The sequence below is a fragment of the Criibacterium bergeronii genome, assembly GCF_001693775.2.
Classification (GTDB): Bacteria; Bacillota; Clostridia; order Peptostreptococcales; family Filifactoraceae; genus Peptoanaerobacter; species Peptoanaerobacter bergeronii.
This window is the reverse complement of record NZ_MBEW02000012.1, coordinates 1-50,801: the sequence shown is the minus strand read 5'-3', so window position 1 is coordinate 50,801 and position 50,801 is coordinate 1. Positions and strand designations below refer to the sequence as shown.

At 33.2% G+C, this 50,801-nt stretch carries 38 protein-coding genes and 1 tRNA gene; 13 read left to right on the top strand and 26 right to left on the bottom strand.

The features are described from left to right. Positions 1–303 precede the first annotated feature (303 nt). Both BBG48_RS06735 and BBG48_RS06730 read left to right on the top strand, forming a co-directional pair. Complete coding sequence (locus BBG48_RS06735) at positions 304–2,037, top strand: sensor domain-containing diguanylate cyclase (protein WP_068913057.1); 1,734 nt, start codon at positions 304–306, stop codon at positions 2,035–2,037. Positions 2,038–2,077: 40 nt separating this feature from the next. Next, entirely contained in the window at positions 2,078–3,772 is a 1,695-nt protein-coding gene (locus tag BBG48_RS06730; protein WP_068913055.1) for a GGDEF domain-containing protein, read from the top strand. Between the two features lie 112 nt (positions 3,773–3,884). On the opposite strand, the gene recA is transcribed toward BBG48_RS06730, so the two are convergent. The 6 genes from recA to BBG48_RS06700 form a co-directional block, all read right to left on the bottom strand. Next, entirely contained in the window at positions 3,885–5,003 is a 1,119-nt protein-coding gene (recA, locus tag BBG48_RS06725) for a recombinase RecA (protein ID WP_068913053.1), read from the bottom strand. A gap of 51 nt (positions 5,004–5,054) precedes the next feature. Further along, positions 5,055–5,579 (bottom strand): CDP-diacylglycerol--glycerol-3-phosphate 3-phosphatidyltransferase, encoded by a 525-nt coding sequence (gene pgsA, locus BBG48_RS06720; RefSeq protein WP_068913052.1) that lies wholly within the window; start codon positions 5,577–5,579, stop codon positions 5,055–5,057. A 1-nt stretch (position 5,580) separates the two neighbouring features. Continuing rightward, the gene (gene rimO / locus BBG48_RS06715; RefSeq protein WP_068913050.1) at positions 5,581–6,897 is read right to left on the bottom strand and encodes a 30S ribosomal protein S12 methylthiotransferase RimO; all 1,317 of its coding nucleotides are present in this window, start codon (positions 6,895–6,897) and stop codon (positions 5,581–5,583) included. A 169-nt stretch (positions 6,898–7,066) separates the two neighbouring features. Then, positions 7,067–7,537: a tRNA (cytidine(34)-2'-O)-methyltransferase gene (locus tag BBG48_RS06710; protein WP_068913048.1), complete on the bottom strand. Its 471-nt coding sequence runs from the start codon at positions 7,535–7,537 to the stop codon at positions 7,067–7,069. A 1-nt stretch (position 7,538) separates the two neighbouring features. Continuing rightward, positions 7,539–8,354 (bottom strand): Cof-type HAD-IIB family hydrolase, encoded by an 816-nt coding sequence (locus BBG48_RS06705; protein ID WP_094754419.1) that lies wholly within the window; start codon positions 8,352–8,354, stop codon positions 7,539–7,541. Next, positions 8,351–8,947: a histidine phosphatase family protein gene (locus BBG48_RS06700; RefSeq protein ID WP_094754418.1), complete on the bottom strand. Its 597-nt coding sequence runs from the start codon at positions 8,945–8,947 to the stop codon at positions 8,351–8,353. The genes BBG48_RS06705 and BBG48_RS06700 overlap by 4 nt, the downstream gene beginning before the upstream one ends. Positions 8,948–9,427: 480 nt before the next feature. Here BBG48_RS06700 and rny point away from each other — a divergent pair, with 480 nt between their 5' ends. Beyond that, positions 9,428–10,963, top strand: a complete 1,536-nt coding sequence (gene rny / locus BBG48_RS06695) for a ribonuclease Y (protein WP_068913047.1) — start codon at positions 9,428–9,430, stop codon at positions 10,961–10,963. Positions 10,964–11,494: 531 nt separating this feature from the next. Here the strand turns inward: rny and BBG48_RS06685 are convergent. The 3 genes from BBG48_RS06685 to BBG48_RS06675 form a co-directional block, all read right to left on the bottom strand. Then, positions 11,495–12,358, bottom strand: coding sequence for a DegV family protein (locus BBG48_RS06685; RefSeq protein WP_068913043.1), 864 nt, complete (start codon positions 12,356–12,358; stop codon positions 11,495–11,497). A 179-nt stretch (positions 12,359–12,537) separates the two neighbouring features. Continuing rightward, entirely contained in the window at positions 12,538–13,533 is a 996-nt protein-coding gene (locus BBG48_RS06680) for an ATP-binding protein (protein ID WP_068913041.1), read from the bottom strand. A gap of 38 nt (positions 13,534–13,571) precedes the next feature. Then, positions 13,572–14,063, bottom strand: a complete 492-nt coding sequence (locus BBG48_RS06675; protein WP_068913039.1) for a hypothetical protein — start codon at positions 14,061–14,063, stop codon at positions 13,572–13,574. A 714-nt stretch (positions 14,064–14,777) separates the two neighbouring features. Here BBG48_RS06675 and BBG48_RS06665 point away from each other — a divergent pair. Beyond that, positions 14,778–14,852: transfer RNA gene (locus tag BBG48_RS06665), tRNA-Glu, on the top strand. 113 nt (positions 14,853–14,965) lie between these two features. Here BBG48_RS06665 and gltS read toward each other — a convergent pair. The 6 genes from gltS to BBG48_RS06635 form a co-directional block, all read right to left on the bottom strand. Continuing rightward, the gene (gene gltS, locus BBG48_RS06660; protein ID WP_068913036.1) at positions 14,966–16,204 is read right to left on the bottom strand and encodes a sodium/glutamate symporter; all 1,239 of its coding nucleotides are present in this window, start codon (positions 16,202–16,204) and stop codon (positions 14,966–14,968) included. A 65-nt stretch (positions 16,205–16,269) separates the two neighbouring features. Further along, positions 16,270–19,320: an AAA family ATPase gene (locus BBG48_RS06655; RefSeq protein WP_068913034.1), complete on the bottom strand. Its 3,051-nt coding sequence runs from the start codon at positions 19,318–19,320 to the stop codon at positions 16,270–16,272. A 702-nt stretch (positions 19,321–20,022) separates the two neighbouring features. Beyond that, positions 20,023–20,838 (bottom strand): formate/nitrite transporter family protein, encoded by an 816-nt coding sequence (locus tag BBG48_RS06650; RefSeq protein ID WP_068913032.1) that lies wholly within the window; start codon positions 20,836–20,838, stop codon positions 20,023–20,025. Positions 20,839–20,843: 5 nt separating this feature from the next. Beyond that, the gene (gene hutI / locus BBG48_RS06645) at positions 20,844–22,088 is read right to left on the bottom strand and encodes an imidazolonepropionase (protein ID WP_068913030.1); all 1,245 of its coding nucleotides are present in this window, start codon (positions 22,086–22,088) and stop codon (positions 20,844–20,846) included. Positions 22,089–22,207: 119 nt separating this feature from the next. Further along, complete coding sequence (locus BBG48_RS06640; RefSeq protein ID WP_068913028.1) at positions 22,208–23,536, bottom strand: YjiH family protein; 1,329 nt, start codon at positions 23,534–23,536, stop codon at positions 22,208–22,210. A gap of 240 nt (positions 23,537–23,776) precedes the next feature. After that, positions 23,777–25,762, bottom strand: coding sequence for a urocanate hydratase (locus BBG48_RS06635; protein ID WP_068913061.1), 1,986 nt, complete (start codon positions 25,760–25,762; stop codon positions 23,777–23,779). A 307-nt stretch (positions 25,763–26,069) separates the two neighbouring features. Between BBG48_RS06635 and BBG48_RS06630 the strand changes: the two genes are divergently transcribed. Both BBG48_RS06630 and BBG48_RS06625 read left to right on the top strand, forming a co-directional pair. Beyond that, positions 26,070–26,528, top strand: coding sequence for a MarR family winged helix-turn-helix transcriptional regulator (locus BBG48_RS06630; protein ID WP_068913027.1), 459 nt, complete (start codon positions 26,070–26,072; stop codon positions 26,526–26,528). Between the two features lie 8 nt (positions 26,529–26,536). Next, a complete protein-coding gene (locus BBG48_RS06625) occupies positions 26,537–27,382 on the top strand; it encodes a DegV family protein (protein WP_068913025.1) in 846 nt (281 codons plus the stop codon). A gap of 335 nt (positions 27,383–27,717) precedes the next feature. Here BBG48_RS06625 and BBG48_RS06620 read toward each other — a convergent pair whose 3' ends face one another. From BBG48_RS06620 to smc, 6 genes are all read right to left on the bottom strand, one after another. Beyond that, positions 27,718–28,326, bottom strand: coding sequence for an NUDIX hydrolase (locus tag BBG48_RS06620; protein WP_068913023.1), 609 nt, complete (start codon positions 28,324–28,326; stop codon positions 27,718–27,720). Further along, on the bottom strand, positions 28,326–29,528 hold the full coding sequence (locus tag BBG48_RS06615) for a D-alanine--D-alanine ligase family protein (RefSeq protein WP_068913021.1): 1,203 nt from the start codon (positions 29,526–29,528) through the stop codon (positions 28,326–28,328). Before BBG48_RS06615 ends, BBG48_RS06620 begins: the two co-directional genes overlap by 1 nt. 218 nt (positions 29,529–29,746) lie before the next feature. Then, the gene (locus BBG48_RS06610) at positions 29,747–31,519 is read right to left on the bottom strand and encodes an aminopeptidase P family protein (RefSeq protein ID WP_068913019.1); all 1,773 of its coding nucleotides are present in this window, start codon (positions 31,517–31,519) and stop codon (positions 29,747–29,749) included. 47 nt (positions 31,520–31,566) lie between these two features. Further along, positions 31,567–32,838 carry a DnaD domain protein gene (locus BBG48_RS06605; RefSeq protein ID WP_068913017.1) on the bottom strand — a complete coding sequence of 424 codons (1,272 nt, stop codon included), beginning with the start codon at positions 32,836–32,838 and terminating at the stop codon, positions 31,567–31,569. Positions 32,839–32,869: 31 nt separating this feature from the next. Further along, complete coding sequence (locus BBG48_RS06600) at positions 32,870–34,195, bottom strand: ribonuclease E/G (protein WP_068913016.1); 1,326 nt, start codon at positions 34,193–34,195, stop codon at positions 32,870–32,872. A 2-nt stretch (positions 34,196–34,197) separates the two neighbouring features. Continuing rightward, positions 34,198–37,731 carry a chromosome segregation protein SMC gene (gene smc, locus BBG48_RS06595; RefSeq protein ID WP_068913014.1) on the bottom strand — a complete coding sequence of 1,178 codons (3,534 nt, stop codon included), beginning with the start codon at positions 37,729–37,731 and terminating at the stop codon, positions 34,198–34,200. A 180-nt stretch (positions 37,732–37,911) separates the two neighbouring features. On the opposite strand from smc, the gene BBG48_RS06590 reads away from it, so the two are divergent. From BBG48_RS06590 to BBG48_RS06570, 5 genes are all read left to right on the top strand, one after another. Then, a complete protein-coding gene (locus BBG48_RS06590) occupies positions 37,912–39,027 on the top strand; it encodes a pyridoxal-phosphate-dependent aminotransferase family protein (protein WP_068913012.1) in 1,116 nt (371 codons plus the stop codon). A 566-nt stretch (positions 39,028–39,593) separates the two neighbouring features. Further along, entirely contained in the window at positions 39,594–39,893 is a 300-nt protein-coding gene (locus tag BBG48_RS06585) for a thiamine-binding protein (protein WP_068913011.1), read from the top strand. Further along, entirely contained in the window at positions 39,862–40,617 is a 756-nt protein-coding gene (locus tag BBG48_RS06580; RefSeq protein ID WP_068913009.1) for an ABC transporter permease, read from the top strand. The genes BBG48_RS06585 and BBG48_RS06580 overlap by 32 nt, the downstream gene beginning before the upstream one ends. 35 nt (positions 40,618–40,652) lie before the next feature. Next, a complete protein-coding gene (locus BBG48_RS06575; protein WP_068913007.1) occupies positions 40,653–41,672 on the top strand; it encodes an ABC transporter substrate-binding protein in 1,020 nt (339 codons plus the stop codon). Next, positions 41,656–42,435 carry an ABC transporter ATP-binding protein gene (locus tag BBG48_RS06570; RefSeq protein ID WP_068913005.1) on the top strand — a complete coding sequence of 260 codons (780 nt, stop codon included), beginning with the start codon at positions 41,656–41,658 and terminating at the stop codon, positions 42,433–42,435. Before BBG48_RS06575 ends, BBG48_RS06570 begins: the two co-directional genes overlap by 17 nt. Positions 42,436–42,702: 267 nt before the next feature. Here the strand turns inward: BBG48_RS06570 and plsX are convergent, their stop codons facing one another. Both plsX and BBG48_RS06560 read right to left on the bottom strand, forming a co-directional pair. Then, positions 42,703–43,719, bottom strand: a complete 1,017-nt coding sequence (plsX, locus tag BBG48_RS06565; RefSeq protein ID WP_068913003.1) for a phosphate acyltransferase PlsX — start codon at positions 43,717–43,719, stop codon at positions 42,703–42,705. A 115-nt stretch (positions 43,720–43,834) separates the two neighbouring features. Beyond that, positions 43,835–44,191, bottom strand: coding sequence for an arsenate reductase family protein (locus BBG48_RS06560; protein WP_068913001.1), 357 nt, complete (start codon positions 44,189–44,191; stop codon positions 43,835–43,837). 304 nt (positions 44,192–44,495) lie between these two features. Between BBG48_RS06560 and BBG48_RS06555 the strand changes: the two genes are divergently transcribed. Continuing rightward, positions 44,496–45,176 (top strand): phosphoribosylaminoimidazolesuccinocarboxamide synthase, encoded by a 681-nt coding sequence (locus tag BBG48_RS06555; protein WP_068912999.1) that lies wholly within the window; start codon positions 44,496–44,498, stop codon positions 45,174–45,176. Positions 45,177–45,334: 158 nt separating this feature from the next. Here BBG48_RS06555 and BBG48_RS06550 read toward each other — a convergent pair whose 3' ends face one another. From BBG48_RS06550 to BBG48_RS06540, 3 genes are all read right to left on the bottom strand, one after another. Further along, a complete protein-coding gene (locus tag BBG48_RS06550; protein ID WP_068912997.1) occupies positions 45,335–47,344 on the bottom strand; it encodes a putative bifunctional diguanylate cyclase/phosphodiesterase in 2,010 nt (669 codons plus the stop codon). A gap of 302 nt (positions 47,345–47,646) precedes the next feature. Beyond that, entirely contained in the window at positions 47,647–48,669 is a 1,023-nt protein-coding gene (locus BBG48_RS06545) for a sugar kinase (RefSeq protein ID WP_068912995.1), read from the bottom strand. Next, a complete protein-coding gene (locus tag BBG48_RS06540) occupies positions 48,669–49,295 on the bottom strand; it encodes a bifunctional 2-keto-4-hydroxyglutarate aldolase/2-keto-3-deoxy-6-phosphogluconate aldolase (RefSeq protein ID WP_068912993.1) in 627 nt (208 codons plus the stop codon). Before BBG48_RS06540 ends, BBG48_RS06545 begins: the two co-directional genes overlap by 1 nt. 456 nt (positions 49,296–49,751) lie before the next feature. On the opposite strand from BBG48_RS06540, the gene BBG48_RS06535 reads away from it, so the two are divergent. After that, positions 49,752–50,504: an IclR family transcriptional regulator gene (locus BBG48_RS06535; protein WP_068912991.1), complete on the top strand. Its 753-nt coding sequence runs from the start codon at positions 49,752–49,754 to the stop codon at positions 50,502–50,504. Positions 50,505–50,801 lie beyond the last annotated feature (297 nt).

The window sequence follows — 50,801 nt, the reverse complement described above, 5'->3', positions numbered from 1 at the left end:
AAAAAAAAAAAAAAAAAAAAAAAAAAAAAAACGTGGATTTGCAACAAAAAAGAAGTTTTGAAAAAATTAAAAAATCAAGACGAATATACCAAAAAACTCTTTACATTTTTCATATTAATGCTATAATTTATCTAAGAAAAAATAGTTTTAGTTTTTGTATAAAAATACATATCATTAAAAACCTTTAATATTTATTGGAAAACGATTGGTCATATTCATAGAGCTTTTATTATCGTATTAAAGAAATTATGTAATAAATTAGTTGGTAATAGTTATTTTTATTGTGGCATATGGGAAACAAATATGGAAAAACTACAATCTTTTAAGGCTTATACTCAAAAATATAAAAAAACTATCACTGCTATTTTTTATGTTTGTTTTACATTTTTGTTAATAATTACTCTAAAATCAGGGGCGATAGAAGTACCGTTTTATTCACAAGAGGATAATGATTACTCTATTAAGACCGGCTGGATTTTTACTGATATAGATGGAGAAAAGTCCATTGTGAATTTGCCGTTTAAGTATAAATCGGATAGACAAGGCGCTGTCAATATAGAGAGGGTTTTAAGGACGTCAAAGAATACAACTGTAGACTATAATACTGTTTTGGTTAAGACAGCTTGCGATGATTTCGTAGCCAGTGAAATGGGTAGTAACATATGCTACAGGTACAGAAATAATAAGACGGTGAATTACACTAAGGATATTCAATATAGATGGCATATAATAGTTTTGCATGATGTGGATAATGCCGGTACTATTTCGTTTAAAATTCCTTTAGGAGGGAAAAATTCTAGAGATTTTTTGATTTCTGATGTGATTTATGGGAAAAAAGACGATGTGTTTTTTAGTTTATTGCAGAAATCGTTCCCTTTAATAGTAATTTCTGCAGTAATAATATTAAACTTATCCGTACAAATGGTTTTACGAAATATAGTTTTATCCTATGGAGCGAAAGTAGACAATCTTAAATACTTATTTTTTTTATTAATCACTATATTGGCGATCATAGTATCAAGAATTCCTCTGCTGTCATTTATTCCGATAGTGTATGATTTTTTTAATTATTTATTTTTCATTTGTATGGTTACATCCCCGATATTTGCTTTTTTATATATAAAAAATACGGACGGGTATTTATATAAAAAACAGACCTCTTATTTAGTAGTGCTTTCGTATATTTTTGCGATGGGTATGATTTTTAGCTCTGTCGTAGACATAAATATCTTAGGCGAAAAAATTCAGGGCATTACATATACATCGATATTAATTGCTTTTTCGTGTGGATATATTATGATAACATCACTGATGATGTATCGAAAAAATCCTGAAGAATATAGTGATTATTTTAACAGATTTTTAGGCTTTTTGGCACTTTTTCTAGGCATAGTATATGATTTAAAATTATATTTATTAGCTCCAAGCAAATTTTCATTTACAGGAATTGGTTTTGGTTCTATACTGCTGGCATTTATCATGCTGTTCAGCTTGATTAGTATTTCTATAAAATTTTTAAAAAAGAAAGACCAAAAGCTTTTTTACGAGCTTTTGGCATCTCAAGATACCCTTACAGGACTTAAAAACAGCAATACCTTTAGGGCTAGAATGGATAATCTCAACGCAATCATAGAGCAAACGCAAAAGGATATTGAGCTGGGTGTCATGGTTATTGATATAAACAACCTAAAATATATCAACGATAATTTTGGGCATGGTGCAGGAGACAAAGCTATCAAGTATGTGGCTGACTCAATAAACTTCGCTTTAAAAGAAAACTGGGAAGGCTATAGAATAGGCGGAGATGAGTTTTTGGTGCTATATCCAAAAAGTGACGCAGGCTCAATAGAAGATACTAAAGGTTATATAAGGCAAAGTATTACAGGTATGTCAGGAGGCTTTTTCGTGCCGGTGACAGTCGCAATCGGTTCTGATTTATTCGACATAGAGACGGATAAAAATCTAACTGATACACAAATTAGAGTAGATAAACAAATGTATAAAGATAAATTTAGGGTTAAAAGTTTAAATCGGTGATTGTTTACTTACTAATTGTAACTTGGGTGGTGATTGAAAAGTGGACGACAAATTAAAAAACACTAGATATATTTTTAATACAGTTATGCTGCTTTTAATACTGGTAGGTCTCACTATTACATTAACATCCACTAGAAAATCAAATCTTGCAGCTAACCTGAGAATGAATAGCTTTGAAATAAACAATTTTGATGCGGTTTGGGTAGTGAAAAAAAGTGGCACGCTAAAATTGGCAAAGACGTCTCTACCTTTATGTTTTGCGTCAAAAAAACAATCGCATCCAATTTTGCTCAGTAAAAAATTACCTATATTAAACTCAGACACTTATTTGGCGATTAAGCTCAAGGGCGGGGATATTAGTGCTGCTGTAGATGGTAAGCTGATTTATGATTTTGAGCAGACTGATGACTCTCTTTTCGATGGAGTATCGATTAATTCGTGGCATCTAATACCGATTGATATGAGAGCATCTCAAAAAACAGTATTTATAACTATACAAAATCCTATTGTGAGTATAAACAGAGCTATCTTAGGAGACAAAAATGATGTATACCTTAGGATTTTGAAAGAAAATCTGTATAATATAGCTGCCTGCATAATCACCTTCATTGCCGGGCTTATACTGATGTTTTTGTATAAGACTTATCCTAGACCTGATGATACAAGGAGGAGTGCGTTTAATCTTGGAGCACTTGCGGTAGTGGCGTCTATATGGCAGCTGTTTGTAGTTGGACTATTTCAGTTTTTTATAGGAAATAGGGTAGCCTTTAGTGCATTAGAAAATGTTATGATGTTTGTAACAACGGTCTTAGGCATAAAGTTTATAGTATCGTTTGTTAACAAGAATGCTAAATGTGAGGATACATTTTTATCAGTATTTTATATATTATTTGCCCCACAAATGATATTGTTAATAATCGGGGTAATGTCAATAAGCTCCTTACAATTTTATTATGCTGTGATGGTTGTATTGGCATTAGTGTTTAGCAGTATTCATCATGTAAGACTTAGTAAAGCTGATAATATAAAACCAAGTAGCATCCACATAATTATTATATTTTGCTTTACAGCTATGATATTTTTAGAAATATATAATTACCTTGTAAACGCTGAATTGGATTATATTTTAATCAATATTTGTCTTTGTGCGATGTGTTTTTTTATGGGCAAGTCATATATCATACACATATATAGTGAAATGAGTGAGGCGGCTATATCTGAGTCTTACAGGAAATTATCTATAACTGACAGCATGACAGGACTTTTAAATAAAAATGACTTTTTAATTTATACGGACAACTTTTCAAATATAGGTCTATCACCTAGGAGCTTTTGCATTGTAATAGATATGAACGATTTGAAGTATATAAATGACACCTATGGTCACACTGAGGGGGATAGAGCTATAAAGATACTGGCTGACGCTATAAAGAATGCTTATGACGGAAGTAATTTTAGGAAGTTTAGGGTAGGCGGAGATGAGTTCATGATTATAGCCCGCTCTAATAGTAATGAAATAGAAAATGCTACAATAAAACTCAGAGATACATTGAGAGAAAAGTCGAAAGGCTTGGCTTATGATGTAAGTGCGTCAGTTGGTTATGAAAATTTTGATAGAATGAAGGATTTGGATATAAAGGATACTATAAAACGTGCAGACCAAAAAATGTATGCTGAGAAGAGGTCTGTGAAAAAAGGAATAAATAGAAAATTGCTGGAATATAGTGCAAACTAATCTTTTAATAGACGATGGTATTAGTATACATTTAAATATAGCAAGAATATTTTACAATAAAAAAACTACTTTAGCATTTTTGTATGCCAAGTAGTTTTTATTTTTATACTTATTAATCTTCTGAGTCATCGCTTATATCGTCAAAGCTTTCATCATCGCCAACTGAAGTGTCATCATCGTCATCATCATCGTGTTCAAGAGGTATATCTCCCAAATTGTTTACTAATTCAAGTAATTCATTATATTCTGTTTCGTTGGTATCTAATAACTCTCTTACATTTTCTCTTCCTTGTACTCTCTTTCCGTTAGGAAGTGTAAACCATCCTCCGGCTTTTTTGATTATAGCTGCATCTATGGCTACATCAAGCAGCTCACCTGACCTTGATATTCCTTTTCCATACATGATATCAAATTTTGCGGTTTTAAATGGCGGTGCAACTTTATTTTTAACAACCTTTATTTTTACAGTGTGACCTATTGGCTGGTCGCTTTGTTTTATTGTTTCTACTCTTCTAACATCAAGTCTTACACTGGCATAGAATTTTAGGGCGCGTCCTCCTGTTGTAGTTTCTGTAGGGCCGTATCCCATAGCACCGATGTTTGCTCTTAACTGGTTGATAAATATTACTATACATTTACTCCAGTTAATATGTCCGGCAAGCTTTCTAAGGGCTTGTGACATTAGTCTAGCTTGAAGTCCGATAAATGTGTCTCCCATATCTCCTTCAATCTCTGATTTTGGAGTAAGAGCGGCAACGGAGTCGACTACAATTATATCTATTGCTCCTGAGCGTACCAATTCATCAGTTATCTCCAATGCCTGTTCACCGTTATCAGGCTGAGAAACAAGCAGGTTATCAATATCAACACCTATTTTTTTTGCATAGGACGGGTCAAGGGCGTGCTCTGCATCGATAAAGGCTGCAGCACCGCCTAGCTTTTGAGCTTGGGCAACACACTGCAAGGCTACTGTAGTCTTACCTGAGGACTCAGGTCCATATATTTCTATTATTCTGCCTCTTGGCAAGCCGCCAACTCCTAGTGCTCTGTCTAGGCTCACTGAACCGGTGGATATGGTTTCTACAGTCATGTCTGCACTTTGACCTAAGGTCATGATTGCACCTTTACCGAAGTCTTTTTCTATTTTTTTAAGTGCGGTTTCTATCGCTTTAGATTTGTCTATGCTTTTATCAAGTGGTTCTCTTTTTAGGTTTTTCTTTTTTTCTGCCATTTCTCCTCCAAAAGGTTATATATTAATTTATATCAATATATTTATCCAAACTTACATATTGCTTAAAAGGTGTCTGTTAAGATAAATATATTCAAATCCTGAATAAAATGTGAGTATTGTTGCGATAAACATCACTACTATCCCGTATGGAATATTTAATAGTAGCATGATTATGCCTAGCATTTGTGTCACTGTCTTGAGCTTACCGTTTTTAGATGCGGCAAGAACTTTGCCTGACGATGCGGCAATTGCTCTTAGTATTGTTATTGCGTATTCCCTTGATATTATAAGTATTGCCATCCAACCGGGCATATAGCCTATTTCTACCAGCATAATCATGGCGGCTGCAACTAGCACTTTGTCAGCAAGCGGGTCCATAAATTTACCAAAATCTGTCACAAGGTTATCTCTTCTAGCTAGATATCCGTCTAAAAAGTCTGTGAAGGACGCAACACAAAAAATTATTGTAGAAATAAGAAAGGTAGTTTTTCCTGCTGCCATTTCTAAATAAAATACTATGGTAAATACTACAGTAAGTATAAGTCTAAGCACTGTCAGTTTATTTGGAGTATTCATATTAGATTACCTCTTTTCCCTCTAGGTCGTAGTCCAGTATATCGGTTATTTCTACCTTAATGAAATCGCCTACTGAATGCTTGTCCGAAAAATCTTTAACAATTATAACTGTGTCAACTTCTATGACGTCACGATAAGACCTTGCTACTAAATAATCTGCATTTATTTCGTCTATTATCACTTCAAAGGTTTTTCCAAGTAGAGCTTTATTTTTTTCTTGCACAATCTCGTATTGAACATCCATAATCTCTTTTTGTCTAGCAAGCTTGACATCTTCTTTTATTTGCTCATTCATATTTCCGGCAACAGTGCCTTCCTCTCTTGAATAAGTAAATGCACCTAGCTTGTCAAATTTTACTTCTTTAATAAATTTGACCAATTGCTTATGCTCAGTCTCTGTTTCGGTAGGAAAGCCTGTGATAAGTGTGGTTCTGATTACTGCGTCAGGGATTGTACTTCTTATTAAATTTATTTTGGACAAAATGTCTTTTTTTGATGTGGAGCGGTTCATTAGCTTTAATATTCTGTCATTTGAGTGTTGAACAGGTATATCAAAATACGAACAGATTTTTTCATTTTTTGCAACCACATCTACTAATTCGTCTGTGATGTCCTCAGGATAAGTATACAAAAATCTTATCCATTTAAGTCCGGCAATTTCGCTTAATTCCTGCAAAAGCTCAGGTAGGATTTTTTTATCATACAAATCTAAGCCATATTTTGATGTGTCTTGAGCTATTAATATCAGCTCCTTGACACCATTTGAGGCAAGCTTTTTTGCCTCATTGATGATTTGCTCCTTTTTCTTGCTCTTATATCTTCCTCTAAGTGCCGGTATTATGCAGTAGGTACAGCTATTGTCACAACCCTCAGCTATTTTCAAATATGAATAATATTTCGCTGTAAGATTTGTTTTATTTTCGTGGGACAGCTGTTTATTTGGATTTAAGATAAGTGACTTGTTTTCGCCTATCATAAGTCCTTTTATTACGCTGTCTATCATATCGTAAGAGGTTGTGCCAAGCAGGGCATCAATCTCAGGGATTTCTTCTTTTAAATTTTTGTAATATCTTTGCACCATACAGCCTGTGACTATCAAGTATTTTAGGTTTTGCTTTTTATACTCTGCCACATCAAATATTGTCTGTATGGACTCTTTTTTGGCATCTTCGATAAATCCGCAGGTGTTTACTATCGCAAAGTCTGCTTTACTGATGTCGTCAGTCATTTCGTAGCCTTTTTGACTGAGGATATATACCATTTCTTCTGAGTCAACAAGGTTTTTTGAGCAACCTAGGCTCTCTATTTTGTATTTCATGGTTTCCTTAATTTAAAAAATATTTATATTTATAAATTAAAATTTGTTTATTGCGGGCGAACATAGTTCGCCCCTACGGGTATGTGTTTTTTTAAAATTTTATTGTGGATTAATTTGCTCTGTAGGGGAGAACTTCGTTCACCCGTGATTATAATCGCACATAATATAATTAGATAAAATATGACAGGTTTTGCTGTCTTATTACTTCATAAATGCCTACACATACGGAGTTTGCAAGGTTTAGTGACCTCACATAGTCTTGATTTTTCATAGGAATTCTGACATTGTGGTCGGGATTTAATGAACGGACCTTTTCTGGCAAGCCTCTTGACTCCGGTCCAAATATTATGTGAGAGTCCTCAGGATATTTTACTTCAGTGTGGAATTTGGTTGATTTTGTGGTGAAAAAGAACATTTTTTCCAAGTCATATTTTTCAAAATATTCTTCAAAGGAGTCATAATATCTGATGTCTGCGTGCTGGATGTAGTCCATGCCTGAGCGTTTGATAGTCCTTTCGCTCATGATAAAGCCAAAGGGTCTTATCATATGCAGTGTTGCTCCTGTACATACGCAGGTTCTTACGATATTTCCAGTGTTTAGTGCTATTTCGGGTTCGTATAAAACTATATTTAAAGACATTTTACTTTTCCATAAATTTATATATGGCTTTTGCAAAGCCATCGTTATTGTTATCATCAGTTATAAAATGTGCAACTTTTTTTAGCTCTTCATTGGCATTGCCCATTGCTACGGCAAAGCCGGCAACTTTAAGCATAGACAAGTCATTTAGCTCGTCTCCTATGCACATAACATTTTGCATATCTACTCCTAAATATTTTGCAAGCTCTATAACTCCGCTGCCCTTTGACAGCTTTGCGGCAGTTATTTCTATATTCCATGGAGCAGATGATGAAATCTCTAGCTTTTGCTCTATCGGCTCAAATATTTTTCTTAAATAGGCTATTGTACTTAAATCGTCTTCGTGGATTACAAATTTTATTGCGTCATGTTTTTGTGACGCAGCCTCTAAATCCTCTACTAGATGTATTGGTAGGTTGGTTTTACCAAGCTTATTCATTTTGTCATAATATGCTATTGCATATCTAATTTCTGTGGCATAGACAGAGCCTTCATCATAAAAATAAAAAAAAGCATTCTCAGACTTTATTATATTTGCAAGCTGTTTTGCTGTCTTTTTATCTATTAGTTTTTTAAATATTGTTTTTTGATTTTTTATATCGTAAACAATAGCTCCATTTGCCAAGATAAGCGGACAAGTGATTTTAAAGGTGTCAACCAGTGGCATTACACCGTTTAAGGTTCTGCCTGATGCCAAGGTGAAGTATGCACCATTTTCTTTTGCATAAGCTAGAGCCTTTATAGCTGACTGAGGAATATTTGATGTAGAGTCCAAAAGCGTCCCATCAATATCAGTTACAATTAGTTTTTTTATCATTGGGCACTCCTATTTAAATAGCTAAGTACAGCTTTATCATCAAACAATTTCACTTTTGTCACGCTACAATTGGCAAATTCCAGTCTCCACAAAAGAGAGGCACTGTTTGTCAAAATATCGGATATACATGACATTATGACAATAGTGTGGCAAACTATTGCGATTTTTTGACAGTCATTTCTGTTTAAAATATCCTTGATAACGGCTCTAGTGCGGTTTAATATGTCGGACTTACTTTCGCCGTTTGGAAACCTAAAATCAAGCTCAGGGTTATCCAACTTTTCAAATATATCAGGGTAGAGCTCTTTGACTTTTAGTATCTGCTCACCGTCTATATCGCCAAAGTTCATTTCATGCAGGTCATTTACTATTATAGGATTATCAGATACAGCAAGAGCTGTCTGATAGGCTCTTTTAAGCGGAGATGTATAAGTTACATCTATATTTTCGGGTTTTATATAATTTTTTAGTGCGTTTATTTGCTCCTTGCCCTTTTCAGTGATGTCACAATCCAAAAGACCTGAAAATTTGCCTTGAGTATTTAGCTCACTTTCAGCGTGTCGTATAAAATAAAGCTCTCTCAGTCTAATCACTCCTTTTTCCTATTAAAAAAATTATCAATTATATTCGTGTATATGCGTGATAAAATGAAAGGTTTCTTCAAATATATACTTTATTATTATAACACATTTAGCAATTTGAGTATACAAATAATAATTTAAAGTGGTAATTGTAGAGATATTTAAAATATTTTAAAAGTTTTTTACATTAGCTTTGCAGTTATGTATTTTTTATAAGCACAAAGCTGTAAATTTGATTAACATTTGAAAACAATATCATATTTAGAAAATTAAGGAAAATGATTAATTAACAGGTTGACATAATATTTCAAACCATTTAAAATATAAGGGTAGTTTATAAAATTCAAATACGATAAATTTAAATCAAGAAAGGAAGTAATCCAAGAATACAAAAGTTTAATGTTAATTGGTAGAAAAATATTACCATTAAATTATACATTTTAATATCTCAAGATTGCTTCCGAAAATCTAAAAAAATAGGAGGTGGTCAAAATGGGTTTAAATATATTAGTGCCGGTAGTAGTCGGAATTATATGCTTAGCAATTGGATATTTGCTTAGAAAAAATATGAGTGAAAAAGCTATCGGCTCCGCTGAAGAATACGCAAAAAATCTTAAATCTTCGGCTCAAAAAGATGCTGAGACTCAGAAAAAAGAGATAATCTTAGGGGCTAAAGAAGAAGTCCAAAGGATGCGAAGCGACTATGATGCTGAATATAAAGATAGAAGAAGCGAACTACAAAAGTTTGAAAAAAGATTAGTACAAAAAGAAGAATCCCTTGATAAAAAATTCGCACAAACAGAAGAAAAAGAAAAGAAATTATTACAAGAAAAAGAAAATTTAGAAGTAAAAGAATCTCAAATCGAAGCTGTAAAATCAGAGCAGCTCAAAAAACTTGAAGAAATATCAGGATTTTCGGTTGAACAGGCTAAAAACTATATCATAGAAAGAAGTGAACAGGAAGTAAAAAATGAGCTTTCTATGAAGATAAAAGAGCAAGTTCAAATCGCAAAAGAAGACGCAGAAAATCAGGCAAGATGGATTATAGCCTACGCAATCCAAAGAATAGCGGCTGACGAAGTAGCAGAAACTACAGTGTCAGTAGTATCCTTGCCAAATGACGAAATGAAGGGCAGAATAATAGGTAGAGAGGGTAGAAATATTAGAGCCTTAGAAACACTTACAGGAGTTGACCTAATAGTAGACGATACACCTGAGGCAGTAGTGTTATCATCATTTGACCCAATAAGAAGAGAAGTGGCAAGAATAGCACTTGATAAACTTGTCATCGATGGCAGAATACACCCTGCTAGAATCGAAGAAATGGTAGACAAGGCTAAAAAAGAAGTAGAGAAAAACATCAAAGAAGAGGGCGAAAAAGCTCTAATGAAAGTTGGCATCTACGGAGTACACCCTGAGCTTGTAAAACTACTTGGTAGACTTCACTATCGTACAAGCTACGGACAAAATGTTTTATCACATTCAATAGAAATAGCCGAAATTTGCGGTATAATAGCAGCAGAGCTGGGAGTAAATGTAAAACTGGCAAAAAGAGCCGGCATTTTCCATGACATCGGCAAAGCTATCGACCATGAAGTAGAAGGCACACATGTAGAAATAGGTATGGATATACTAAAAAGATACAAGGAATCATCGGAAGTCATCCATGCCATGTCTACCCACCACGGCGACTATGAACCACAATCTGTAGAGGCGGTCATAGTTACAGCAGCAGATGCTTTATCAGCCGCTAGACCTGGTGCAAGAAGAGAAACCCTAGAGTCATATGTAAAGAGGCTTGAAAAATTAGAAACAATAGCTAATTCATTCCAAGAAGTAGAAAAATCCTTTGCTATACAAGCCGGTAGAGAAGTACGCATAATGGTTAAGCCGGATAAGATTTCTGACAAACTGTTGCCAAAACTGGCTTATGACGTAGCAAGAACTATAGAAAAGGAAATGGAATATCCGGGACAGATTAAAGTAAACATAATAAGAGAAACACATACAACAGAATTTGCAAGATAAAAAATGATGGGAAGGTTCAATTTAAAATTGAGCCTTCTTTTTTTGATAAAAGTTTTAATCGTATTTGTTGCTTTTTTCGTATATAATTAATAAATAAAATATTAGACAAGCTATGACACATCTAGCGGATTTTGTCTCAAAATTATGGCAAATTCACTTATTCGGGGAAGGGAATACTAGGACAACAGCGGTATTTTTTATAAAATGTTTGAGGACATTAGGGTTTGAAGTTACAAATGATATATTTTCCAATAATGCTTGGTATTTTAGAAATTCTCTAGTTAGAGCAAATTATAACGACATTAAAAATGGTATTTTTGAGACAACTGAATACTTGGAATTATTTTTGAAGAATTTATTATTAAATGAAAATAATGAGCTAAGCAATCGTACACTGCATATAAGTAATATTTTAAAATAAATACTAAATTTAGATTTAATAAAAAAGTGTATTTACGCAATATTTTTAAATCAAATATTCTATACCAACAAAAAACACCAGCATAAGCTGGTGTTGAGTATTATTAGATTTTAAAAGCAAAATGCACCAAGCCCTATTAGTCCCGGACCTGTATGGACTCCCAATGCGGGGCTTACGGTTTTATATTGTATAAGCTTTGTGGCATTTGCAAACTCATCTGCAAGTGATGTTGTAAATCTTTGGAGCACATTTTCGTCATTTCTATATACAAGGGTAAAATAATATCTATTTTTGTATGCCCCATGCTCAGCTAAAAATGCTTTTACCTGTGTAATCATGTCTTCGATAGCTTTTTCAGAGCTTCTTTTTTTAGATACGGTGTAGTATACTCCGTCTTTATCACATGACATGACGGGTGTTATTTTAAGCATTGAGCCTATGCCGCCTAAGACTTTTCCTATTCTTCCGCCTTCGATTAAGAACTTTAGTGTGTCTATGTTGAAAAATAATTTTGAATTGTAAAGCTTACTTTGTAGCTCATCGTATAAATCGTCTACTGAGTCAAATTTATCAAGCAGAGTTTGAGCGTATATTACAAAAAATCCTGCACCTATAGATATATTTTTGGTGTCAAAGGATTTGTACTTAATTCCCTCAGCTTGTCCTAGTGCTAAATTCATTGCATTATAAATACCGCTCAAGCCTGATGAAATAGAGATGGATATGATTTGGTCGTAGCCATCTTCTTTAATTTTTTTAATCATGCTTTCTATGTCTCCCATAGGAGCTATACTGGTTTTTGGGATGTCACCTTTTAGCATTCTATCGTACACTTCAGCTGCGGTAATATCTATATTATCTCTATAGGATTTTTCTTTGAAGTTGATATGTAGTGGTACAACATAAGTGGAATTTGTAATCTCAGTAGGCTCTAATCCACAACCTGAGTCAGTGAGTATAGCTATTTTGCCCATTTATTCTCCTTGTATAAATAATATAAAAGCTTGATACAATCTTTTATATTTTACGCATAATTTAATATTAACTCAAAATTTTAAAAGTATTATTTATAGATTATAGTTAAAGAAAGATAATGTCAAGCAAATTTTGAAAATGAGAAAAATAATATTAAATTATTTTATTAGCAGAACTATTATTTTCTCCATCTTAGGTCTGTGCCTATGAATTTATAATGAACGAAATCATTTCTGTCGAAGAGCCTTGAGGTTATTCTTCTTTCATATCTGTCATTTATTTCTACTGCTGTAAGGTTTGTAGAAATGATGATTTTTTTATTTGCTAATATCCTTGTATTTACTATATTGAAAAGTTGGCTGTTGACGTAGTCGTTGACTATTTCTGTGCCTAAATCATCGATAATCAGCAGGTCTGCTTCGTATACTAAATCATAAAAACCTCTGTCAGTTATCTCCTCTGTTTTGTTAAATACTGTACGGGCAAGTTTTTCAAATAGCTGGAGGCTGGTTTCGTAGACTACTGATTTATTTTTTGCAATTAGTCTTTGAGCTATGCTAAGTGCAAGATAGGTTTTTCCAAGTCCTGTTTTTCCAATAAATAGCATGGATTTATGCTGCTCATCATCAAAATTATCTGCAAAGTCCTCACCGATTTCTTTTAGTTTTTGCATACTTTTTCTAGGGGTTGTGTCATTTATTGGTTCATCAGAAAATATTTTCAAATCAAAGTTGTCAAAGTTTTGAGTATCTGTAAGGTTTTTAAGACCGGAGTTTTCATATACCAAAGCGTTATATCTTTTTGTATAACAGCTACAGGGTCTAGATACTGCATCTTGGGTTATAATTCCTGTATCATGGCAGATATTGCACTCGTATTTTGGATAAAGTAGGGCGGTATCAACGTGGTTTAGCTTAATATATTTATCTTTTTCCTGTTTAATAGTTTCTATTTCAAGTTCTAGCTTAGCCTTTGTTTCGTTGATATTTTCGTCATTTATGGTGATTTTCATAATTTTTAGGTATAGATTATTTATGCTGTCATCCAAATGCTTTATGTAGGGATATTTATCATAAAAAAGCTTTTTGTTGTGCTCGGCTATATATTTTATTTTTCTTTGCTTTTGCTCGTATTCAAGCCTTAATTGACTTGTTAGCTCGGAATGTTTTTTCATGATACCCCCTTTGCAAAATATATTAAGTCATATTGTATTTATACATTTAATATGATGTAAGTGTTATAGCTTTGTCTATTTGTCCAAGCGTTAGCCCTTTTATCGGGTTTTTCAGAGGAAAGACTAAGTAGGTCATTGTCTATTATACCGCTTATAGTAGCCGGTGGTATAGATATATTTAAGACGCCGACACATTGGATTTTATTATCGTTTATAGCTGTATCTGTATCGCTTAAATAATAGTAGGAGCTTGGATTTAAAGTCTGAGTAACATCCTGTACATTTAAAAAGTGATTGATTGTGCCGGTTGACAATTTTTCCCTGTATACTGAGCAAACAGCGTTGCAGTAGACTGTCTGACTGCCTACGTCAAATTGGTCTGTAACGGTTATAAAATCTTTGTAGCTATAATAAGCTGCATTTGATTGAGGTGTAGCATTTAGTGCTTGTTCAGCAAAAGAAAAATTGCAAAATACGGACAAAACCATCAAAGCTATCGTAAATAGGATAAATTTTTTATATTTTTTCATTTTAAACTCTCCTATTAAACTTAATACTAAACTAAATGACCAATATTTATAATTTTATTATATCAAAATTTTATGAACTACGCCATAGTAACCACAAATCAATTTTGCTTAGGAGATAAATTTGCATAAATATGTAAAAAATGTCATATTTTACAGAGTAGCTTTTAATCTAATTGAAAAAAGAAGAGTTTAACCAAGGAGTAATACTGCCCTTGGTTGAACTCTTCCTTGCAATCAAAATTTGCTATGCTTATTTAGTTTATAGTAAATAATACAAATAACAAAAAAGTATATTGCAGTAATTATCCAAAGAATATTATCTTTTACAAACATAGCCTGAGCGATTAAATAGGCATCTAATACCAATACTTCAAAAAAATGTGCCTTGTGCATTTTTAATATTAAAAATGTTGGTAGAAGATTTAATGTTGATATAGCTAAAATGTAAGAAAGACTTGTTAAATTAGCATCACCAAATACTATAGAGTCAATGCTCAATAATGATATTTTGCTTAAAACTATAAGAATTGTATATAATAATACTATTTTAGCTGTTGAAATAAAACCAAAATTAGTAAAGTTATGAAGTGGCTGTAATATTTTAATTAAACCTTAACAAAGCTATATCAATCTTTTCACCGGAAATTATTATTCGTAAAATTTGTGGTTGACAATTGCAGGTTTTATATGTATAATAGCTAAGTAACAAATTAAGGCCCCTTGGTCAAGCGGTTAAGACACTTCCCTTTCACGGAAGTAACATGGGTTCGAGTCCCGTAGGGGTCACCAATTAATATGTAAAATAAAAGACCTAAGGATTTTTTCCTTAGGTTTTTTATTTTACAATAATAAACTTAGTTATATTTTAGTTATATTTTAAAAATTAATTAAAACTTTATACATTACATCGGTTTTACAAAGTTTTTGATAAACCAAATGGTTTGTGGCTGATAGATGATATCTACTAGGAAAGCACCAACTATTGGTACTATCATCATGGCTTTTCTGCTCATGCCGTATTTATCATTTACAGCTGAAAGGTTAACTATAGCTGTAGGGGTAGCACCAAGTGCGTGACCAAGCAAGCCTGCACACATTACTGCGGCGTCATAGTTTTTGCCAAGTATTCTAAATACTACAAAATATGCAAATACTGCAAGAAATAGTACTTGGCAAAGTAGTACAACAATCATGCCTCCGGCTAAATCTGCAAGCTCCCATAGCTTTAATGTCATCATAGCTATTGATAAGTATAGATTTAGTGATACATCACCTATACCGTCTACTAGACCGAAGTGGAAATTGTATAAATGAACAGACTCATTTAGGTTTCTAGCTACAACTGCTACGAACATAGCTCCTACATATGTAGGGAAAGACATACCTATAAGCTTGCCTATCCATCCTGAAATCATTGTACCAGCTGCCATACAAAATAGTATGACTGTAACGTTTTTAATAACATCTAGGCTGCTTAAAGTTTGCCCGTTGGACGCATTTATATCTTCTATTGATGTGTCAAATTCGACTTCATCAGGGTCGGGATGTAGGTTATATTTTCTTATAAGTCTTGATGCGGTAGGACCACCAACCATAACTGAAGAAATAAGACCAAATGTAGCAGCGGCTGCTCCTACTAATTGACCGGATTGATAACCCATTGCCTCAAAGGTTTTACCATAAGCAAGACCTGCACCATGCCCGCCTATCATTGTAATGGCGGAGGAAAGAAGTGAATAAGCCTCAGGAAGTCCTACCAATCTTCCGACTGTAATACCAATAGTGTTTTGTACTATTGATACAAAGCCTGCTACTAACCAATAAACTATTAAAAGTATTCCGCCTTTTGCCAAGATTTTGAAACTTGCTCCAAGACCAACGGTTGTAAAGAACATCAGCATTAAAAATGATTGCAGTGTAGAGTCAAATTTAAAAGTGAAAGAATTGTTAAAATGTCCAACAGTGGTGAATAGCATAAATAAAAATCCGCCAATTACCGGTGCAGGTATACAATATTTTTGTAAGAAATTAACTTTATTTCTTATTGCATAGCCGACAACAAGTAGTACAGCAGCAAGTGCAGTAGTAAATGTCATATCCATGGTGATGGTGAATACATTTTCTACAGTTTCAAAAGTCATAATTTCGCCTCCTTAGATCTGTTAAAATATAGACTAAGTTTATAATTTGCAGTGGATACAGCTAATTAACTCTCAAGCTTATTAAGGGTTTCTATTTCAAAATTATCTCCTGATTCTGTCAAATATGCAAGAGCATTTTGTATATAACTGTCTAAGTCCTCTTTGAGATATTTTGCAAGCAATTTTTGTTTTTTATCATTTATGTCAAGCTCAGATTTTATAAGAGCTTTTACATAAAATACTGTTCCCATTTCGTGAGGATTTTGTATTTTTTGTGAGTCTTTTTCAGCCTCTTTTATAAGATGTAGAGCTTTTTCGTAGTTTTTTTCTTTTAAATATATTACTGCCAAAAAAGCAGAGGCTACGGATTTTCTCCACACTGTATCCAGTTTATCGTATATGCTATAGGCAGTTTCAAAATATTTTTTAGCATCTTGAACATTTCCATCGTCATAGGATGCCTGTCCGGCATTTACATTGAATATGGCAAAGGAAATCATAGCGTTTTTTTCCTTACAGATAGTAGCTGCTTTTTTGTAATATTTGATTGCTTGTGCAAAATCTTTGTTGATACGTCTAATTTCACCGATGTAATTGTATGCAGCGGCAATATTTAGCGAATATCTGTCGGCTATATATGGGGTTATGTTAAAGGTGTTTATTGATTCTAAAAGCAGTGATTCAGCCTCTTGATATTCCTTAGACATAAGCTTGTAAAGACCTTTTAGTCTTAGTAAAATGCCTATCTCTTTGTGATAGTTACATTCTACAGCCAAGTTCAAAGCTTTGTCTATATATATGCTCATCTGCGATGTTTTGTAGGTTTGCACGCAGTAAAAAATTAATTGCTTGTAACCCTCTATTGCATGGTCTTTATCGCCTATTTCATAAGAAAGATTTATCATTTGTCGAATAAGTGTGATGCCATCTTCGTAGGAGCCTTCTCTTATTAGGTATCTGCCTTTTATATGCAGATATGAAATTGTAAGAGGAGAAATCTCCTGCTCTTTTATAAATGTGGCACTTAGCTCGTGCAAGGAGTTTTCTATGTCGTCAAAGTAGGCGAGTGTCTCATTTTTGGTAAAGTAAGTGTGGTTTGGGTTACTATTTTCGACATGATTTAATATAGGAAACAGCTCATGGGAAAAATCAAGATAATAATTCAAGACTTTTATTTTATAATCTAATGCCTTTAGCTTTGAGTCAGCTTGTTCATAGTGATAGATTATCTTGTGGTATATGCCTATATTTATTTTTTTGGGGTCAAGCATACCTTCAAGTATTGTTGCAATTTTTTCGTGGGAAATTTTTCTTCTCATGTCAGATTGGTTCATATAGATAAAGTCTTGGAGTTTTTGATGTGTAAATTTAAAGCTTATGCCGTTTTTCCCACGGGTTTCAACTAGGATATATTTTTTTTCTAAATCCTCCAAGATGTCTATAAGCTTGAACTCATCATAATTGGTAAGTGCCTTTATTGTAGACAGGTTCACTTCATCATCAAATAGTGATGCCAGCTCAAGTATTTTTTTTGCATCATCAGATAGATATAGAAATCTGCTTTTTATGATGTCTTGCATTTTGGCGGTCATGATGTTGATGTCTCCGCCGTTTTTTATGATATTTAGGTATTCTATGATAAAAAATGCGTTGCCTGAGGTTTCTTCATAAATCTTATTTAGCAGCTCAAATGACCACTCAAATTTAGGGAAGGCTGTCTTTACTAGTGATTTAGTCTCTTTTTCACTGAACCTTGATAAATTTATGGTTATTAGTTTATCGCTAAGATTTAGGGAAGAAATCATATTTTCGACATTTTTTTCTTCTTCATTTCTATAGGTTGCTAAAAATATTATGTCATTTCTTTTTTGGTGAAGTATTATGCTACTGAGCGTTGATATAGTCATGCTGTCAGCGTATTGAATGTCATCTATGACTATAAGAATATTTTTTATTTGAGAAAGCCTTTCCAGTATATCCGATATGATATCTCCCATCATGTCAAATTTTATTTCGCCCATGATTTCTTCTAGTGAGCGGTTTTGCAGATTTGTCTTATTGTCACTAAACTCAGGGAATATTGTTGAAAGTGTCTTTTCATAGTTTTTTGGTAATTCTATATCAGATTTTTTCATGATTTTTTTTATTTCTGATATTATTGGGGCTAACGGCTTGAAAAAATATTGTTTTTCAGCGGCATAGCAGCTTGTTTCAAATACATGGCACAAGGATTTGTCGATTTTAGATAAAAATTCATCCTTTAGTCTTGATTTTCCTACACCTGCCTCGCCTTTGATTACTATAGATTTAGCTACCTCGCCATTGGTTAGACTTTCGTAGTTTTGGGTAAGCAATCTAAGCTCTGTAGACCTGCCGTAGAAAAAGCTTTTTATATCACTATTTTGTTTATAGTTGGTGTAATTGATTAAATCCAATATGCCAAGGTATATGTACTTGCTCTCTGCAGATGGCTCCATGGCGAGCTCTTTTGAAAATAAGGTTTCTAGTTTTTTATATACTTCTATTGCTGCGGTATAGTTAAACTTATCCTTATAATAGGTCATAAGTATCTGATAAGCACGTTCGTTAAACTCGTTTACATCTATAAGTTTTTCAGCGTAAAATCTTATTTTTGAGGAGAAATTGTTGTTTTTATCTTGCTCTATCAAATCGTATAGCTTTTGCTCGTAGATGGCAAGGTAGTTTTCTCTTGTAGCGGTGAGCCATTCGTCAAAGCCCTCAGCATTTTTTACAAAAAAACCCTGCAAAAACTCACCTGTGTAGTCGTAGATTAAATCATCAGAGTTAGTTTCAAAGTTAGCGGTATCTATTTTAAGCTCAACAGCATCATTGTATTTTACTATTGATTTATTTGGGGAAAGCAAGACATCTACTCCGCCAAAGGTCTTTTTTATTTGGTATATGGCATTTCGCAGATTTTTTTTGGCAATTTCATCGCTACTTTCCGCCCAAAAAAGTCCGGAAAGCTCGTCTCTGCTTGCACGTTTTTTAATTAGTAAATAAAAAAGGAGGGCTTTAGCCTTGCTATAGGGAAAAAATATTTCCTTATCATTGTATGTAACAACAGGAGGGCCAAATAGTTTAGCTGTAATCAATAAAGTTCTCCTTTCTAAGTTAAATAAACGATTTTCTTGCTTAATTATAAATCAACATAGATAAATTATCAAGTTTTAAATAATGCAACAAATTCTTTTCATTAAAAAAAAATAAGTCTTATACTAATACCTAATTAAATAATCAATAAAGGCTGGGTATGTTCATCGAAGGAGATTTTGAGCCACCGCCGTAGGCGAAAAGTGCTCAGATATGAATATACCCAGCCTTTTATTAGACAATAGTATTAAATGATAAAGGCTAAGTTTGATTTTATATCAGGTTTAGCCTTATAAAAACCATAAAAACAGATACACCTGTTTTGGTATATCCCTGTTATTTTTTTGCTTGATTGTAGTATAATATAAAAAGAAAAAAGTAAACCTATTCGGTTTGCCCTAGAGTTTTTTTAAAATCAAAAATCGTTGTACCGGACATACAGTGGTTTTTTACTGCCTAATTGTTTTTTTTGAAAGACTTTATCAGGGCTATGATTTGTAGTATCAAATCTATTACCATTATAACAATAGTTACAACTTCATATTTTGACATACATATCACCCCCAATCTTGATGAATTGTGGCAAACCGACTGTACAACTTTTCTTTTTATGTAAATTATATCGCAAAATATTCTTTGAAAAAAGTTCAAATTAAAGCAACTCATGCTATAAACGCAAGAGTTGCTTTTTTTACAAACATAAACTATTTTTCTTGATTGCTAAGGAAAATTACATAATATATCATAGCTACAAACACTACTCCGCCAATTATATTGCCTATAGTTACGGGGATTAGATTGTGTATAAAGCCTGATACATTAAGATTACTTACATCTATGCCGGCTTTTTGAGCTAGCTCTAAATATTTTGGGTTTTGAATTGCAAATAGTCCGGCTGGAATATAATACATATTTGCTACGCTATGCTCATAGCCGGCTGCTACAAAGGCAAATACAGGTACAAATCCGCCCATTATTTTGCCGGGTAGTGAGGTGGCTGACTGCCCCATCAAAACTCCGATACATACTAAAAAGTTACACAATATACCAAGTACGACAGCTTTGCCAAAATCTAGTTTCACCTTTGCCACTGCAATTTTGATTGAATATGCTGCTAAAGAGCCGTTAAATGCACCTATTTGACCGCTGTAGTTTACTGCCCATGCTATAATAATAGAGCCAATCAGATTTCCTATATAGACTATCACAAGTGTCCTTATCAATTGAGCTATGGTAATTTTTTTGCTAAATAAAGATAAGAACATCAGGCAATCTCCGGTAAACAGCTCAGATGTAACGCATAATACCATGCCTAAGCCGACAGGAAATATTGCAGCCGAAATTACCTTTGCAATAGACGGATTTTCTACCCCTGCTGTACCGGTATTAGCTGCGACACCTGCCAAGGCTATGAAAAATCCGGCAACAACAGATAGTAATAATAGATTAACTGTAGAATTTTTTGCCTTTGTGACACCAAGATTTACATAATTAGATATGACTTCTTTTGTAGTTAACATTTATGTTATTTATTCTCCCTAACTAATTTTCCGTTTTTAACAACTTTTTCTACAATATTTACACCTGTGTGGTATGGTAGGTAATTGTAAGATGGAAATTTTAATATTACTATGTCGGCATTTTTGCCTACTTCTAATGAACCGACCGTTTCAGCTTTATCTATAGCGGCTGCCCCGTTTAATGTCAAAGCTGTTATAGCCTCCTCAGGTGTCATGCCCATGTATATAGTTGCAAGAGCAAACATCAGAGGTATGGAATTTGTAAAGCCGCTACCCGGATTAAAGTCGGTAGCTAATGCTACTGCACTGCCGTGCTCTATCATAAATCTTGCCCTAGCATAAGGTTCTTTGATACAAAAAGCAGTGGTAGGAAGTAGTGTGCTTATAACTTTGTTTTCTGCCATTTTTCTAAGCCCTTCATCAGAGGCGTGGAGTAGATGGTCAGCGGAAGTCATTTTAAATTCTGCGGCAAGCTCAGCTCCGCCAAGGGTTACTATTTCATCAGCGTGGATTTTTAATTTCATACCGGCATTTTTGGCAGCTGTATACATTTTTCTTGATTCTTCTATGTCAAATACACCTTTTTCTGTGAATACGTCAAAATATTCAGCTAATTTACCATTGACAACTTCGGGCAAAACTTCGTTGATTAGAAAATCTATATATTCATTTGACCTTCCTTTGTATTCCTTTGGTACTGCGTGAGCACCCAAAAATGTTGATGTTATGTCAATTGGATGACTTTCATTTAATTTTTTCATCACTCTAAGCTGTTTTAGTTCTGTGTTCTTATCAAGTCCATAGCCACTTTTACCCTCTACAGATGTGACACCAAAGGCAAGCATTGAGTCAAGTCTTTGCATACCGGATTCAAATAGTTCATCTTCGCTTGCCTCTCTAGTGGCATTAACTGTACTTTGGATGCCGCCACCTCTATTCATTATATCCATATAGCTGTCGCCACGAAGTCTCCATGAAAATTCGTCAGCTCTATATCCACCAAAGGTAAAATGTGTATGTGAGTCTACAAAGCCGGGAAGTACAGCTTTTCCTTTGGCATCGATTACTTCATAGCCTGATTCGTCAATTCCTTCAAGAGCATCTGCTCCGATTTTTGTTATTTTGCCATCTTCGACAACAATGCTGGCGTTTTCGTATACTTTTACTTCATTCATTTCCTTGCCGAATTTTGCACTGTGACCTATTGGCGTTGCTATTTGTGATGCGTTTTTAATAATTAATTTTGACATAAGTCCTCCTAATTTATTTATTGGTATTAAAAAATATTTTATTTGCCAGCTTAAAAAAACAAGCCCAAAGAATAAAATCAGTGGGCTTATTATTTATGCTGAAGATTAATTTGTTAAAATTAAACTAAATGCAGTATTGGTGCAGCAATATGCAATATTGGTGCAGCAATTAAAATGCTTAGTATCACTCTTTCAACCCATATTATTAGATAATCAGTAAATTTTATAGGGATTTGTGTACCCATCATACAAGGGATAGATGCTGAGAAGAATAGTACCTCTGATACTGATACAATAGCTACAAGCATTCTTGTGATTATTGGTGTTTCAGTAACAACTGCTGAAGGAAGTAGCATTTCAGCAATTGATAATGCTAAGGCTTTAGCAGTTAATAAAGCGTCAGGCACTTGAGTTAATGCTGTAAATGGATAGAAAATATAGCCTATGATATCAAAAACAGGTGTGTATTCAGCTAATATAAGACCTAGCATACCTACGCCAAGCAGTGATGGAGCTATACCCAAAGCCATCTTGAACCCATCTATAAAGTTTGACTTTATAACTTCAAACACTGGAGGGGCTTGTTTAAATGCTGTCATACCGGCATCTACTGCGTCAGAAAATTTAAAACGTTTCTTTTCTTCTGTAACAGCGTCCTTGCCTGAATAATATTTTTGTTCTTTTTTATTTAAAGGATAAATTCTAGCGGTAATAGCAGTAACAGCAAAAGTAATTAATAGAGTTATCCAAAAATAGAAACCCCAGTTATCCATGATATTCAATGTCTTTGCAACTATTATCATAAAAGTTGCGGATACTGTAGAAAATCCAGTCGCTATGATTGCAGCCTCTTTAGAAGTATAGAAATCTTCTTTATAAACTCTGTTGGTGATTAATAATGCCAGTGAATAACTTCCAACGAAAGATGCTACGGCATCGACTGCTGATTTGCCGGGTGTTTTAAATACCGGTCTCATAACAGGCTCCATAAATACTCCTATAAATTCCATAAGACCAAAGCCTGTTAAAAAGCCTAGGAATATTGAGCCGACAGGCACTATTGTAACAACAGATACCATGATTGCGTTGAATATCATTGGTAACATATCGATATCAAAAAATCTTGCCGGACCCATTTTTGTCAGGTGCATAAATAAGAAAACAAGAGCAAGTAGCTTTAATGCAAAAAACACCTTAGCAACTGCAGATTTAGCGTAGGATTTAGTATATATTGCGTATACTATACCGGCTAAAACCATAAAGGTACCAAAAACAAGTCCAAAATTCGGTATTGACTTTATAAGAGATAATATATGGTCAATAGGTATTGAAGATGACTCTTTGCCGGCTATTGTGGCTTTAATTGGAACGAAGAACATAAAAATACCAAAAAGTGAATAGACAAGAAATTTTATTACATCTACTGAGGTGTATTTAACTTTTGCCATTTTTAAAACTCCTTTCGATATAATATGAATAAAATAATAAAAATATGTAAATTATTAAATTATAACCTCAAAAAATTATAGCACATATGACATTTTTTGAATATATAATATTAGTCAAAAATTATTCATACGGATACTATTATAAAGGTTTAATTTATAGTTACAGTCTTTGACAGTTGTTTGTATTTACAAAAAAAGCCCTTGCGGGCTCTTTTTGCTAATACATTTATAGTAAAGTTCCTACATATCTTTTACAGCATCTGCTATCAATTTATCGTCTACTAGGTATGGAAGAGTGATGTGACCAAATTCTTTTTTATTGTTGAATTCCATAGATACTTCCATAGCGTGAGGATTTCTAGCCCAGTTTCTTCTTGCAACGCCGCCCATAACGTCCCATCTAAGTGAAAGTCTGATTATTTCATCAACTCTTTCAGAACCGTCAAGCACTAGACCAAAACCACCATTGATAGATTTGCCTATACCTACACCGCCACCATTATGAAGGGCGATAAGGCTCATACCTCTTGCCGCATTACCTGCAAAACATTGTGCAGCCATGTCAGCCATTACATTAGAACCGTCTTTGATATTTGAAGTTTCTCTGAATGGTGAGTCAGTACCGGATACATCGTGGTGGTCTCTACCCATCATTACAGGACCGATTTTTCCTTCTCTTACTAATTCGTTGAATTTAAGTGCTATATCTATTCTGCCTTGAGCATCTTGATATAAAATTCTTGCTTGAGTACCGACAACTAATTTATTTTCTTCAGCGTCTCTAATCCAGTTGTAGTTGTCTAGGTCTTGGTATCTTCTGTTTTTATCTATACAAGACATAGCTGCATGGTCAGTAGCTATTAAGTCTTCGTGTTTACCGCTTAGGCAAACCCATCTGAATGGTCCATAACCATAGTCAAATAGTAATGGTCCCATGATATCTTCTACATAAGATGGCCAAATAAATCCGTCTTTGTCGTCTACGCCGTTTTTAGATATTTCTTTTACACCGGCATCGTAGATGGCTTTCATGAAGGAGTTACCATAGTCAAAGAAGTAAGTGCCTTTGGCTGTTAATCTCTTGATTACTTCAAAGTGACGTTTAAGTGTCATATCTACTAATTCATGGAATTTATCTTGGTCCTCTGCTAATAATCTTGTTCTTTCTTCAAAAGTGATGCCAACTGGGCAATATCCGCCGTTGTAAGCATTATGGCAAGATGTTTGGTCAGATAACAAGTCAATGTGGATGTTTTCTTTGTCCATGTATTCAAGCAAGTCTACTATGTTACCATTGTAAGCTATGCTTAGAGTTTCTTTTTTAGCTACTGCATCCATAGCCATTTTTACTGTCTCTTCAACAGTAGTTGTCATCTTCATTATCCAGCCTTGTTCAAGTCTAGTGTCTATTCTTGATTTATCTACTTCAGCTACTATAGATACTGCGTGAGCTATGTCACCGGCTTTACCTTGTGCTCCACTCATGCCGCCTAGACCGGAGGTAACAAATAATTTTCCTTCAAGGTTGCCATCGTGTGGTATACCTAATTTTAATCTGCCTGCATTTAATATAGTGTTGTATGTTCCGTGAACTATACCTTGAGGGCCTATATACATCCAGCCACCAGCTGTCATTTGTCCGTAGTTTGCTACGCCCATTTCTTCAGCTATTTCCCAGTCGTCTTGGTTATCGTATAGACCAACCATAAGTCCATTTGTAATTATTACTCTTGGAGAATTTTTTCTAGATTTAAATAAGCCTAATGGATGCCCTGATTCCATTACTAGAGTTTCGTCATCATGCATCACTTCTAAATATTTTTTGATTAATCTGTATTGCATCCAGTCGTGGCATACAGAGCCGGTTTCACCGTAAGTTACCAATTCATATGGATAAAGTGCTACGTCAAAGTCTAGGTTGTTGTCTATCATTACCTGCATAGCTTTAGCATCTAAGCAGTTGCCTTTGTATTCATCAATTGGTTTACCATAGATTCTGCCTTCGGGTCTAAATCTGTAGCCGTAAATTCTACCTCTAGTTTTTAATTCTTCTAAAAACTCAGGTATTAATTGTTCATGGAATTGTGGTGGTATGTATCTTAAAGCATTTCTTAATGCTATTTCTGTTTGTTGTTTGTTTAAACGAAAACCTCTGTCCGGTGCACGTCTGATACCACTTTCAAATTTTGGCATTTCTGGTAAAACATCATCAAGCTTGATTGTCATTGCTTTGCTAAGGTCAATATTATTTAGAGCTTCCAACTTAAAAATCCTCCTTGTATTTTATATAAAAAGCTTTTATAAAAACATTTTCCTGATGATGTCATTATATAAACCACTTGTCTTTAAAACGTCAAAGAAATGAAAAAAAGTAAAAAAATTTTTGTCAAAAATGATATTTTTTTAAAATCCATGTTCAATTTTAGGACTATAATAGTCAAAAAAAACAAGAAGTTGACATATCAACATCTTTATTATAAAATAATAGCTGTATTGATTGTGCCAATCATTTAAAAATATTTTGAGGTGAAAAATGCAAGATAATTTTGTAAAATTTTCAACGCAAATTTTAAGTTTAGAAAAAATATGGCATAAATTAGCAGCTCAGGAAATGGATAATTATGGACTGAATTCATCACATTTAAGCTATTTATTGGAGCTTTACAACAACATAGGCGGATTAAGCTCTTATGAACTGTCAACTGGTACAACGAAGGACAAATCTGATGTTTCACGAAGCTTGAATTTTATGATAAAGCAAAATATTGTAGAAAAAACAAGCGTCCATAAAAGAGGCTATGCAGGGAAATATCATTTGACAAAAAAGGGCATTGAAATAGCTGAAAAAGTTAGTAGAAAAGTCGATTTTGCAGTTAAGTATGCAAATGAAGGAATTGACGAAAAGGAAAAGGAAATATTTTATAGAGTGCTTGAAACCTTCACTGACAACATTAAGGCATTAAACGAAAATCAAAAATTTTATCAAGAATAAGGAGAAAAATGGGCATAAAAATTATTACAGACTCAACTGCTGATTTTTGTGAGGAAATAAGAAGTCAGGTAACAGTAGTACCCTTGACATTAAAATTTGGTGATAAGGAATATTTAGATGGTGTTGATATATCTAAAGAAGAATTTTTCAAAAAACTTGAAACTACAGATATTATGCCGACTACAAGCCAGCCGTCACCTCATGCTTTTAAAGAAAAATATGAAGAGCTACTTAAAAATGGAGACGATATCATAGTAATCACGATTTCGTCTAAGCTATCGGGAACGTACAATAGTGCAATTATTGCAGCAGAAAAGCTGCAAGACAAAGTTTTCGTTATAGACAGTAAGCAAGGCTCTATTGGAGAAGGGGTGCTTATCGAGCTTGCACTGGCGTTAATAAAAGAAGGTCGAAATGTAAGGGAGATATGTGAGATATTAAAACAACAGTCTGAAAAAATAAGGATAGTAGCGTTATTAAATACACTTGATTATTTGGTTAAAGGTGGCAGACTTAATAAAGGAGCAGGTTTAATTGGAAAGGCTTTAAATCTTAAAGTGATTTTAAAAATCCAAGATGGAGAGATAAGCCCTATGGGTAAGGCTAGGGGCTTTAGCAATGCAAAAAAATCATTGAATGAGCTCATAGAAAAAGAAGGAAATATTGATTTTGAAAAGCCATACCTCATTGGATACAGCGGTTCATCAAGTACAGATGTGGAAAAATATTTATGTGAGTCCTACGATATTTGGCAAGAACGACATGATAAGTCACGAATAGTCCAAATAGGAAGTGTAGTTGGAACACATTCAGGACCCGGGGCAATAATAGCAGCATTTTTTGCAAAAAATTAAAATAAGTATAAAAAAACTAACCATATCAGGTATTTAAGCTTTGACAATAATGCAGTTTAAATATCGAAAAAGGTTAGTTTTTTTAAAATTTATAATTTTTATTAACAAATTGTAATCAGTTTAATATAATACTAACTTACTTTAAAAATTTTAGCATAAATATTGAAAAGAAATTCATTTTGTTATCTGAACACAAAAAAATTATTATGAAAAATAATACTACATTTTCTTATATTTCTTATATAAGTTAGTATAAAGCTTGATTGAAAGTGCAGTTGTATTTTTCTTATATAGTGATTTTTTTGAATAGATAATAGTATAAGTGTCTTTTTTTATTATTTTTTTAGATTATCCAAAAAAGCCGAAAGTATTTTTGCTGTAAAGCCCCAAATTACGGTTTCATCTAGTGTATAGAAATAGGTATACTCTTTCATTTTTGCAAATTTATAATTTTTTTGCCCTTGGATTAGGTGATAGGGAAAATCGTCTTCGGATTTTTTGCCAAACTCCGATACATAGGTTTGTTTTTCTGCATTTAATAGAGCGTCCAGTGGTATAGCTATAAGCTTTTCTACTTCTTCATTGGGTTTTATTTCGCTTATTTTTATGTCTACCAGCTCTGCTAAAAAGCTGTTCATTTGTCTATTATTTATCGTGATAAAATAATCTGACTCTGAAATTATTTTTACATTTTCTTTTTTTATGTTTAATTCCTCTGTCGCCTCTCTTATGGCTGCAGCTTCAGCGGTTTCCCCATCTTCTATGTGTCCTCCTACAAATGATATGTCTCCCGGCTGAGAAACTATATTTGACCTTTTTTCAAAGAGGACATAGGTTTTGTCATTTTCTGTAGCCAGCAATATCATTACGGCTACTTTTGTGGGATTGGTTGCATTTTTGGGAGTGTAATTTTTATACTTTGCTTTGACATCTGTCAAATTCATTACATTTTTCCTCCCTTTGAGCCTCCAATGTTTACATGACTTAGTACGTTGGACTCAAAGGAGAAGGTAAGGTCTTCTTGTTTTCTTTTTCTCTTTAGTCCAAGTTTTATAAGTTTGTCTAATAAATCTTTGTATTCCACTCCTTTTGCTTTCCATAGATAGAAAGAAAGTGAGCCCGGTATTGTATTTATTTCGTTGACGTAAATTTTGTCTTGGTCTTGGTCAATCATAAAGTCTATTCTGACAACTCCATGACAATTTAGACATTTAAAGGTTTCTTTTGCGTACTTTTGCACTGTTGCTAATTGTTCAGCTGTGATGTTAGCCGGAATTTTTCTTGACAATGATGCCATACCTGATTTTGAACCTGCGTCTGCCCCTGTTTTTTTGCTACCGCCTGACATATACTTGTCCTCAAAGCTTAATATGTCTTGTGAAAGAACAGGTTCTTCACATTCTGACACTTCTTGGTTGTCTTCGTCTCCCAAGACGCTAATATTAATTTCTTTTAAGTTTGTGACTGCTCTTTCAGCCAAAATTTGTGGTGAAAACATAAATGCGTTTTTAAGTGCCTCAAGCAGTGTGCTATCATTTTTTGCTATTTTTATGCCTATGCTAGAGCCTAGGTTTATCGGCTTGATTATTACCGGAAATCCGATTTTAGTTTTTATTTTTTCTAATACCTTTTGTTCATTTGTTTCAAATTCATTTTTATTCGCCAAGATGCAATCAAGCACCGGTACGTCATTATCTTTTAGGACACATTTCATAACATATTTATCCATACCGACTGCTGATGCTGTAACATCTGAGCCTACAAATGGTATGCTGTTCATTTTAAATAGTCCTGCTAATGTGCCGTCTTCGATGTTTGTACCATGAACTATTGGAAATGCCACATCTATTGTTGCAAATATTTTTTGTCCAAATGTCTTTGGCGGATAAATCATTAAATCTAATGTGTTCCCGTTATTTATAGGTACAACTCTTGTGGAGGTACTCAATAATTCGCTTATATTTTTATACTTATCAATGTTTCCTATATCGTTTCCAACATAAAACAGATTGTTTTTTGTGATATATATCGGCAATACATCGTATACATCTCTATCAAAGTTTTCCAATGCCTGTAAAGCTGATATTATAGATATTTCATGCTCTGTACTGTTGCCACCAAAAAATACTCCAACTCTTATTTTCATTTTCACCAATACCTTTATGTTTAAATTGACTTAAATACTGATTAATTATATATCAATTTTGACATATATGCAAAAATAAATGAAGATAAATGCACAAAAATAATATATTTCAGTTTTTTATTTTAAAAAATATTCGGGCGAACAAAGTTCGCCCCTACATTTGAATAATACATTTCTTTCGCTAAATTTAAATTTGTGTTCAATTATTTATTTTAGTATTAAATAGCTCTTGTAGCATTTTCTAAAAATGCTCTTGTTTCATTGTCTAAAAGTGGTGCTATTTCCTCAAACACTCTCTTGTGATAGCTATTTAACTGATTTTTTTCAACATCTGTAAGCATTGTTACATCTACTAAATCCAAGTCTATTGGTACAAGAGTTAAATCTTCAAACTTTAAGAAATTACCAAATTCATTTGTCTCGTCTTGTGCAACATAGATAAGATTTTCTATTCTAACGCCATGCTTACCCGATTTATATACTCCCGGCTCATTGGATACTACCATGCCCGGTCTAAAGGCGACTTTGTTATATGCTGGACTAATTCTGATTGGGGCTTCATGCACATTTAAAAACGCTCCTACACCATGTCCAGTGCCATGACCAAAATCTAAATGTTGCTCCCACATCTTGGACTTTGCAAATATATCTAGCTGCATTCCAATAGTGCCCTCTTTAAATACTGCATTACCAAGGCTAAGATGTGCTTTTAATACTGTGGTAAAGTCACACCTTTCTTCTTCAGTTGGATTTCCTAGCGAAATTGTCCTTGTTACATCAGTAGTTGCTCCTAGGTACTGTGCGCCTGAGTCAAGTAGTAGCATTGAGCTATTTTCAAGCACATAATTGCTCTGCTCATTAGCCTCGTAATGAACTATCGCTCCATGGTCTTTGTAACCGGCAATTGTTTCAAAAGAAAGGTCTACAAAATTTTTATCTTCTCTTCTAAACTCTTCCAGCTTATCAGCTACGGATATTTCGCTCATTGGTTCTATACCTATATTTGTCTTAATATAATGAAGAATTTTAACCATGGCAACAGCATCTATTTTGTGGAATTTTTTCATGTAAGCAAGCTCTATGTCATTTTTTATCACTTTTTTAAGAGTTATAGGAGATGTGCCACCTATTATTGTGCCTGATTTTAGCATTTTGTTGAATAGCATATAGTTTGTAGCTTGCTCGTCTATCAAGATTGTGGAGTTTTCTATGTCAGCTAAATCATCATATATGTCTTTATAATTTTTAACTGTTATGTTGTACTGTGCTAGATAATTGTTTAAATTTTCATCTAATTTCAATTGGTCAATATATAGTGTTGAAATTGTATTGTGTGCATAGTTTTGTATCAGCATAAATGCGTAAAACACCGGATTGCAAGTAACATCGTTTCCTCTCATATTTAGCAAATAAGCTATGTCGTCCAGTTTTGTCGCCAAAAAATAATCGCATTTTTTATCATACAATACTGTGCCGATATAATCTATCTTTGCTCTAACAGACTCTCCTGTGATGTCTTCACTTAGTACAAATGGCTTATTTGCAGGCAATTGTGGTCTATTTGTCCATAAAGCATCCGCTACAAAGTATTCCAGCTCTAAAGTAGAGTTTGTTTTTTTTGCGATATCGCTAAGTCTTATACCATCTGAGGTGCTAGTACACCTTGCATTGAAGGCTATTTTTGAGCCGGATTTTATATTTTTTTCTATATAATCAATATATGATGATTGCCCTTGTATCATTTTTTGTAATTTTATTTCATCAGGCAACTGCTCCGCTGCCTGTAAAAAATATCTTGAGTCTGTCCAAAGTCCTGCTTTATCCTGCTCTATTACTAGTGTGCCTGCTGAGCCTGTAAAGCCTGACACAAAACTTCTTAATCCGAAATAATCAGCCACATACTCACTTAAATGGTCATCTTCTGTAGGGATAATATAGTAATTTACATTATCATTTTTCATTTGCTCTTGGATTTGATTAATATAAGACATTTTTCCTCCAATTTAAAATAAAATTTATTGTTATATATTCACACCGCTTATTTATTTGAGTCATTTGTCGGGAATAATAGTGCCTCCAGCTCTTCTTCAGTTATGTCGGTCTCATTGTAAGAAAGTCGTTTTTTAGATTTTTGAGTGCCGGTCTTTTGAGATTTATTGAACGTCTCTTTTAGATTATCAATTGAGCTTTGTTGCTCCAGCTTATATTTTTCAAGTGCATTATTCATTTCATCAAAGGTGATTTCACCTGAATAATAATCGTCATACTCCTTTTGCCCTGTCAAAAAGCTAAATACGCTTTGCAGGGTTATTTTTTCGTTTATATATCCCAAGGACGAAGTAATTGCATCTATTGGATAATTTTCATAAAAAAATCTGATAATTTTTTTGTCCTCATCGGTAAAGCTATTTAATTTAAATATATTTTTTATATGCTCTGAAAATTGTTCCTTGGTCATGTCGTTTGCTATAATTTTTTTGCCGTATTTATTAAACACTTCATGCCACTTGGTCAAAACCGCATTTAAATATCTAAAGCTTGGACTTTTTGTCTTGGTAGTTTCGTCGATAGCCTTGTATATTACCTCCAAAGAAAAGTTGTATACATACATCCATGTGTCCATCATTTCTTTTTCAGGCTCTGTAGGTAATCTGAACACTTCACCCCAATATTTGAAGATTTTTCTTCTCTTATCGTACTGGTCATCTATTGTGTTTAGTGTGGTGTCCAAATCTCTTGTAGTCATTATGCCATCTTTTGCCCACTGCCTTAGAGTTTTGATTGCCTCTGCCACGCTGGCGGTCTTTTTTTGCTCCATGTTAAATTTAAATGCCTCTACTACTACATCGTAGGCAACATCATTATTTCTGATAAAGGTGTCGATTTTTTTGATGTTGTATGGTGTAAGGAAATTTTTTGTGATTTCTTCTATGTTGTCATACATCTGTTTGATTTTGTTGTTTTGTGTTTCAATTTCTTCGTTTTTAATGTATGTATTATTGGCAGAATTTGTAAATGCTAAAAACTCAACGCTATAGTTATCTGTAGTGGAGTTTTCCACAAAGTGCTTGACTATAAGTCCGCAGGCTTGCAAGTAGTCAAATGCTTGTAGTGCCTCATCATGTGTCATGGAAAGCTCTTTTTCTATGTCCTTTAGGTTCTTTACCCCAAGAGTTTGTGCATTTTGTGCCAAGTAGTATCCGTAAAGGTAGACTTTAAGATATTTTGGCTCTAGGACGGGGAGTACCTGCTCAAAAAATTTATTGTCTATGACCGTCTTTTCTTCTTTTTTCTCTGTTAAAAAAAACATATGCCCTCTTTAAAAAGTAAAATTTTAAAATTTAGTTAGTATTTGTATTAATAATTTTAACCTTTAAGTTTTCTTTTTTTAAAAAGCTTGCCCTTATTTTAATGTCATATTTTTTTTCTAAACTTTCTATATTTTTTAAAGCGTTTTTACTTTCAAATAGCGGAATATTAATTTCAACTTCTTTTTTTTCATTACTTGCCAGCTTGTGGTCTATTTCATCAAATATATAATTTTCTGAGTATAAGTTTATATTTTTATCGTAGATATATTCCTGCAAGCTGAGGTCTTTTTTTCGTATAGTTAGGATAAATATTGAATTTGAGCTTTCAATGGTCGGATTTATATCTACGCTGTTTAGCTCGTAGCACAATATGGTTTTAAGAGATTGTATATAGCTTGGCTTATACATATCTATAAAATCTATAGCAACTAGACCACTTATGCTCCTTAGTGCAATTTGTCTAGCTATTTCTTTTGAGGCAAGCTCATTTATTTCCAAAGCGTTTTTGTCCTTGTCCTTATGTTTGAAAAATCCGCCTGAATTGACGTCAATTACATACATTGCATCGGTTTTTTGGATAATCAGATTTATTTGGGAGTTTACTTTTACATGGGCATTTAAAAGCGAATTCACTTCACTTTGCAAATTTTGTTTTAAAAATAAATCTCCCTCAAGTAATACTGTATTTTCTATGTGTTTTTTCTGATTTTTATATTTATGATATAGCTCTTTATCGTTGGTGATTAACTCAATTGCCTCAGGATTATCTATTAAAAAACTCTGAGATGGCTCGTATTGTCTGTAAATCAGCTTGTCCTCAGAAGTAATGCTTGCTTTTCGTTGTAGCTCATTATATTCGCTATACAAGTAATTTACCTCTTGAATTAATTTTTCTATATCCTCATTTTTTGTGTAAGAACGGATAATTATTTTGGCTGAGTCTAATATTTTTTTATCAATTAATTGGCTAACTTGCTCTTTTAAGCTCTCGTCAGACTGATTTTTAGCCACATTTATGCCCGTATCGCCAAAGACAATTATCACATAAAGTCCAACTAAGGTGATTTTATCTGTCAATACCGGATTTTTACTGCCATGGTGCATCTTTTTTATCTGTACCAACTTTTTTTCAAAGCTTTCTTGTTTTTCATAGTGCATAAACCCGTTTAAATCCTTAGTTAGGCTAAATGTGTAAGAGTGCATGGATATATTTTCTTTTTTCTTAGATGCTATAAAAATGTCGTTTTGAAAATAGTCTTGTGACTTGTCCAGCAGTTTTATTTTCAATATTTTGCTATCTTCTACCAAGGCGTATTTATCAAAAAAATCGCCTTTTTGAATAATTATTTTTTTCATTTTTAATCCTGTGCGTACTGGGATACATCTGAAAGAGATATGCTGACTACCTCTGAAATCCCTTTTTGCTGCATAAATACAGCGTACATATAATCAGATGCCTCCATGGTATTTCTTCTGTGTGTGATTGTGATGAACTGTGTAGTGTCTTTTAAAGTCTGCAAATACTCAACAAACCTGAAAATATTTGCATCATCAAGTGGTGCATCTATCTCATCAAGTATACAAAACGGCACTGCTTTTTGGCTGATTATTGCAAATAGTAACGCAATAGCAGCTAATGCCTTTTCTCCTCCTGAAAGCATAGATATTCCTTTTAATTTCTTGCCCGGAGGCTGCACTGAAAGCTCGATATCTGAGCCAAGCACATCAGTCTCATCGGCAAGTATTAGCTTTGCACTTCCTCCTCCAAAAAGTATAGAAAAAATAGCAGAAAAGTTTTTATTAATGATATTAAAGCTGGTCTTGAAATCTGAAATCATATCTTTTTCAAGATGCTTGATTATCTGTCTAAGCTGAGAGATTGACGCCTCCAAATCCTCTTTTTGAGTTTTGTAGAAAATGTATCTTTCGTTTACCTTTTCAAACTCCTCTATTGAGTCAATATTTACGTTGCCAAGGGAGGATATATCCGATTTTAATTTTTTTATTTCCGTTTCGGTAAATTTTAGGCTGTCGTCCTTGTAGTCATATATTTCGCTGATTGAGATGTCATAGCTTTCTTTGATATTTTCTTCTATCAGGCTTAGTTTGTAGTCTACTTTATCAAGCTCGGTTGAAAAGCTTACTAAATTTTGTGCAAAATCAGTATTCTTTTTATTAAGCTCGTCCAGCTCTGCTTTTTTAGCCTGATAGTTTAACTTTATTTGGACTATGGTCTCTTCAAGTCTTTGTATTTTTTCTTCCAGTTCTTTTACTAAAATTTGTCCTTGGTCAATATTTTTTTGCAATTCTAAAATTTCATTTTCAGCTAATTCAATACTTTCTATATTTTTATCAAATTTTTCCTTTGCAGAATTTTTTTCTTTTGTCGCTTGCTCTATTTCTTTTTGTGCGGTATCGATATTTATCTGCTCAAATTGTTTACTTTGTGTCAAATTAGAAAGCTCAAGTGTCTTTTGTGACAAATCTTGTAAATTTTTATCTAAGATTTTTTCTTGATGTTCAAGCTTTTTAGCCTCTTCTTGGAGTTTTAGCTCTGTTTTTGCTATTTTTTTATTTATATCGTCAATGGTTTTTTGGTCTTCTTCAAGAGATTTTTTTGCCCTAGTATCTGAGTTGCTCAGTCCTTGGTGTTCAAGGTTTAGGCTGTCTTTTTTAGACCTTGCTAAATCTAAATCTGCATTTAGCTTTATATTTGCTGTTTGCATTTCGCTCAAGCTCGTTTGAGCTAATTTGATATTTTGCAGTAAATTTTCCAGCTCTGAATTTATGCTTTCTTTTTGTGATGTAAAATTTTGTTTTAAGTCTTTTTGTTTTTGTATACTTTGCTCTAAGTTTGATATTTTTTCTTCATTTTGGGCAATGTTTGACCTTCTGCTGAAAACATCTTTTGTATATCCTGTAGAGCCTCCTGTGATTGAACCTCCTACGTTAAATAGGTCGCCATCTTTTGTGGCTATGCGGAAACTATTTTGATATTTTTTGGATATAAATAGACCCTCGTTCATATTTTCAACGATTACCATTTTCCCTAGGATATTTTTTATTATATCTGCGTATTTTTCGTCATAATCAACTACATCTATTGCTTTTACTCCGATGTCGTTGTAGTTTAAATAGGCTGGTTTAATCGTATCTATTGGTAAAAATGTGGCTCTGCCAAGATTATTTTGCTTTAAAAAATTTATTGCAGGTTGAGAGTCTTTGGCTGTATCTATAATTATATTGTCCATTCTGCCTGAAATTAGCTGTTCTATTGCCTTTTCATAGCCCGGCTTTACTTTTATTACGTTGGCAACTATGTCTTTTACTCCTTTAAGAGATGTATTTTGAAGTACAGCTTTTATCCCCTTTGAAAAGCCCTGCATACTTTGCTCTAATTTTTTCAGCACTTCTGTTTCTGAATGTAGCCTTCTTTGTTCTAAAAAGAGATTGTTTTGAGCGTTGTTTGTATCATTTATTTTATTTTCTATTTCATATATTGTTTGTCTTTTTTGTTCAATTTGTGAGCTTATCTGATTTATTTCAGTTTGTTTATTTGTGATTTGCTCTTTTTGAGTATTTATTTTTGAATTTATGTCTTGGATATTTTGTTCTATTTCGCCTTGTTTTTGCAAGTATTCGCTGATTTTGTCTTTAAAGGAGTCGATATTTGTCTTTTGAAACTGCATTCTAGCCTCTAGCCTTGACTTGTCACTTTGCAAGTCCGATTTTTCATTTTCACATTTTTTTATGCTGTTTCTTATGTCAAATATTAGCTGTTTTGAATTTTGTTCATCAGCTTTTAATTGCTCTATCTCTTGTCCAAGTGTGTCTATCTCTGTTTGACTGGTTTTATTTTTTTCTTGGAGTTCATTAATGTATGCTTGTTTTTCTTGTGATTTTGTATCCGCTTTTTCTATTTGTTCTTTTAGTAATTCATTTGAAGTGTTTAAATTTCTAATTGTCTCATTTTTTAGCTCTATGCCTGATTGCTCCGATTTTATATCTGATTTTTTTTCTTGTAGCTCGTTTATGCTGGTTTGCTTTACCAGCTCTGAGCTTTCTTTTGCTATATTTAGGTCGTTTAACTCTGCTTGTTTTTGTGTCAGCTCTGATTTTATGGTATCAAGACTGTTTTCAAATTTTGATTTTTTTTCTAAGATAGTTTTCCTTTTTTCAGAGATTTCGTCTACTGTCTTTATGAATTTATTCAGCTCAAATTTTTTCAGTTTATCTGTTAATTCAAGATATTTTTCAGCTTTTATTTTTTGTTCTTCTAGGGGCTTTACTCTTATTTCTATTTCCTTGTAGATATCTGTTATACGCTCAAGGTTTTCTGTGGCTACATCAAGGTTTTTTTCGCCCTCTTCTTTTTTGTAGCGGTATTTAGTAATGCCCGATGCCTCCTCAAGCAGTGTTCTTTTTTGGCTGGAGCTTGCTCCAACTATTTCGTCTATTTTACCTTGAGAAATTATAGAGTATCCTTCTTTTCCTATACCTGTATCTAATAAAAGCTCTTTTATATCTTTTAGCCTGCAAGCCTTGTCGTTTATGAAAAATTTGCTCTCACCCGTACGATAAGCTTTTCTTTTTATGGCAACCTCGCTGTACTCAGTGTCTATCATACCATCTTCATTGTCAATGATTAAGGTGACTTCACACACTCCTACTGCGGATTTGTCCTGACTGCCTGAAAAAATTACGTCCTCTAGCTTGTCTGCACGCAGTTGTTTTATGCTCTGCTCACCTAGTACCCAGCGTACTGCGTCTAGTATATTTGACTTACCTGAGCCATTTGGTCCTACTATGGATATCATGCCCCTTGGGAAATTTATTACAGTTTTATTTAAAAAGGACTTAAATCCTTTGATTTCTAAAGCTTTTAAATACATTTGCCACCTATAATGAAAAAATTTCTATTTTGTTTTTTATTTTATTATTATACCATAATATGTATAAATTGATAAATCTATTTTACTTTGAAAATCTATAATTTCACGTTCCTGTATGATTTGTGATATAATATGAAATTATTAGTTAAATTTATTTTTTAATATACAGAAGGTTATCTTATGAAAATACTATGTAGCGGACCTACTTCAATTGCAAAAAATGTTTTAGACAAAATGTCTATTTCAAAGACCAATCCTGACCTTGACCCTGAATATTTAGGCTATCAAAGAGCTGTGGAAAATAAAATATCAAAACTTGCTCACACTGATGCAAAAAGCTTTTTTATGCTTGGCGAAGGGATAATTACGCTAGAAGGTGCAATTGTATCCTTGGTAGAAAAAGGCGAAAGAGTATTGGTTATTTACAACGGCTTTTTCGGTGAAGGCTTTGCAGACTATGTTGGCTATGTCGGAGGTGAGGCTGTAAAATTTAAAGGTGATTTCAGACGTGGAATTAATGTAGCTGATTTAAAAGCCTTTTTGGAAAAAGACCACGACTTTGCAGTAGCTACGATGGTACACTGCGAAACTCCATCAGGTATAACAAACGATGTAAAATCCATTTGTGAATTGTTGCACTCATACGATATAATTACCGTTACCGACTGTGTATCCTCATTTGCCGGAGAAGAAATATATTTTGACGAATTTAACATAGATGTGATGTTATCCGGCAGTCAAAAATGTATATCCGCTCCGACAGGCATCGGTATAGTGACTTTATCTAAAAAAGCAATCGACAAAATAAACGGCAGAAAAACAACTGTGCCTAGCTATTATTTAAACTACAAAAATTATTATGCTTTTAATGAGTCGTGTGGATTTCCATATACACAAAATGAAAATCTGATTTATGCAATTGATGAGGCACTTAGAAATATTCCTGAAAATTACGCTTTTCTCCACAAAAAATATGCCATTGCCACAAGAAACACGCTTATAAACTGTGGATTTGAGCTATTTCCCAAAGACAGCTTTTCCAATACAGTTACAGCCGTAATAACTCCTGACGGCATAAAAAGTGAAGATATTTTGTCACAAATGAGAAAGCAAAATATCGCCATCTCAAAAGGTGTCGGCGAATATGCCGAAAAAATATTTAGGATAGGACATATGGGGCATAACATCAATAAGGCAAATTTTATAGAAATGTTTGAAAAGCTTGATACCACCTTTAAAAACTTAGGAGTAAAACTAAACGGCTCATTAAAAGAAGAATTTGAAAAGGAAATATAACTATACAAATATATAATATTTTCACTATAATTTTTATAATTGACTTAAATCTATAAACATTGAATTTGTCTCATTTAATTTAACTTAAAATCACATAAATAGTCTCACAAAAAAGCAAATAATATTATATTATAAAAGCTAACATTATTGTAGAATTATATCAACACTACCAGACACGCCTCTTAACAATGCGAACAAAGTCGGGTTGTTTGATTATACTAATTTACTTTGAAAATTGTAGCATATATCTTGAAAAGAAATTTATGCTACTACCTTATGCAAAAATTTTTACAATGAAAACTAATACTACACTTTCTTATGTAAGTTAGTTTAGATTATAATTCAAGAAGAGTTTTTGAAAACTTTTCATTGTTATTAAAATTTTTTACTATTTCATTGTATACTTTTATTTTTATTATAACTGTGATACAATAAATACACACAATAATTTTTAGGGGTGCTGTAAAAAGCTGAGATTATACCCATTTACCTGTGCGGATAATGCCGGAGCAGGGATGAGATAATATGCTATTTATTTGTACTCCTTATTGAAAAGGAGTTTTTTTATGGAAAAATTTTCAGTGGCAATACAGGTCTTGCCACAAACCAATTCAAAAGAGGAAACTGTCAGGATAGTTGATGAGGTTATAGCCTATATTGCGTCTTTTGATGTAAATTATGTCGTCACACCTTTTGAAACTGTAATCGAAGGCGATTTTGAAACCTTGATGAAAATAGTACAGGGTTTCCAAGATGTGGCTATAAGGGCTGGTGCTCCATCTGTAATGAGCTATTTGAAGATGAATTATTCTCCAAAAGAAGGAGTGCTTACAATTGACGAAAAAACAGGAAAGTATAACAGATAGGCTCTCACCTTATATTGCAGTTGTCGGTCTACTTGTGATTTGGCAAATATTTTCTGATATGCAAGTCGTGCCGAAATATCTTTTGCCATCACCGACTGATGTTATAAAAGCCTTTATCGCTGATTATGAACTAATTTTTCAGCACACAAGATATACTATGGTTGAGGCGTTTGCGGGTCTTGGTATTGGATTTACTTTAGGATTTATCTTGGCTATACTTATGGATTTAAGCATAGTATTTAAAAAAATGTTTTATCCATTGGTAATCATCACTCAGACTATACCGACTGTTGCTATAGCTCCATTATTGGTGATTTGGCTAGGCTACGGACTTACTCCAAAAATTACCTTGGTTGCCATAACTTCATTTTTTCCGGTGCTGATTTCTATGACAGATGGCATGAGCTCAGTAGATAATGACAGCATCAATCTAATAAGAGCTATGGGTGCTAATAAATATCAAATCTACGCCATGGTAAAGTTGCCGGCGTCACTTAAAAGCTTATTTTCAGGATTAAGAATTTCTCTTTCTTACGCAATAATTGGTGCAGTAGTGGCAGAGTGGCTGGGCGGGTTCAACGGTATCGGTGTATACATGACAAGAGTTAGAAAATCCTACGCCTTTGACAAAATGTTTGCCGTTATATTTTTTATTTCTGCACTTAGCTTAATCTCAGTCTATTTATTAAAATTATTAGAAAAAAAGCTTATAAAATATGAATAAAATATACAAAAAATCTTAAATCGAAAGGATTAAATATGAAATTAAAAGCAAAATTATTACCATTTTTAATATTACCATTAATAATGCTTGGTTGCACTTCTGCACCTGCTAAAACCTCTGAGCAACCTGCACCTAAAGAAACTCAAAAGGAAAAAATAAGCATCGTGCTTGACTGGACTCCAAACACTAACCACACTGGACTATATGTAGCAAAGGACAAGGGTTACTTTGATGAGGCGGGAGTAGATGTAGAAATAGTCCCACCACCTGAAGGCTCTACTACACAATTAATTGGTAGTGGCAAAGGTCAGTTTGGTATTTCTTTCCAAGACACATTGGCACAAAACTTTGCCTCTGATAATCCAATGCCGATAACTTCTGTTTTAGCTATTTTGCAACACAACACCTCAGGCGTAGTTTCTTTAAAAGAACAAAATATCGCCACTCCAAAAGCTCTGACCGGCAAAAGATACTCTACATGGGATGACCCTATAGAGCTTGCTATGTTAAAATACATTGTAAATCAAGACGGGGGAGATTTTGAAAAAGTAACCAAAGTGCCTTATGCAGAAAATATTATCGCACAATTACAAGATAAATCAGCCAATGGCTCTGATAGCGGCTGGATTTATTATGCTTGGGACGGCATAGCCTTCAAAGTAAAAGGACTTGAAACTAACTTTATAAACTTCGCAGACTATGGCAAAGAGCTTGACTACTATACACCGGTTTTAATCGCAAATAATGATTACCTGAAAGATAATAATCAGCAGGCACAAAAAGTTATAGACGCTATAGTAAAAGGTTATGAATTTGCAGCCAAAAATCCTGATGAGTCAGCTCAAATTTTACTCAATAACGCTCCCGAACTTGACAAAGAATTAGTAGTCGAAAGTCAAAAATGGATAAGTGCAAAATATATAGACGACGCTGAAAAATTTGGCGTATTTGACAAAGACAGATGGAATAATTTCTACGCTTGGCTATGGGAAAATAAATTAATACAAAAAGAAATACCAAAAGATTTTGGATTTACAAATGAATACATCAAATAAGCAGTTAATTAAAACACCCTATGACATCATTCCTCAGCTAGAGCTAAAAAATATCACCGCAGGCTATGAAGATAAAATTGTAATAGAAAATATCAGTCTGATTTTGCAAAAAGGAGAGATAATCAGCCTTATAGGCAAAAGTGGAATAGGCAAATCCACACTTTTAAATGCAATCTCAGGACTAATAGAGCCTAAAGAGGGCAAAGTTTATCTTATGGGCAAGGACATCACTGGTACTACAGGAAATGTCAGCTATATGCTGCAAAAAGACCTACTACTGCCATTTAAAACAGTCTTGGACAATATCGCCATGCCACTAATCATAAAGGGCAAAACAAAAAAAGAGGCAAGAGAGCTTGCAAAAAACTCTCTTGCAGAATTTGGACTGGAGGGCTACGAAAAAAAATACCCATCTTCATTATCCGGAGGTATGAAACAAAGAGCCGCACTACTAAGGAGCTATTTATTTTCAAAAGACGTAATCATGCTGGACGAACCATTTTCTTCACTGGATTATATCACAAAATTAAAAATGTACGCTTGGTTTACAGATATGGTCTCACGCCTTGGCATATCAGCAATATTTATCACCCACGATATACAAGAGGCTCTGACCCTGTCTGATAAAATCTACCTTTTGTATGGCAAACCCGCCCATATAAAATTTGCCATGGACATGAGCGACAAATCCATAAAAGACCCACTAAATCCAAAATTTGCAAAAAATAAAAAAATATTGTTGGATATGATTGAAGAAGGTTAATTTAGATATTTATTTAATATATTCATCTGTAGATATTTTTTTGTCCCACTATATAAGCTAAAGGGCACTTTAGCTTTTCAGCAGGCATCTATATTTTATAATAAAATTAATTGTTTGCTTTATAATTTTGACATCTATCCGAAAGTTAATAAATAAGATAGCTAAGAAAAAACTGAAAAAAGATAAATAATATGCAAAAAGCCTTATTTTACTTGATTAATAGTAAAATAAGGCTTTTTTATTCTTATACTGGGTTATAATGACTTACTATTCTACTTCTTGTTTCACATCTGCAAATTCTTTTGCCATTTCTTTTATGCTATCTACTACTTTTGCATCGTAGGTTTTTTTGGCTTGGTTTATGGCGTAGTAAAAGGCTTTGGCATTTGATGAACCGTGAGCTTTTACTACTATTCCGTCTATTCCGATTAGCATTGCTCCGCCGTATTCTTCGTAGTCAAACTTGGATTTGACTTTTTTTAGTCCGTCCTTGGCAAGCATTGCTCCTATTTTTGATTTCAGTGAGGACATTAGGGATTGTTTTATTAACTTCATCAGTCCTATGGCTACACCCTCTGTAAGTTTTAAGACTATGTTTCCTGTAAATCCGTCACAAACTAAAACGTCCACTACTCCACTAGGTATGTCTCTGCCCTCTACATTGCCGTAGAAATTAATTTTTTTATTTTCTTTTAGTAATTTGTGTGTCTCTTGATATAATGTGCTACCCTTAGTTTCTTCTGTACCAATATTTACTAAGCCTACGCTTGGATTTTGTGTGTCAAATATGGCTTTTGAATAGGATGAACCCATAAATGCAAACTGATTTAGATATTCCGGTTTTACGTTCGCATTTGCTCCTAAATCAAGTAAAATCATTGGTTTTTTAACTGTAGGATAAGCCACTATTAGTGCAGGTCTTAGTATGCCTTTTATCCTACCCACTATTAATGTACCTGCTGTAAGGAGTGCTCCGGTGCTACCGCTGGAGATAAATGCGTCCGCCTTTTTTTCTTTCACTAAATTTGCACCGACTACAAATGGGGAATTTTTTTTTCTTTTCATAGCTGTAACTGGCTTTTCATCGTTGGTAATATTTTCTGAGCAGTGAATTATGCTTATCTTGTCGCTGTCTAATTGCATATCCTTTAGCTTGGACTTTATCGTTTTTTCGTCTCCAAGAAAGATGACTTCTACTCCCAGCTTATCAATTGCTGAAATTCCTGCCTCTATTTGTGAAAATGGTGCATTATCTCCACCCATGGTATCAATAGCTACTATCATTTTAACTCCATTTTTTATTTCATAAATTAATATAATTTTATCAAATTTTCCGATAAAATATTAAAAATAAATCTAGTATCATATTTTAACATAATTTGTTGAAATTATTGTTAATTTATTTAATTTTCAAATTTTCTTTGTATTCTTCTTCTTTAAAGCCTAAAAGTGCAAAATCGTCGCCTAATAATATTGGTCGTTTAATTAATATTCCGTCTGTTGAAAGTAGCTTATATTTTTCATCGTCAGTCATATCTTTTAGCTTATCTTTGAGGTTTAGCTCTCTATACTTTTGACCTGAGGTATTGAATAATTTTTTGATATCTTTTCCGGATTTTTTGTGTATCTCTTTTAATTCCTTGGCTGTTGGAATATCTTCAACTATTTCTCTATATTCGTATTTGATATTATTGTCGTCTAAAAATTTTTTAGCCTTTGCACAAGTTGAGCATCTTTTGTAGCATATAAATTGCATGATTTTTCTCCTTTTTATACAAAACGATTGATAATACTTTATTTTATAATACCCATATAATGCTTTTAAAACTTATATTTTATTAAAAATATATTTGAATATAATTTAAAGGCTGATATTTATTTTAACTTTTTTTATGTTTATTATAAAATTGTTTGAATACTTTTGAACTAAATATATAATTTATATAAATAGTTTGCTATGTCGCTTAAAAGTCTTATATATTTTCATGAAAATGGTATAATGTTATAGCGTTAATTTTGCGATGTAGAATTTTTTATTAATAACTGGAAGGCGGATTTTGATGAAAACTATTTACACTGGTAAGACAAAAAATCTTTTAGAAGATGAACAGGGCAATATCCATATGTTTTTTAAAGACGATGTTACTGGAAAAGATGGTGTATTTGACCCGGGTGCTAACCATGTAGGACTATCTATAGATGGTTCAGGGCTTGCAAACTTAATAGTGACTACTCACTTCTTCGAATTACTTAAAGAAAAAGGTATTAAGACTCACTATGTAAAATCAAATATAGACGAAAAAACTATGCAGGTTGAAAAGGCAAAAGTGTTCGGCAAAGGTCTTGAAGTTATTTTACGTTACCGTGCAGTAGGCTCTTTCCTAAGAAGATACGGTGATTACGTTGAAGAAGGTGCACCTCTTGACCATTTTGTAGAATTCACTCTAAAAGACGATGATAGGGAAGACCCTCCTATAACTAAAGACGGTTTGGTAATGTTAGGAATAATGACTGCAGACGAATACGAACAAGTCGTAGCCCTAGAAAAGAAAATCGGTGATGTAGTTAAAGAAGATTTAGCTAGCAAAGGTCTTGACCTTTATGATATAAAGTTTGAATTCGGCAAATTAGTATCCACTGGCGAAGTAGTATTAATCGATGAAATTGCAGGCGGAAACATGAGAGTATACAAGGATGGAGAATATGTATCTCCTCTTGAAATAGTAAATTACTACAAGTAAGATTAACATCCTACCAACAACTTTAATTACTTTATTATTAATCCTTTAAACTTCAGTCGGGCAAAGCTCGCCACTGCTTGATGTTTAGTATACAAGATTTATAAATATAAAAAATTAGCTTGCTCGTTTAATTTCGGGCAAGCTTTTTTATTAAAGAGCTATTTATCCAAAAATTTTTTGACATCATACTCACAAACAGGTTTGCTAAGCAAGAACCCTTGTATAAGGTCGCAGCTATTTTGTTTTAAAAACATCAGTTGCTTATTAGTTTCTATGCCCTCTGAGATTACTTTTATTTGCATTTTATGCACCAAATGTATTATAAATGTAATTAGCTCTTCTACTTTATAATCCACTCCTATTTTATCAATAAATGCCTTGTCTATTTTTAGTATATCAATTGGTAGCTCTGTCAAATAGCTAAGCGAAGAAAATCCTGTACCAAAATCATCAAGGGAGATTGATATGCCAAGTTTCTTTAATAGGTTTATCTTTTCTATAGCAATCTGCTTATTTTTGATTATTACAGACTCTGTAAGCTCAAACTCAAGACAGTTCGGCTTAATGTCATGTTTTTTAATTATAGATGTGACCTTTTCCACAAAATTAGGTGTATCCATCTGAACAGTGGAAATATTATAGGCAATCTTTATGTTTGTAAAGTTTTCTTTTTCAAGCTCCTTTATCTTTTTACATACTTCATTTAATCCCCACTCGCCAATTTCATTTATATATCCCTTTTCTTCGGCAAATGGAATAAAGCTTGCCGGACTTATCAGCTCACCGTTTGGTTTTTTCCATCTAATTAAAGCCTCAAAAAGCTCTACTTTATTTGTTATAATATCAAAAATTGGTTGATACTCAAAGTAAAATTCTTTATTCCTTATTGCCCTAACTAGGCTGTTTTCCATTTCCACTCTTTGCAACATCAGTTGCTCAATATCCTTATTATAAAATCGGAATTTTTTCTTGCCTTCACTTTTTGCCTTATACATAGCTGTATCGGCAGCCTTCATAAGGTCAACGGCGGTTTTTCCATCCTTAGGATACTCTGCAACTCCTATACTGGCAGTCACTTTTATGCTCTTTTGTTTTAAAAGCAATTCCTCCTCAAACAAATTGCATATCTTATTCAAATAAATTTCCAACACTTCATTAGTAATCGCCCTATGTATGATAATTGCAAACTCATCTCCGCCTAATCTGCCAAAAACATCTTGTGCATTTACATTTTGAGATAATTTTTTTGCAACCAGCTTTAATATATCATCACCTGTATTATGCCCTAATACATCATTGATGGCTTTAAAATTATCCAAATCTATAAATCCGACAAAAAATCTTTCATTAGGGCAAATCCCTGAATTAATCTTTGCTTGTATAAATTCATATATCCTTTTTCTATTTAAAATACCTGTCAACTCATCATTATTCGCTAAAAATTCAAGCTCACTTTGCTTTTCCATAATCGTCATGTTGTATTTTTCAAGACTTTCATACTGAACTCTTAGCTTCTCCTCATTTGCAGAAAGAATTTCATACAAGGACAAGATTTCTTTATTTTTTTCTGTCAATTTTTGAGTTTCTGCAATTCTGCTTCCAACAAGAGTTCTGTTTAATCTTATTACAAGCTCATTACAACCAAGCGTAAATAAAACCATCATCAGTATGCTTATATAGTTGCTAGTATATAAAGTAACCACGCTATAGTTGTTGTATGCAAAGGTATACTCAATAAACATTAAGAAACTAGCAATTAAATACCAGCTCACTGTTGACCTAGTATTTAATCTTGCAACTATTGCCAATATCAGAAAAATAAACCAATATGCAACAAAAAGCTTATTATAATAAACGATATATGTAAGTAACAGCCAAAGCGATATGGTAAGCCCCAAGACATGGTGTTTCAGTTTTATATCTATGCAGCTATCCACTAACCATATCAATCCAAGTGCAGTAGTAACAATAAATAACCAATAAAAAACTATTGTCGGCAGATATATTTTACAGTGCAAGCCGAAAAATATTGAGATAGTAGAGCCTATAATAAAAATATATGCCATTGTATATGTAGTCAAATCAAACCCGAATTGTTCAATGTCCTCATTGGTTACAGCATTTGAGAGATTGTAAAATTTTTGTCTATAGTTTTGAAAAATATTCATACTTAACTCCTAAAAAATTTTACAAAAATTTATCTATCAACTAATCATAATTATAGCATAGTTTTTTCTATAATTCCACATACCTATAAATATATAATTTCTAACAAAAGTTATGCCCAATAGCAATATATCTTACACTAAACTCAAATAAAAAATGGAATAAAGCTTAGATATATTAAATAGCCTCATAGTTATAAAAAACTAAAAGCACCAGTAAAAAATATATCAAGCCTTATTCCATATTTTAATATAATATCTTAAACACAACTAAGATGAAAATTTACAGTCAATTTCCCCTTAAATTACCTTTGAACTCTACCTGAGGCATCGCCATCTACTAAAGTTTGCACCTCTTCTTTACTCATAAGGTTAAAGTCACCCTTAACAGTATGCTTTAAAGCTGACGCTGCAACAGCAAATTCTAAAGCCTCTTTACTACCTTTGCCGTCAAGCATAGCCGAAATTAGTCCCGCTGCGAAGGAGTCTCCTCCGCCCACTCTATCTACAATCCTTAGCTCATATTCTCTAGAATGATAAAATTCTTTTCCATCATAAATAACAGCTGACCAGCCATTATCTGATGCACTATAAGACTCTCTAAGAGTGCTTACTACATGAGTTAAACCGAATTTTTCTTTCATTTGTTTGAATATCGTTTCATAAGCAGCCGCATCTAAAGAACCTTTTGTAACATCTAAGCCTTCCGGAGTAAATCCAAGACACAAAGACGCATCCTCTTCATTACCTATGCACACATCAACATACTGCATTAAATCAGTCATAACCTTTTGAGCTTGAGCAGGAGTCCATAATTTTTTTCTATAGTTTAAATCTATGCTGACAGTTGCTCCGGCTTTTTTAGCTGCAATCATAGCAGCCTTAGTAATTTTTGCCCCATTTTCAGATATAGCAGGTGTAATACCTGAAGTGTGAAACCATTTAGCTCCTTCAAAAACTTTGTCAAAATCAAATTCGCTTGGCTCAGCCATAGCTATGGCACTGTTTGCTCTGTCATATATAACCTTTGACGGTCTTGCAGATGCACCTGTCTCTGAATAATATATGCCTACTCTGTCTCCACCTCTTACTATATAAGAAGTGTCAACCCCATATTTCCTTAGAGCATTTACAGCTGCCTGACCTATTTCATGTTTTGGTAGCTTAGTAACATAATATGCCTCATGTCCGTAATTAGCAAGAGAAACGGCAACATTAGCCTCTCCACCACCATATATAGCATCAAAGCTCTCAGCTTGAACAAATCTGTCATATCCGGGAGTTGATAATCTTAACATAATTTCGCCTAGCGTAACTACTTTACTCATTATTTTCTTACCTCCGCAATTTTAGCAAGATATGCTTGTGCTTTTTTCTTTATCTCTTCCCTAGTACCACTTGCAAGATTAGAGCCTGCTCCTACAGCAACAACTCCGTTTTTAAACCAGTCACCAATATTATTTAAATCTACTCCACCGGTAGGCATAAGATTTACATGAGGAAGTGGACCATGAACAGCTTTAATATATGAAGGTCCAACAGCAGAGCCCGGGAATACTTTTATTATATCTACACCATATTGAAGAGCTGTCGTAATTTCTGTTATAGTAAGACAGCCCGGCATATAAGGTATCTGATATAAGTTGCATAATTTTGCCACTTCCACATCAAAAGCAGGAGATACTATAAAGTTTGCTCCCGCCATAATTGCCAGCCTTGCCGTAGTAGCGTCAAGTACAGTACCTGCACCCAGTATCGCCTTATCTTTTAACTCTTCATTTAACTTTTTAAATACATCAAGTGCATCAGGTATAGTAAATGTAATCTCTATGATGTTAATCCCACCATCAATACAGCCCAAAGAATACTCTATAGCCTCCTCAACAGACTTACCCCTGACTACAGCAACAATACCCAGTTCTTTCACCTTGCTTAAAGTTTCCTGCTTTAACATGATTTCTCCTAACAATAATAATATAAAAAACAACACTTACTTTATCAATAAATAATGCCAAGTGTTTTGGGTCTACATAAAAAATATATAAAGAAACGTTTTTTTAACATAGAAATTTTTTAAATAATTCTAGTAAAATTTAAAATATCATAGTATCATAATTTTACTATGTGATATATTCTTTTACTATATGAAATTATTTAAAGTATAAATCAAACTTTTTACTATGTCAATAGCTTTGATTATATTTGATGTATAATTTTATATTTTACTGAAATTACATAGTTTTTGAATTATAAAAAAATTATTATAAAATATTTAATCTACTTTTCTTGCATATAGCATAAAAATGTTTTAATATAAAAGTGGATATTTTACGAATTACTTAAATAAAACTTACTGAATAATTTGTATTAGATACAGTTTTTTTCAAATAACAAAATTTAAAGGTGACTTATGGAGAAAAAAAATCAATCAATTGAAAGAACTTTTTTAATTTTAGAATGTTTCAAAAATTATAAAAAAGGAGCTACTCTAACTGATTTATCCGATGCAACCGGGCTACATAAATCTACTGTATTCAGATTTTTAGATACATTAATATCTTTAGGATACATTAGAAAATCCGAATTAAAATATCATCTGACTTTCAAATTTTATAATATAGCCTCATCTTATCTAAATGAGTACAACCTAATTGAAATATCTGAGCCTTACTTGGAAAAATTATCCGAAAACCTTAATGAAGTAGTACATTTGGTTGTAAGGGACGGCAACTACTGCGTATATGTCAATAAAATAGAAGATAATAATGCAATAACAATGGGTTCAAAAATAGGAGCAAGAATACCGCTGTTATTAAGCTCAGTTGGAAAAGCAATCATTTCATATCAAAGCGATGATGAAATTAAAGCCGTATATGAGCAATCTATAATCAATAACCTTTTTGATGAAGATAAGCTTGATTTTAATGACTTAATCAATGACATAAAAGAAACTAGACAAACCGGCATAGGTATTGACGATGAAGATAATGAACCGGGTATATTTTGCGTAGGTGCTGCGATAAAAGCAGTAGGCGGTCAAATAATAGGAGCTTTATCTGTTACCGGTCCAAAAACAAGAATGATTGAAAAAGTAAAATCAGAAAATATCAAACAACAAGTTTTAGAAACGGCAAAATTAATCTCTTCAAAAATGGGGAATTAAAAATAGAATTTATGCCAAAATATAAAATAAAAAAACAAGCTTTATACTAATATACCTTTAAAATCGTAGTATAATAAATTTATATCTCACTTATCCATTTTCTTAATGTTATACTTTTTACCATTTCATTCGTTAGCTTATTTATTGTTTTACATAATCTGTTAATTACATCTTTTAATGTTTTAAATACTTCATTCTTGAACCCCATAGAACAGATTTATTTCAATATCTGTTCTATGGGGTTCATTTCCGGGGTGTATGGTGGTATGTGCGTTATTACTATGTTTTTTGGTATGT

Excerpts from the sequence above, each read along its gene's own strand:
- pgsA (WP_068913052.1), bottom strand. The coding sequence starts at position 5,579 with ATGAATACTCCAAATAAACTGACAGTGCTTAGACTTATACTTACTGTA.
- BBG48_RS06605 (WP_068913017.1), bottom strand. The coding sequence starts at position 32,838 with ATGTTTTTTTTAACAGAGAAAAAAGAAGAAAAGACGGTCATAGACAAT.
- BBG48_RS06545 (WP_068912995.1), bottom strand. The coding sequence starts at position 48,669 with ATGAGTAAAGTAGTTACGCTAGGCGAAATTATGTTAAGATTATCAACT.
- BBG48_RS06675 (WP_068913039.1), bottom strand. The coding sequence starts at position 14,063 with ATGAAAAAATATAAAAAATTTATCCTATTTACGATAGCTTTGATGGTT.
- smc (WP_068913014.1), bottom strand. The coding sequence starts at position 37,731 with ATGTATTTAAAAGCTTTAGAAATCAAAGGATTTAAGTCCTTTTTAAAT.
- rny (WP_068913047.1), top strand. The coding sequence starts at position 9,428 with ATGGGTTTAAATATATTAGTGCCGGTAGTAGTCGGAATTATATGCTTA.
- BBG48_RS06735 (WP_068913057.1), top strand. The coding sequence starts at position 304 with ATGGAAAAACTACAATCTTTTAAGGCTTATACTCAAAAATATAAAAAA.
- BBG48_RS06575 (WP_068913007.1), top strand. The coding sequence starts at position 40,653 with ATGAAATTAAAAGCAAAATTATTACCATTTTTAATATTACCATTAATA.
- BBG48_RS06635 (WP_068913061.1), bottom strand. The coding sequence starts at position 25,762 with ATGACAATCAAGCTTGATGATGTTTTACCAGAAATGCCAAAATTTGAA.
- BBG48_RS06600 (WP_068913016.1), bottom strand. The coding sequence starts at position 34,195 with ATGAAAAAAATAATTATTCAAAAAGGCGATTTTTTTGATAAATACGCC.
- BBG48_RS06710 (WP_068913048.1), bottom strand. The coding sequence starts at position 7,537 with ATGTCTTTAAATATAGTTTTATACGAACCCGAAATAGCACTAAACACT.
- BBG48_RS06705 (WP_094754419.1), bottom strand. The coding sequence starts at position 8,354 with ATGATAAAAAAACTAATTGTAACTGATATTGATGGGACGCTTTTGGAC.
- BBG48_RS06620 (WP_068913023.1), bottom strand. The coding sequence starts at position 28,326 with ATGAATTTGACAGATGTCAAAGCAAAGTATAAAAATTACACTCCCAAA.
- recA (WP_068913053.1), bottom strand. The coding sequence starts at position 5,003 with ATGGCAGAAAAAAAGAAAAACCTAAAAAGAGAACCACTTGATAAAAGC.
- BBG48_RS06535 (WP_068912991.1), top strand. The coding sequence starts at position 49,752 with ATGGAGAAAAAAAATCAATCAATTGAAAGAACTTTTTTAATTTTAGAA.
- BBG48_RS06585 (WP_068913011.1), top strand. The coding sequence starts at position 39,594 with ATGGAAAAATTTTCAGTGGCAATACAGGTCTTGCCACAAACCAATTCA.
- BBG48_RS06640 (WP_068913028.1), bottom strand. The coding sequence starts at position 23,536 with ATGGCAAAAGTTAAATACACCTCAGTAGATGTAATAAAATTTCTTGTC.
- BBG48_RS06540 (WP_068912993.1), bottom strand. The coding sequence starts at position 49,295 with ATGTTAAAGCAGGAAACTTTAAGCAAGGTGAAAGAACTGGGTATTGTT.
- BBG48_RS06650 (WP_068913032.1), bottom strand. The coding sequence starts at position 20,838 with ATGTTAACTACAAAAGAAGTCATATCTAATTATGTAAATCTTGGTGTC.
- rimO (WP_068913050.1), bottom strand. The coding sequence starts at position 6,897 with ATGAAATACAAAATAGAGAGCCTAGGTTGCTCAAAAAACCTTGTTGAC.
- BBG48_RS06680 (WP_068913041.1), bottom strand. The coding sequence starts at position 13,533 with ATGAAAAAACATTCCGAGCTAACAAGTCAATTAAGGCTTGAATACGAG.
- plsX (WP_068913003.1), bottom strand. The coding sequence starts at position 43,719 with ATGATAGTAGCTATTGATACCATGGGTGGAGATAATGCACCATTTTCA.
- BBG48_RS06685 (WP_068913043.1), bottom strand. The coding sequence starts at position 12,358 with ATGGGCAAAATAGCTATACTCACTGACTCAGGTTGTGGATTAGAGCCT.
- BBG48_RS06630 (WP_068913027.1), top strand. The coding sequence starts at position 26,070 with ATGCAAGATAATTTTGTAAAATTTTCAACGCAAATTTTAAGTTTAGAA.
- BBG48_RS06625 (WP_068913025.1), top strand. The coding sequence starts at position 26,537 with ATGGGCATAAAAATTATTACAGACTCAACTGCTGATTTTTGTGAGGAA.
- BBG48_RS06610 (WP_068913019.1), bottom strand. The coding sequence starts at position 31,519 with ATGTCTTATATTAATCAAATCCAAGAGCAAATGAAAAATGATAATGTA.
- gltS (WP_068913036.1), bottom strand. The coding sequence starts at position 16,204 with ATGACTTTTGAAACTGTAGAAAATGTATTCACCATCACCATGGATATG.
- BBG48_RS06570 (WP_068913005.1), top strand. The coding sequence starts at position 41,656 with ATGAATACATCAAATAAGCAGTTAATTAAAACACCCTATGACATCATT.
- BBG48_RS06590 (WP_068913012.1), top strand. The coding sequence starts at position 37,912 with ATGAAAATACTATGTAGCGGACCTACTTCAATTGCAAAAAATGTTTTA.
- BBG48_RS06615 (WP_068913021.1), bottom strand. The coding sequence starts at position 29,528 with ATGAAAATAAGAGTTGGAGTATTTTTTGGTGGCAACAGTACAGAGCAT.
- hutI (WP_068913030.1), bottom strand. The coding sequence starts at position 22,088 with ATGTCAAAATTAATTATTAAAAACGCATCACAAATAGCAACGCCAATA.
- BBG48_RS06555 (WP_068912999.1), top strand. The coding sequence starts at position 44,496 with ATGAAAACTATTTACACTGGTAAGACAAAAAATCTTTTAGAAGATGAA.
- BBG48_RS06560 (WP_068913001.1), bottom strand. The coding sequence starts at position 44,191 with ATGCAATTTATATGCTACAAAAGATGCTCAACTTGTGCAAAGGCTAAA.
- BBG48_RS06550 (WP_068912997.1), bottom strand. The coding sequence starts at position 47,344 with ATGAATATTTTTCAAAACTATAGACAAAAATTTTACAATCTCTCAAAT.